This window comes from Ruegeria sp. N7, assembly GCF_056531345.1.
Map to the genome: position 1 here is coordinate 1 of NZ_JBQFLR010000023.1, position 48,539 is coordinate 48,539.

The 48,539-nt window shown below is 56.4% G+C and carries 47 protein-coding genes; 22 read left to right on the forward strand and 25 right to left on the reverse strand.

Annotated elements, in window-relative coordinates; translation table 11 throughout:
• Positions 1–240: 240 nt before the first annotated feature.
• Positions 241–471: a type II toxin-antitoxin system CcdA family antitoxin gene (locus tag ACR0ES_RS18355; RefSeq protein ID WP_480871459.1), complete on the forward strand. Its 231-nt coding sequence runs from the start codon at positions 241–243 to the stop codon at positions 469–471.
• Positions 471–770 (forward strand): CcdB family protein, encoded by a 300-nt coding sequence (locus ACR0ES_RS18360; RefSeq protein ID WP_480871460.1) that lies wholly within the window; start codon positions 471–473, stop codon positions 768–770. The genes ACR0ES_RS18355 and ACR0ES_RS18360 overlap by 1 nt, the downstream gene beginning before the upstream one ends.
• A 54-nt stretch (positions 771–824) precedes the next feature.
• Here the strand turns inward: ACR0ES_RS18360 and ACR0ES_RS18365 are convergent, their stop codons facing one another.
• Genes ACR0ES_RS18365 through ACR0ES_RS18380 form a run of 4 tightly spaced genes read right to left on the reverse strand, consistent with a single transcriptional unit; the run spans position 825 to position 5,939 of the window.
• Positions 825–1,769 carry a substrate-binding domain-containing protein gene (locus ACR0ES_RS18365; RefSeq protein WP_480871461.1) on the reverse strand — a complete coding sequence of 315 codons (945 nt, stop codon included), beginning with the start codon at positions 1,767–1,769 and terminating at the stop codon, positions 825–827.
• A gap of 44 nt (positions 1,770–1,813) precedes the next feature.
• A complete protein-coding gene (locus tag ACR0ES_RS18370; protein WP_480588693.1) occupies positions 1,814–2,821 on the reverse strand; it encodes an ABC transporter permease in 1,008 nt (335 codons plus the stop codon).
• Positions 2,821–4,344 carry a sugar ABC transporter ATP-binding protein gene (locus ACR0ES_RS18375; RefSeq protein WP_480488852.1) on the reverse strand — a complete coding sequence of 508 codons (1,524 nt, stop codon included), beginning with the start codon at positions 4,342–4,344 and terminating at the stop codon, positions 2,821–2,823. The genes ACR0ES_RS18370 and ACR0ES_RS18375 overlap by 1 nt, the downstream gene beginning before the upstream one ends.
• Before the next feature lie 41 nt (positions 4,345–4,385).
• Entirely contained in the window at positions 4,386–5,939 is a 1,554-nt protein-coding gene (locus ACR0ES_RS18380; RefSeq protein WP_480484661.1) for a UxaA family hydrolase, read from the reverse strand.
• A gap of 81 nt (positions 5,940–6,020) precedes the next feature.
• On the opposite strand from ACR0ES_RS18380, the gene ACR0ES_RS18385 reads away from it, so the two are divergent.
• The 6 genes from ACR0ES_RS18385 to ACR0ES_RS18410 all read left to right on the forward strand — a co-directional run bounded on the left by ACR0ES_RS18385 (position 6,021) and on the right by ACR0ES_RS18410 (position 10,803).
• Positions 6,021–6,758: a GntR family transcriptional regulator gene (locus ACR0ES_RS18385; protein ID WP_209599029.1), complete on the forward strand. Its 738-nt coding sequence runs from the start codon at positions 6,021–6,023 to the stop codon at positions 6,756–6,758.
• The gene (locus ACR0ES_RS18390) at positions 6,755–7,807 is read left to right on the forward strand and encodes an aldo/keto reductase (RefSeq protein ID WP_480871462.1); all 1,053 of its coding nucleotides are present in this window, start codon (positions 6,755–6,757) and stop codon (positions 7,805–7,807) included. Before ACR0ES_RS18385 ends, ACR0ES_RS18390 begins: the two co-directional genes overlap by 4 nt.
• The gene (locus ACR0ES_RS18395) at positions 7,797–8,225 is read left to right on the forward strand and encodes an RbsD/FucU family protein (RefSeq protein ID WP_480871463.1); all 429 of its coding nucleotides are present in this window, start codon (positions 7,797–7,799) and stop codon (positions 8,223–8,225) included. Before ACR0ES_RS18390 ends, ACR0ES_RS18395 begins: the two co-directional genes overlap by 11 nt.
• The gene (locus ACR0ES_RS18400; protein WP_480484657.1) at positions 8,222–9,052 is read left to right on the forward strand and encodes an amidohydrolase family protein; all 831 of its coding nucleotides are present in this window, start codon (positions 8,222–8,224) and stop codon (positions 9,050–9,052) included. Before ACR0ES_RS18395 ends, ACR0ES_RS18400 begins: the two co-directional genes overlap by 4 nt.
• 134 nt (positions 9,053–9,186) lie before the next feature.
• Positions 9,187–9,942 (forward strand): SDR family oxidoreductase, encoded by a 756-nt coding sequence (locus tag ACR0ES_RS18405; protein WP_480871464.1) that lies wholly within the window; start codon positions 9,187–9,189, stop codon positions 9,940–9,942.
• A gap of 18 nt (positions 9,943–9,960) precedes the next feature.
• Positions 9,961–10,803, forward strand: coding sequence for a fumarylacetoacetate hydrolase family protein (locus ACR0ES_RS18410; RefSeq protein ID WP_480871465.1), 843 nt, complete (start codon positions 9,961–9,963; stop codon positions 10,801–10,803).
• 69 nt (positions 10,804–10,872) lie between these two features.
• Here the strand turns inward: ACR0ES_RS18410 and katG are convergent, their stop codons facing one another.
• Complete coding sequence (gene katG, locus ACR0ES_RS18415) at positions 10,873–13,053, reverse strand: catalase/peroxidase HPI (protein WP_480484654.1); 2,181 nt, start codon at positions 13,051–13,053, stop codon at positions 10,873–10,875.
• Between the two features lie 107 nt (positions 13,054–13,160).
• On the opposite strand from katG, the gene ACR0ES_RS18420 reads away from it, so the two are divergent.
• On the forward strand, positions 13,161–14,093 hold the full coding sequence (locus tag ACR0ES_RS18420; protein ID WP_480484653.1) for a hydrogen peroxide-inducible genes activator: 933 nt from the start codon (positions 13,161–13,163) through the stop codon (positions 14,091–14,093).
• Positions 14,094–14,124: 31 nt separating this feature from the next.
• Here ACR0ES_RS18420 and ACR0ES_RS18425 read toward each other — a convergent pair whose 3' ends face one another.
• From ACR0ES_RS18425 to ACR0ES_RS18435, 3 genes are read right to left on the reverse strand one after another with little or no spacing between them, the layout of a single operon-like run.
• Complete coding sequence (locus ACR0ES_RS18425) at positions 14,125–14,460, reverse strand: carboxymuconolactone decarboxylase family protein (RefSeq protein WP_209599036.1); 336 nt, start codon at positions 14,458–14,460, stop codon at positions 14,125–14,127.
• 11 nt (positions 14,461–14,471) lie between these two features.
• The gene (locus tag ACR0ES_RS18430; RefSeq protein ID WP_480833311.1) at positions 14,472–15,227 is read right to left on the reverse strand and encodes an amino acid ABC transporter permease; all 756 of its coding nucleotides are present in this window, start codon (positions 15,225–15,227) and stop codon (positions 14,472–14,474) included.
• 9 nt (positions 15,228–15,236) lie between these two features.
• Positions 15,237–15,977 (reverse strand): amino acid ABC transporter ATP-binding protein, encoded by a 741-nt coding sequence (locus tag ACR0ES_RS18435; protein ID WP_480833310.1) that lies wholly within the window; start codon positions 15,975–15,977, stop codon positions 15,237–15,239.
• 121 nt (positions 15,978–16,098) lie between these two features.
• Between ACR0ES_RS18435 and ACR0ES_RS18440 the strand changes: the two genes are divergently transcribed.
• The gene (locus ACR0ES_RS18440; RefSeq protein WP_480607278.1) at positions 16,099–16,869 is read left to right on the forward strand and encodes a transporter substrate-binding domain-containing protein; all 771 of its coding nucleotides are present in this window, start codon (positions 16,099–16,101) and stop codon (positions 16,867–16,869) included.
• Between the two features lie 73 nt (positions 16,870–16,942).
• Here ACR0ES_RS18440 and ACR0ES_RS18445 read toward each other — a convergent pair whose 3' ends face one another.
• The 6 genes from ACR0ES_RS18445 to ACR0ES_RS18470 all read right to left on the reverse strand — a co-directional run bounded on the left by ACR0ES_RS18445 (position 16,943) and on the right by ACR0ES_RS18470 (position 23,533).
• Positions 16,943–17,899, reverse strand: coding sequence for a dipeptide ABC transporter ATP-binding protein (locus ACR0ES_RS18445; RefSeq protein WP_480871466.1), 957 nt, complete (start codon positions 17,897–17,899; stop codon positions 16,943–16,945).
• Entirely contained in the window at positions 17,896–18,873 is a 978-nt protein-coding gene (locus ACR0ES_RS18450; protein ID WP_480871467.1) for an ABC transporter ATP-binding protein, read from the reverse strand. The genes ACR0ES_RS18445 and ACR0ES_RS18450 overlap by 4 nt, the downstream gene beginning before the upstream one ends.
• A gap of 4 nt (positions 18,874–18,877) precedes the next feature.
• Positions 18,878–19,780, reverse strand: coding sequence for an ABC transporter permease subunit (locus ACR0ES_RS18455; protein WP_480488831.1), 903 nt, complete (start codon positions 19,778–19,780; stop codon positions 18,878–18,880).
• Positions 19,780–20,787, reverse strand: coding sequence for an ABC transporter permease subunit (locus ACR0ES_RS18460; protein ID WP_480477613.1), 1,008 nt, complete (start codon positions 20,785–20,787; stop codon positions 19,780–19,782). The genes ACR0ES_RS18455 and ACR0ES_RS18460 overlap by 1 nt, the downstream gene beginning before the upstream one ends.
• Positions 20,787–21,881 carry a M24 family metallopeptidase gene (locus tag ACR0ES_RS18465; RefSeq protein WP_480871468.1) on the reverse strand — a complete coding sequence of 365 codons (1,095 nt, stop codon included), beginning with the start codon at positions 21,879–21,881 and terminating at the stop codon, positions 20,787–20,789. Before ACR0ES_RS18465 ends, ACR0ES_RS18460 begins: the two co-directional genes overlap by 1 nt.
• 68 nt (positions 21,882–21,949) lie before the next feature.
• Entirely contained in the window at positions 21,950–23,533 is a 1,584-nt protein-coding gene (locus ACR0ES_RS18470) for an ABC transporter substrate-binding protein (RefSeq protein WP_480488827.1), read from the reverse strand.
• A 1,144-nt stretch (positions 23,534–24,677) separates the two neighbouring features.
• Between ACR0ES_RS18470 and ACR0ES_RS18475 the strand changes: the two genes are divergently transcribed.
• From ACR0ES_RS18475 to ACR0ES_RS18485, 3 genes are read left to right on the forward strand one after another with little or no spacing between them, the layout of a single operon-like run.
• On the forward strand, positions 24,678–25,889 hold the full coding sequence (locus tag ACR0ES_RS18475; protein WP_480871469.1) for a M24 family metallopeptidase: 1,212 nt from the start codon (positions 24,678–24,680) through the stop codon (positions 25,887–25,889).
• Positions 25,890–25,892: 3 nt separating this feature from the next.
• Positions 25,893–27,050 (forward strand): acetylornithine deacetylase, encoded by a 1,158-nt coding sequence (gene argE, locus ACR0ES_RS18480; protein ID WP_480484642.1) that lies wholly within the window; start codon positions 25,893–25,895, stop codon positions 27,048–27,050.
• Positions 27,051–27,932, forward strand: coding sequence for a DMT family transporter (locus ACR0ES_RS18485; RefSeq protein ID WP_480484641.1), 882 nt, complete (start codon positions 27,051–27,053; stop codon positions 27,930–27,932).
• Positions 27,933–28,021: 89 nt separating this feature from the next.
• On the opposite strand, the gene ACR0ES_RS18490 is transcribed toward ACR0ES_RS18485, so the two are convergent.
• The 10 genes from ACR0ES_RS18490 to pcaQ all read right to left on the reverse strand — a co-directional run bounded on the left by ACR0ES_RS18490 (position 28,022) and on the right by pcaQ (position 37,433).
• Positions 28,022–29,521: a mannitol dehydrogenase family protein gene (locus ACR0ES_RS18490; protein ID WP_480774342.1), complete on the reverse strand. Its 1,500-nt coding sequence runs from the start codon at positions 29,519–29,521 to the stop codon at positions 28,022–28,024.
• Complete coding sequence (locus ACR0ES_RS18495; protein WP_480774343.1) at positions 29,521–30,294, reverse strand: L-iditol 2-dehydrogenase; 774 nt, start codon at positions 30,292–30,294, stop codon at positions 29,521–29,523. The genes ACR0ES_RS18490 and ACR0ES_RS18495 overlap by 1 nt, the downstream gene beginning before the upstream one ends.
• Positions 30,291–31,295, reverse strand: coding sequence for an ABC transporter ATP-binding protein (locus ACR0ES_RS18500; protein ID WP_480508256.1), 1,005 nt, complete (start codon positions 31,293–31,295; stop codon positions 30,291–30,293). The genes ACR0ES_RS18495 and ACR0ES_RS18500 overlap by 4 nt, the downstream gene beginning before the upstream one ends.
• A 12-nt stretch (positions 31,296–31,307) precedes the next feature.
• Positions 31,308–32,138 (reverse strand): carbohydrate ABC transporter permease, encoded by an 831-nt coding sequence (locus ACR0ES_RS18505; RefSeq protein WP_209506825.1) that lies wholly within the window; start codon positions 32,136–32,138, stop codon positions 31,308–31,310.
• A gap of 12 nt (positions 32,139–32,150) precedes the next feature.
• Positions 32,151–33,017, reverse strand: coding sequence for a carbohydrate ABC transporter permease (locus tag ACR0ES_RS18510; protein WP_480488815.1), 867 nt, complete (start codon positions 33,015–33,017; stop codon positions 32,151–32,153).
• Positions 33,018–33,123: 106 nt separating this feature from the next.
• Positions 33,124–34,425, reverse strand: coding sequence for an ABC transporter substrate-binding protein (locus tag ACR0ES_RS18515; protein WP_480484636.1), 1,302 nt, complete (start codon positions 34,423–34,425; stop codon positions 33,124–33,126).
• A gap of 93 nt (positions 34,426–34,518) precedes the next feature.
• Positions 34,519–35,544: a LacI family DNA-binding transcriptional regulator gene (locus ACR0ES_RS18520; protein WP_480774344.1), complete on the reverse strand. Its 1,026-nt coding sequence runs from the start codon at positions 35,542–35,544 to the stop codon at positions 34,519–34,521.
• A 62-nt stretch (positions 35,545–35,606) separates the two neighbouring features.
• A complete protein-coding gene (locus tag ACR0ES_RS18525) occupies positions 35,607–35,732 on the reverse strand; it encodes a hypothetical protein (RefSeq protein WP_480871470.1) in 126 nt (41 codons plus the stop codon).
• Between the two features lie 8 nt (positions 35,733–35,740).
• Positions 35,741–36,448 (reverse strand): class II aldolase/adducin family protein, encoded by a 708-nt coding sequence (locus tag ACR0ES_RS18530; RefSeq protein WP_480774346.1) that lies wholly within the window; start codon positions 36,446–36,448, stop codon positions 35,741–35,743.
• A gap of 43 nt (positions 36,449–36,491) precedes the next feature.
• Positions 36,492–37,433: a pca operon transcription factor PcaQ gene (gene pcaQ / locus ACR0ES_RS18535; protein WP_480488809.1), complete on the reverse strand. Its 942-nt coding sequence runs from the start codon at positions 37,431–37,433 to the stop codon at positions 36,492–36,494.
• Between the two features lie 97 nt (positions 37,434–37,530).
• Between pcaQ and pobA the strand changes: the two genes are divergently transcribed.
• The 7 genes from pobA to ACR0ES_RS18570 all read left to right on the forward strand — a co-directional run bounded on the left by pobA (position 37,531) and on the right by ACR0ES_RS18570 (position 43,257).
• Entirely contained in the window at positions 37,531–38,700 is a 1,170-nt protein-coding gene (gene pobA / locus ACR0ES_RS18540; protein WP_480547488.1) for a 4-hydroxybenzoate 3-monooxygenase, read from the forward strand.
• On the forward strand, positions 38,700–39,488 hold the full coding sequence (pcaD, locus tag ACR0ES_RS18545; protein ID WP_480774348.1) for a 3-oxoadipate enol-lactonase: 789 nt from the start codon (positions 38,700–38,702) through the stop codon (positions 39,486–39,488). The genes pobA and pcaD overlap by 1 nt, the downstream gene beginning before the upstream one ends.
• Entirely contained in the window at positions 39,481–39,858 is a 378-nt protein-coding gene (gene pcaC / locus ACR0ES_RS18550; RefSeq protein WP_480488803.1) for a 4-carboxymuconolactone decarboxylase, read from the forward strand. Before pcaD ends, pcaC begins: the two co-directional genes overlap by 8 nt.
• Positions 39,859–39,910: 52 nt before the next feature.
• Positions 39,911–40,639 carry a protocatechuate 3,4-dioxygenase subunit beta gene (pcaH, locus tag ACR0ES_RS18555; protein ID WP_480560454.1) on the forward strand — a complete coding sequence of 243 codons (729 nt, stop codon included), beginning with the start codon at positions 39,911–39,913 and terminating at the stop codon, positions 40,637–40,639.
• Positions 40,640–40,641: 2 nt separating this feature from the next.
• A complete protein-coding gene (gene pcaG, locus ACR0ES_RS18560; protein ID WP_480488799.1) occupies positions 40,642–41,259 on the forward strand; it encodes a protocatechuate 3,4-dioxygenase subunit alpha in 618 nt (205 codons plus the stop codon).
• A 48-nt stretch (positions 41,260–41,307) separates the two neighbouring features.
• Positions 41,308–42,129 carry a 3-oxoadipate:acetyl-CoA acetyltransferase gene (locus ACR0ES_RS18565; protein WP_480774349.1) on the forward strand — a complete coding sequence of 274 codons (822 nt, stop codon included), beginning with the start codon at positions 41,308–41,310 and terminating at the stop codon, positions 42,127–42,129.
• A 66-nt stretch (positions 42,130–42,195) separates the two neighbouring features.
• Positions 42,196–43,257 (forward strand): 3-carboxy-cis,cis-muconate cycloisomerase, encoded by a 1,062-nt coding sequence (locus ACR0ES_RS18570; RefSeq protein WP_480774350.1) that lies wholly within the window; start codon positions 42,196–42,198, stop codon positions 43,255–43,257.
• A 453-nt stretch (positions 43,258–43,710) separates the two neighbouring features.
• Here the strand turns inward: ACR0ES_RS18570 and ACR0ES_RS18575 are convergent, their stop codons facing one another.
• A complete protein-coding gene (locus tag ACR0ES_RS18575; RefSeq protein WP_480488793.1) occupies positions 43,711–44,493 on the reverse strand; it encodes a DeoR/GlpR family DNA-binding transcription regulator in 783 nt (260 codons plus the stop codon).
• Positions 44,494–44,639: 146 nt separating this feature from the next.
• Between ACR0ES_RS18575 and ACR0ES_RS18580 the strand changes: the two genes are divergently transcribed.
• Positions 44,640–47,063 carry a GcvT family protein gene (locus ACR0ES_RS18580; RefSeq protein WP_480871471.1) on the forward strand — a complete coding sequence of 808 codons (2,424 nt, stop codon included), beginning with the start codon at positions 44,640–44,642 and terminating at the stop codon, positions 47,061–47,063.
• A gap of 15 nt (positions 47,064–47,078) precedes the next feature.
• Entirely contained in the window at positions 47,079–48,011 is a 933-nt protein-coding gene (locus tag ACR0ES_RS18585) for a phosphotransferase (protein WP_480484624.1), read from the forward strand.
• Positions 48,012–48,539: the final 528 nt, after the last annotated feature.

Below are 48,539 nucleotides of genomic sequence, written 5' to 3' on the forward strand. Positions count from 1 at the left end.
TGCAGAAAAACGGACCCTTCAAAAACCTCTTCGACCAACAGTTCAATAAACACAAACACAAACAAAAAGTCGCAGAATAATAAGGGGAGGCAAGAACTGAGCGCAAAGCTCTTTTCAGGCCAAAAACCTCCTGATTGCCACGTACCGCTGAACAGAGGGCTTCCGCTTTTCACGTAATATGCGCATGTTTGACGCGCATACCGTGTGATGGTAGAATGGCGCATATCTGAGGGTAATCAAATGAATGCTCCATCTCGTAGATCGACAAATCTATCACTGGATGGCGATATGCTGTCTGAGGCGCGGGATCTGAAGATCAATCTTTCCCGCGCAGCCGAAGACGGCATTCGGGCCGCAGTCGCCAGTGCAAAAGCTGAACGCTGGAAAGCCGAAAACAAGGCCGCACTTGAGAGTTCCAACGCGTATGTCGAGCGTAATGGCTTACCGCTGGACACCTACCGACAGTTCTGATGCCAAAATACGACGTGTTCCCCAACCCGTCAGGTGAAGGGTATCTTCTGGACATCCAGAGCGATCTGCTGAGCGGGTTGAACACACGCGTCGTCGTGCCACTGCTTCCCGAAGCGACCGCGCCGATCCCAGCCACCCGGCTCAATCCCGTCTTTGATATCCAGGGCAAACCGTTTGTTATGGCAACCCAATTCATGGCTGCTGTTCCGGTGGGCCTTCTAAAATCGCCGGTCGACAACCTTGATGATCACTTTGCGCAGATCACCGCCGGCGTCGACATGCTAATGCAGGGATTCTGACAAGCTTCTGGCCCTTGGAGAACCAAGAGCCAGGAACAAGTATGACAATGAAGATCAGTCGTACAGCACTGCCGCGATCTTCGGATCGTCGATGTTGGATGCGTCGTAATAGTAGAACCCGGTATCAATCAGGGCAGGAACTTCTTCACCCTTCATCGCGGCCACAGCAGCCTTGACGGTTTCATACCCGATGCCCACGGGATTCTGAGTGATTGCACCCGCCATCAGCCCGCTTTTGATCGCATCTCTCTGGGCCTTGCCACTGTCATATCCGATGATGACCAGCCCCTCGGTCCCCAGTTCCTGCACCCCGTTCACCACACCGATGGCCGAGCCTTCGTTGGTGCCGAAGATGCCATTCAGATCGGGGTTCGCCGTCAGGATCGCTTTGGTCACCTCGGTCGATTTCAGGTGGTCACCCTGACCGTATTGAACCGTGACAACTTCGATGTCCGGGTATTTTTCGGCAATGCGATTGACGAAGCCGTCGCGCCGGTCGATGCCTGTGCGGCTGGTCTGGTCATGCGCAACAACGGCCACTTTGCCTTTGCCGCCAATCATCTCGGCCATCTTGTCCGCAGCCAGCGCAGCCGCGGCCTGATTATCCGTTGTTGCTGTTGAAACCGGAATGTCGCTGTCAACGCCACTGTCAAAAGCGATGATCGGAATGCCTTTTTCATCAGCTTGCTTAAGCAGTGGAATGGCGGCCTGGCTGTCCAGAGCGGCAAAACCGATGGCCTTGGGGTTATTGGCCAAGGCCGCCGCCAGCATGTCGATCTGACGATCCACCATGGTTTCGTTGTCCGGGCCTTCAAAGGTGATCGTGACACCGTATTCCTCGGCGGCCTGTTCCGCACCGGACTTTACCGCCTGCCAGAACTGGTGCTGAAACCCTTTGGACACCAGCGGAATATATATGTCTTCCGCCGATGACATAGTTGCAGGTATCGAAAGGCTGGCCGCACTCAGGGCCCCCAAAATGAAACGACGTGTTAGCATGTCTTCTCCTCCAGTTGGTCTTCGTTTCTGATTTTTGTGACTGTTCAACCTGTCTTCCTGCGCCGCGCCATATCGGCGTAAACGGCCAGAATGATGATCGCGCCGGTGACAACGGTCTGCCATTCCTGCGCGACGGACAGCACCCGCAAACCATTGGTCAGAACTGCCATGATCAGGGCACCGATCAGGGTTCCAAGGATTGTACCACGCCCACCGGACAGGGACGTGCCCCCGATCACGACGGCAGCGATGGCTTCCAGCTCGTAGCCAAGCCCCAGCGCGGGCTGCGCCGAATTCAGTCGCGACGCGATCAGAATTCCACCGATACCGCAGATCCCACCTGCCAGAGCGTAAATGCGCATCTTCCAAAGATCGGTATTCACCCCCGATAGGCGCACCGCCTCTTCGTTTGATCCCAGCGCAAATGTGTATCTGCCCAGAACCGTGCGCCCCAGAATGTACGAAGCTGCAATGGCAACAAGGAAAAGGATCAGCACGCCATTGGGGATCGGCAATGCGGGAAAAACCTCTCCGATCAGCGACCCGCGCGAAATCTGGTCAAAGCCCGGCGTGTCGTTGAAGTAGATGGGCCGCGTGCCGGAAATCACCAGCGACAACCCTTTTAGGATCAGCATCATACCCAGCGTGGCAATGAAGGGCGGGATTTTCATCTTGGCGACAAAGGTGCCCGAGCACAGCCCGCAGAACGCACCCGCCGCAATCGCTGCCGTAACCCCCAACAACAGTGGCATTCCGAGATAGGTCAGCACGACACCGGCGATAACGGCACAGAACGTCATCAGAGTTCCCACGGAGAGGTCGATCCCGCCAGTTATGATGACCAGTGTTGCAGCAACCGCCAGCACCCCATTGACCGATGTCGCCTGCAAGATGGCGATCATGTTCGAAGTTTGCATGAAGTTCGGCGACGCGATTGAAAACCCGATCAGCAAGGCAATCAAGCTGGCGAAGGCCAGCAGCTTTTGATAGGCGCCGCTTTCCGAGAGCCCCGCCAGTGGGCTTTTCTTTTCGATTTCCGTTGCTGAGGTCATTACGCTGTTCCTGTTATCTGCATCGCCGCCGCCCGCTGTGTCGCCAGATGCATGATGTCTTCCTGAGTGGTGGCTTTGCCGCCCGGCAAAATGCCGGTCAGTCGGCCTTCGCACATCACGGCAATGCGATGGCTTAGGCGCATGATCTCGGGCAGTTCCGACGAAATCACGATGATCGTCTTGCCCTGCCCGGCCAGTTCTTCCAGCAGCTTGTAGATTTCAGATTTTGCGCCCACGTCGATACCGCGCGTGGGCTCATCGAAAATCAGGATATCGCAATCCCGCAGCAGCCATTTGGCAATGACAACTTTCTGCTGATTGCCGCCGGACAGCAGGCGTACCTCCTGCGTGTCCGAAGGCGTGCGAATGCCCAGCTGCGTGATGTAACCCTTGGCCGTCGTGCTGATTTCACCATCGTTCAGAACACCGACACGTCCGGTGAACATATCCATCGAAGCCAAGGCAACATTGTCACGAACGCTCATCCCTGTGGCGAGGCCGAAATGCTTGCGATCCTCGGAAAGATAGCCGATGCCCGCCTTGACGGCATCGGATGGTGTCCTGATCGAGACCACCTGCCCATGCACCCGGATTTCTCCGCTATCTTTGGGATCAGCCCCGAAGATTGCCCGCGCAACTTCGGTACGTCCGGCCCCCATCAGCCCGGCAAAGCCCAGGATCTCACCCTTCAGGACCGAAAAGCTGACATCGCGGATTTCGTGACCCCGACACAGCCCGGTCACTTCCAGCGAAACCTCGGCATCGCTCAGATCGGGGGGGGCCAGCGGCTCTTCCTTGACTTCGCGACCTACCATCATCGCGATAATCTGGCTGATCGGCGTTGCTGCCGCGTCAACGGTGCCAACGTATTCTCCGTCGCGCATCACCGTAACCCGGTCAGCAATCTGCTTCAGCTCATCCATTTTGTGGCTGATATAGACAATGCCCACGCCTTCAGCCTTCAGACGGCGGATGATCACGAACAGCTCGGCAATTTCAGCATCGTTCAGGGCCGCGGTCGGTTCATCCATGATCAGAACCCTGGACCGGTAAGAAAGAGCCTTGGCGATCTCGACCATCTGTTGTTTCGCAATGGTCAGACTGCCGACCTGCGCCTTGGGGTCGAGGTTTAGGTTCATGGACGCAAAGATCTCGGCCGTATGTGCATTCAACGCAGCATCGTTCAGTCGGCCAAACCGTTTACGAGGTTCGCGGCCGATAAAAATATTCTGTGCCACTGTCAGATCATTCATCAGGCTCAGTTCCTGATGGATGATGCCGATACCCAAAGCCTGCGCCTCGCGTGGCGTGGTTGGGTTTGCATCACGTCCTTCGATTTGCAATGTGCCACCGTCGCGCTGATAAATCCCCGAGAGGATTTTCATCAGCGTGCTTTTTCCCGCGCCGTTCTCGCCCATCAGCGCATGGACTTCACCGGGCACCAGATCGAACTGCACTGATTTCAGCGCATGGACTCCGGGAAAGTGTTTCTCGATCCCCGACATGTCGACCAGTTTTTTCATTTATCCTCCCAAACACCCCTCTCCCCAAGGGGTGGTGCCGCCTACATCACCGCGCCGATTTGCCAGGGCACAAATTCGACCCCACCAAAGCCAAGTTCTTCGCTTTTTGTTTGTTCACCCGATGCGACGCGGATCAGCATTTCGAACAGCTCTTCGCCTTTTGCCTCAATGCTCACACCGTCTGTGACGATATCCCCACAGTTCAGATCCATGTCTTCCGACATCCGGGCATACATTTCGGAATTGGTAGCCAGCTTGATGCAGGGTGTTGGTTGATATCCCGAAACCGAGCCCCGCCCGGTGGTGAACACGATCAGGTTCGCGCCTGACGCTACCTGCCCCGTGACCGAGCATGGATCAAAACCGGGGCTGTCCATGAAAACAAAGCCGGCCTTGTCGATTTTCTCGCCGAACTTGTAAACACCGCGCAAGGGCGCGGTGCCGCCCTTGGCGACGGCGCCAAGCGATTTCTCAAGAATGGTCGTCAACCCGCCGCGCTTGTTGCCCGGGCTTGGGTTGTTGTTCATCTCGCCGCCGTTGCGCTGTGTATACCCCTCCCACCAGCGAATGCGTTCGATCAGCTTTTCCCCGACCTCAACGGTCTCGGCCCGCCGGGTCAAAAGGTGTTCCGCGCCATAGATTTCCGAGGTTTCGGACAGGATCGTCGTACCGCCATGCCGCACCAACAGATCCGACGCATAACCCAAAGCAGGATTGGCGGTGATCCCGGAATACCCATCCGACCCGCCGCATTGCATTCCGACCGTTATCGCACTGATCGGCGCAGGTTTGCGTTCGGCCTTGTTCGCGAGGTCGGCAATCCCGCGCAGCTCGTTCAATCCACGTTCAATGGTACGGCGTGTGCCGCCCTCACTCTGAATGGTCATGTAACGCAGCACGCCATCAGGACGGATCGGACGACCGCCAACCAGATCGGCCACCTGCATCACCTCGCAGCCCAAACCGATCAACAGGATACCGGCGAAATTCGGGTGCTGGGCATATCCCGCCAGCGTTCGAAACAACGTGGCGTAGCCTTCATCTTTGCCCGACATGCCGCATCCAGTGCCATGAACGATCGGGACGATACCGTCCACATTCGGGTACGCGTCCAATAAGCCCCGTTTCTCGGCGGCTTCGGCGATGAACCGCGCCACGGAGCCAGAGCAATTCACCGTTGTCAAAATGCCGATGTAGTTGCGCGTGCCGACCTTGCCATCGGCGCGGTGGAAGCCCTGGAAGATACGGTCGCCTGAAATCTCGGGCAGCGGCGCGTTCGCGCTTGCATATGCGTAGTCCTGCTGATGCGCCCCCATACCCAGATTATGGACATGAACATGCTCGCCCGCGGCGATATCCGCTTTGGCCTGACCTATGATCTGTCCATAGCGGATCACATTTTCACCCGCCGCAATCGGGGCGGTGGCGATCTTGTGCCCGCGTGCGATGTCCGTGGGAAGCCGTATCGATATCCCATCCGGTTGCGCGTCGGCTTTCAGGTCGCGCAACGCGATGATCACGTTGTCATCCGGGTTCAGCCGGATTGTGTCACGGGCCGGGCCTCCCGGGGTTTTGATCTCTGAAACTGGGCGCATGGATTCCCCGCTTGTTCGCCACAGAGCTACGGGGATAATCCACTCTTGTCAACTAACATGTTAGTATGATAGTTCAGATTCATGAACCACCCATACGACATTGACGCCACCCGCCTGCCCGACATTTCAACATTTGAGGGGTCGCTCGCGCAGCGCGTTTACCAATCCATCAAACAGGCGATCCTGGCATTGGATTTCCCCCCCGGCGCTAACCTTCGCAAGGCGCCGATCTGCGCGCAGTTGGGTGTGTCCCGCGCACCTGTCGCGGACGCCATAACCAGGCTTGCCGCCGAAGGGCTGGTGGATGTGGTGCCGCAATCGGGTACACGCGTGTCCTATTTCTCGATGGATGAAATTCGCGAAGGGGCCTTTCTGCGAGAGGCCCTGGAGCTGGCAACAGTGGCCAAGGTAGCGCGTGACCTGACCGAAGATCAGCGCAAAAAGCTGAGCCGCAATGTGCGCCTGCAACAGTTGTTGATCGAAGATGAAGACATTGCCGGGTTCTATCACGCAGATGAGGAATTCCACGCCCTGTTGATGGCGTTCACCGGAATGTTGCGCCTGCCGGATGTGGCACAGACCGTGTCGTTACAGGTCAGCCGCGCGCGGATGTTGCTGTTGCCGACACCCGGCCGCATCGCGGAAACACTGGCCGAACACCGGGCGATATTCGACGCCATCAGCGCCCATGACGAACGTGCGGCACAAGACGCCATGCGCCATCACCTTGGGCAACTGATGCCTCGGATCGAACGGCTGCAACAGGAAAGACCGCAACTGTTCAATTTAAACCCCCAAAACACCCGAGAGGCAGGATGACCGTTTCGCAAACCGCCCTTCTGAACAACAGGACGTCCCGGCCTGTACCGCTGACCCGTATGGGGTTTGGCGGCGCGCCATTGGGCAATCTTTATCGCAAGGTCTCGGATGCTGATGCGCAGGCTGCGTTGCAATCCGCTTTTGACGCAGGCATCCGGTTCTTCGACACCGCGCCGCAATACGGGTTGGGGCGGTCCGAGTATCGCTTTGGCGAAGCGATCAGGCGGTTTGGGCGTGAGAACATTCAGCTATCAACCAAAATCGGTCGTCTGCTGTTGGATTGCGAACCACATGAGGTGACACCCGAAGCGTTTGTAGACGTACCACAGAAACGCATTGTGTTCGACTATACCTATGACGGCGTCATGCGGTCATATGAGGCAAGCCGGGACCGGATAGGTGTTGCCAATGCGGACATTCTTCTGGTGCATGACGTCTGCGCTTTCAGTCAGGGCAGTCAGGAAATGTCAGACGCCAAAGTGCGCGAGTTGTTCGATGGCGGCGGGTACAAGGCGCTGGTTGAACTGCGCGATGCAGGTGAGATCGCTGCGATTGGCGCCGGCGTGAATGAATGGCAGGTTTGCGAAAAACTGCTGGGTCTTGGCGATTTCGACGGGTTCCTGCTGGCAGGTCGGTATACGCTTTTGGAGCAGGAAGCTTTGGACAGTTTTCTGCCACTTTGCGAGAAACGCGATGTGGGCATCATTCTGGGCGGGCCGTATAACTCAGGTATCCTCGCCACCGGACCGGTGCCTGGGGCCAAGTATAACTATTCCGATGCGCCTGAGGATATTCTTGAACGGGTGCGCAGGATCGAAACTGTCTGTGCGGCCCATGACACACCGCTGATCGCAGCCGCGCTGCAATTTGTTCTGGGACACCCCGCCGTGAAAACGGTTGTTCCGGGCGCCGTCAATGCGGCCGAGGTTCAAGCCAATGTCGCCCTGCTGGAGCGGACTATCCCCGCCCAGCTTTGGTCAGACCTGCGTACCGAAGGCCTGATCCGGCCAGATGCCCCCTTGCCCAAGGAACCTGTCAATGCTGCGTAACCTCGACCCGCTGTTGTCTCCTGAGTTGCTGTACGCCTTGCGCGCCATGGGCCATGGCGATGACATCGTTATTGCGGACGCCAATTTCCCGGGCTCCAACCTTGGGCCTGACTGCATTCGTGCGGATGGTTCAACGGCAAGTGATCTGCTTGGCGCGGTGTTGTCTGTCATGCCGCTGGACACATTCGTACCCGACCCCGCGCTGACCATGCAGGTTGTCGGTGATCCCGAAGCCGTGCCCGAGGCCGTCGCAGATTTCCAAAAGATCATCGACGCGCAGGCTGACAACCCCGCGCAAATTCAGGGTCTGGACCGGTTCGACTTCTACCAACGCGCGGCATCCGCATTTGCCATCATTCAGACCGGCGAGCTCAGGCTGTACGGCAACATCATCCTGAAGAAAGGCGTGATTGCATGAAGATCGACGCCCATCAGCATTTTTGGGCGCTGGCACGTGGTGACTATGGGTGGCTGACACCGGATTTGGGCCAGATTTACCGGGACTTCGGGCCAGGTGATCTTGCGCCATTGTTGCAAGCACAGGGCATCGACGGGACAATTCTGGTTCAGGCAGCGTCGACCGTCGCCGAAACGAAGTACCTGTTGTCACTGGCGGACAAGACACCTTTTATCAAAGGTGTGGTTGGCTGGGTCGGTTTCGACGCCCCTGATGCGCGTGCACAAATCATCAGACTAGCCACTCATCCCGCTTTGGTTGGTCTGCGGCCAATGATTCAGGATATCGCTGATCCGAACTGGATGCTCGGCGCAGCCCTGAGACCTGCCTTTGAGGCCATCCAATCTAAAGATCTGACTTTCGATGCCCTCACCCTGCCCCGGCACCTGGGGCCGTTGCGTCGCCTTCTGACACAGCACCCGGACATGCGGGTTGTGATTGACCATGGCTCGAAACCTCTGATCCGGGACGGTGCATTTGACGGGTGGGCCGAAGACATGGCCGCCATCGCGCGGGACACCAACGCGTTCTGCAAACTGTCCGGTCTTGTCACCGAAGCTGCACCTGACTGGACGGTTCGGGACCTGTACCCCTATGTGGATCACCTACTGAACACGTTCGGACCATCGCGGTTGATCTGGGGCAGCGACTGGCCGGTCTGCACATTGGCCAGCAGCTATGAACGATGGGTAGATGCAACCGACGAACTGCTAAGCGCACTTTCCTCCAATGACCGTGCGGCCATCCTTGGAGGGAATGCGGCAAAGGCTTATCACATCAGGATTTGACGGTGCCGCACCGAACCCCAAACACGCACTGCTTTGCGCCCGCTGAACCTGCCCAATCTTTTCCCTGAGGCGCGAACAACAAGGCAGTTATCCCCAACACACCACCCGGCTTCGGGAAAATCATGAGGACCAGAATGACATCGCATCAGCCTTCTGACCGACTAAAAGGCAAAACCGCATTCATCAGCGCCGCTGGGCAGGGCATCGGACGTGCCACGGCCGAACTGTTCGCAGCCGAAGGCGCGCATGTCTTTGCAAGCGACATCAACGAAACCACTTTGGCCGGGCTTTCGGAGATCGACAGGATCTCTCCAATCCATCTCGACGTGACAGACGCGCATGCCGTAAAACGTGCCGTGGCTGAATTGCCACCGTTGGATATCCTGTTCAATTGCGCGGGTTACGTGGCAAACGGCACCATTCTTGAGTGCGAAGAGGACGACTGGGATTTCAGTTTCGATCTTAATGTGAAGGCCATGTATCGCCTGATCCGTCTGACCCTGCCCGCGATGTTAAGAAACGGCGGAGGATCGATCATTAATATGTCCTCGGTCGCCTCGTCGATGAAGGGCGTTCCAAACCGATTTGTATATTGCGCATCAAAGGCTGCCGTAATTGGCCTGACCAAGTCGATCGCCGCCGATTTCGTCACGCAGGGCATCCGGTGCAATGCTATCTGCCCCGGCACCGTTGACAGCCCCAGCCTGCACGAGCGTTTGCGGGCGACGGGCGACTACGAAAAGGCGATGACGGATTTCATCGCCCGCCAGCCGATGGGGCGCATTGGGACCGCGGACGAGATTGCCGAACTGGCGCTCTACCTTGCGAGTGACAGCAGCGCATTTACCACAGGTCAGCCCTTTGCCATTGATGGCGGATGGGCGATTTAATCTGAAAGGGATCACAATATGAAACTACTGCGGTTTGGCGCCTTGGGTGCAGAAAAGCCTGGGCTACTGCACGACGATGGCACAATTCGCGACCTGTCAGGCGTCATCGACGATATATCGGGTGATGTTCTGAGCGACGAAGGTTTGGCGCGACTGCGCACGCTGGATGCACAGGATTTGCCGAAGGTTGAAGGCAACACCCGTTTAGGGGCGTGTGTCGGCCATGTGGGCAAATTCATTTGCATCGGCCTGAACTATGCCGACCACGCGGCAGAAAGCGGTATGGAGTTGCCGCAGGAACCTGTGATCTTTTTCAAGGCGACATCGGCCATTGTCGGGCCGAATGACACGGTAGAAATCCCGCGCGGGTCCGTCAAGACCGACTGGGAGGTCGAGTTGGGCGTGGTGATCGGCAAGGAAGCGAAATACATCTCCGAGGCCGAAGCGATGGATCACGTCGCGGGCTATTGTGTGGTCAATGACCTGTCAGAACGTGATTTTCAGCTTCACCGCTCGGGGCAGTGGGTCAAGGGCAAGTCGGCAGACACATTCGGCCCCATCGGTCCATGGCTGGTGACGCGGGACGAGGTTGCAGACCCTCAGAATCTGCCGATGTATCTTGAGGTCAACGGCCACCGTTATCAGGACGGCTCGACCCGGACGATGCACTTCGGGGTGGCAACTGTGATCTCACACCTGTCGCAATTCATGTCCCTGCAACCGGGCGATGTGATCTCGACCGGAACTCCGCCGGGTGTGGGCATGGGGCAAAACCCGCAAGTCTATCTGAAACCCGGCGACACGATGGAATTGGGCATCGAAGGCCTGGGTGTTCAAAAACAGAATGTGATCGCGGGATAATCGGGCACTATCAGATGTCTGCCCGAACACAATATCAGGCGAGGTTTCCCTCGCCTGACGATTTTTGACTTAGGCTACCAGATCGAACCGGTCGTTGGTCATGACCTTTGTCCAGGCCGCCACGAAGTCCCGCACGAACTTCTGGGCATTATCGTCCTGGGCATAGACCTCGGCGTAGCCACGCAGGATCGAGTTCGAGCCGAAGACCAGATCCGCGCTGGTAGCGGTGAACCTGACCTCGCCCGAGGCGCGATCACGCAGCTCATATGTGCCGCCGTCAACCGGGTGCCAGCTGAGCGACATATCCGTCAGGTTGACGAAGAAGTCGGTGGTCAACTGACCCACGCGATCCGTGAAGACCCCATGCGCCGAGCCGCCATGATTGGCGCCCAGCACACGCAGGCCACCCACCAGAACCGTCATTTCGGCTGCGGTCAGACCCAGCAGTTGCGCGCGGTCCAGCATCATCGCCTCGGGTGATACCGCGTATTCCTTCAGCTGCCAGTTTCTGAACCCGTCCGCCAGCGGCTCCAGCACCGAGAAGCTGTCGGCATCGGTCTGCTCATCCGTTGCGTCGCCGCGACCAGCCGAGAACGGAACCGTCACGTCAAAGCCTGCGGCTTTGATCGACTGTTCCAGACCAACGTTACCCGCCAGAACGATCACGTCGGCGATCGAGGCCCCGGTTTCCGCTGCAATCGGCTCCAGCACGCCCAGCACTTTTGCCAGACGTTCGGGCTCGTTCCCTGCCCAGTCTTTCTGCGGTGCCAGACGGATACGCGCACCATTTGCTCCGCCGCGTTTGTCCGAGCCACGGAAGGTACGGGCACTGTCCCACGCGGTGGTGATCATCTCGACCGCGGTCAGACCACTGTCGGCGATCTTTGCTTTGACGGCATCGACGTCATACCCGGTCGAACCGACAGGGATCGGGTCCTGCCAGATCAGCTCTTCTGACGGGACGTCTGGGCCATAGTAGTTGACACGTGGCCCCATATCGCGGTGGGTCAGCTTGAACCACGCGCGGGCAAAAGTGTCAGCAAAGTAATCCGGGTCAGCCATGAACTTCTGACAGATCGCGTTGTAAATAGGATCGATCTTCATTGCCATGTCCGCATCGGTCATGACCGGCATACGCCGAACCGAAGGGTCGGTCGGGTCGACCGGCTTTTCCTCTTCCGGCATGTCGATGGGCTGCCACTGTTGTGCACCCGCGGGCGATTTACCCAATTCCCACTCATAGCCGAACAGGTAATCGAAAAAGCCCATATCGAATTTGGTCGGGTTTTTCGTCCACGCACCCTCGATACCAGACGTGAACGCGTTGGTTGCCTTGCCGTTTTGATCGGGGTTGTCCCATCCCAGACCCTGAGCGGAAACCGGGCAGGCTTCGGGTTCGGCGCCGATATGATCACCCGCCATCGCGCCATGCGCTTTGCCGACCGTGTGACCACCACAGGTCAACGCGGCGGTCTCTTCGTCATTCATCGCCATGCGGGCAAAGGTTTCACGGATGTGCAGCGCAGTTCTTGCTGGATCCGGGTTGCCGTTCACACCTTCTGGGTTCACATAGATCAGGCCCATATGCACCGCACCCAGCGGGTTTTCCAGCGTTCCGGGAGTTTCCAGATCGCCATAGCGGTTCTCGGACGGGGCCAGCCACTGGTTTTCCGACCCCCAATAGACGTCTTTTTCCGGGCCCCAGATATCTTCGCGGCCAAAGCCAAAGCCAAAGGTCTTCAGACCCATGGATTCGTAGGCAACCGTTCCCGACAAAACAATCAGGTCTGCCCAGGACAGCGCGTTGCCGTATTTCTTTTTCACCGGCCAGAGCAGACGGCGCGCTTTATCAAGGCTGGCATTGTCCGGCCAAGAGTTCAGCGGTGCAAAACGGATGTTGCCCGAACCTGCGCCGCCGCGACCATCCCCCAGGCGGTACGACCCGGCAGAGTGCCACGCCAGTCGGATCATCAGGCCGCCATAGTGGCCCCAATCGGCTGGCCACCAGTCCTGACTGTCGGTCAGCAACGCTTCGACGTCAGCACGAACAGCATTGAAATCCAGCCCTTTGACCGCTTCGCGGTGGTTGTAATCCGCGTCCATCGGGTTGGTGCGGGTGTCGTGCTGGCTCAGAATGTCCAGGTTCAGCGCATCCGGCCACCATTTGGTGACAGAGTTGCCTGTGCCCGTGTTCCCGCCATGCAAGACTGGGCAGCCGCCGGATTGATGATTGTGGGGATTGCCGTCCATTGTAAATCTCCTGAGTATTTACTGAGGGGTTCAGATGTCTTGACTCGTATCCCACAGTTTCGATAATTGGAAATTTGTAATTACTATCATTGTGATTAGTTTTTTCTATGAAGTCACTCACGCTTAAACACCTGCGCTACTTTGAAGCGCTTGCCACCTACCGCCATTTTGGCAAAGCCGCGGCGGCCAGCGCGATTTCGCAACCCGCGCTTTCCATACAAATCAAAGAGCTGGAGGCCATCATGGGTGGCCCCTTGGTCGAACGCGCAGCGCGCGAGACGCGCCTGACCGCGCTTGGCGAAGATGTCCTAAAACATGGCCGCGAAATCCTGACGCGGGTCGAAGATTTGGGGAATCTTGTGCAATCTTCCGCTGGTCCCTTGTCGGGTCGCATCAGAATCGGGGTCATCCCCACGGTCGCGCCTTACTTGCTGCCATCAATCATCAAGGCACTGTCGCAACGATTCCCACAGCTGACGATCGAGCCCAAAGAGACCATCACCCAAACCCTGATCGGCGAAATTTTGGACTCAAGACTGGATTTTGCCGTTGTCGCTTTGCCAGTATCGGAGCCCAGCCTTCGGGAATTTTCGTTGTTTAACGAAGACTTTCTGCTGGTTCGCCCGGCGCGGGACGCCGGGTTGCCAATGCCAAGTTCGTCACAGCTCAGAACGATGCGGCTGTTGTTGCTGGAAGAAGGGCATTGTTTCAGAGATCAGGCGCTTTCCTTCTGTTCGATCCGCAATATCGAACCGCAGCACATTATGGAGGGCAGTTCTCTGTCCACACTGGTACAGATGGTCGGGGCGGGCATCGGTGTGACGCTGATACCGGAAATGGCCGTGGGGCTGGAAACCCGGTCTGCCGACGTGTCCATCGCCCGCTTTCAGGACACCCCACCAACCCGAACCATCGGCCTGATCTGGCGAAAGACCAACCCGCTGGGCGAAAACCTTCTGAAAATCGGTGCAATTATTCGCAAAACCGCAGAAGAAAACGCGGGAGGCATGGGGCAAATGAAACCGGAACCAAACGCCTGATCATAACCCGCATTAATGCTATGCGCGGCAATTACCCGGAAAACACATCATAAGCCTTCAGCGCTTTGGCGCTGTAAGCATAAGACGGCCCGCCGCCCATATAGGTCGCCATCGCCAAGGCCTCGCACATCTCGTCTCGGGTTGCACCCAGCCGGACAAGGGAACGCACGTGAAACCCTATGCAACTGTCGCAGCGGGTCGCAATGGCGATGCCAAGGGCCATGAATTCCTTGGTTTTCTCACTTAGTGCGCCATTGGTCTTGGCGGCCTTGCCCATGATGCCAAAGCCGCGCACGGTTTCGGGCACTTCCTTTGAAAAAGTTCCGATATTGGCCTCGGTCTCGGCCATGAAAGCTTTCCAGTCCATATCCATTCTCCTTATCCGCGCTCGTCCGCGCCCATGCGACGCTCCAGCCAGCGCACACCCGTACTGATGATCAGAACCAGGATCAGGTATTCAAAGATCAACAGGGTATAGATTTCCAACGGGCGGTATTCGGTAACCACCAGCTCATTCGCGCGGCGGGTCAGTTCCTGCATCCCGATGACGCTGGCGAATGCACTCATCTTGACGATGTAGATGAACTGGTTTGCCAAGGGCGGCAGAATGCGCCGGATTGCCTGCGGCAGGATCACGTAGCGCATGGTCTGCACATAGTTCAGCCCGATGGTCTGCGCCGCTTCGCTTTGACCGCGCGCAATGGATTGAATGCCTGCGCGGTAAATTTCCGCAGTGAAGGCGCTGTCGGAAATCGCCAGGGTGATGATTGCACCCCAGAACGGGTCAATTGGTACGTTCATGCCCATCGACTTGAACACGATGGGCAAGCCGTAAAAGACCCAAAACAGCATCGGCAGCAAGGGAATGGCCCGAATGAATTCAACGTAAACACGGTTGACCAGCCGCCAGCCACGTTTTTCGGACAATCCCGGCAGGGCCACCAGCAATCCGATGACGATCGACAGCACGGCGGCGATCAGTGAAATCTGAATCGTTGAACCCATCCCCGAGATCAGGAATTTCACATTGATCCACCCCGATGCTGTAGTCGGGTCGATCACATACCAGCCCCAGGTCTGGGATGAAGAACAGCCTGCCAGCAGCAAAGGTACGACTAGTAGAAGTTTTTTCATCTGCCCCTCTCAGTGCTGCAGAATCTGAGACAGGAATTTGCGACAGCGGTCTGACTGAGGGTTGGTAAAGAAATGCTCCGGCTTGCCTTCTTCGACAATCTCACCGGCATCCATGAAGACCATCTTGTCGGCAACTTTGCGGGCAAATCCCATTTCGTGGGTCACAACCACCATGGTCATGCCCTCATTTGCCAGTTCAACCATAACTTCCAACACTTCCGAGATCATCTCGGGGTCCAGAGCCGACGTGGGTTCATCGAACAACAGCGCGCGCGGTTCCATGCACAAGGATCGTGCAATCGCTACGCGTTGCTGCTGGCCACCAGACAACTGCATGGGCTTTTTGTCCGCCTGATCGGGGATATGTACCCGATCCAGATAATGGCGCGCTTTTTCCTCCGCGTCCTTCCGGCTCAGGCCGCGCGCTTTGATCGGACCCAAAGTCAGGTTTTCCAAAACGGTCAAATGCGGAAACAGATTGAATTGCTGGAACACCATTCCGACATCGGACCGTATGGTTGCCGTAGACTTGGCGTCATCCGACAGCTCAACCCCATCTATCCGAATGATACCTTTCTGGTGTTTTTCCAACCGGTTGATACACCGAACGACCGTGGATTTGCCTGACCCCGAAGGCCCGCAAATCACCACCTTTTCGCCGCTGCTGACCGTCAGGTTGATGTCCTTGAGAACGTGAAATGTGTCATACCACTTATTCACGCCCACAAGCTCGATTGCGGCGCCTGCCATAAGCTGAACTGCCCCCGTTTTTGCCCCATAGTAATATTTTCTTGAGGTTATCTTTCCCTTTGGACTGAAATCAATGAGGATTGCAATCACAAGGTCGTAACGCCACCAACGGGAGATACCTATGAGCGTTTTTTGGAAAGCCGCGGCGGTTGCCGTGTTGGGGCTTGTATTGTCCGGTTCCGCACAGGCGCAATCTGCGCTGAACGAGGTGCTGGATTCCGGCGTTCTCAAGGTTGGGACCACAGGTGACTGGAACCCGATGACACTGCGCGACCCGGCAACCAACAGCTACAAAGGATACGACATCGACATCATGAATGCATTGGCCGCCGATCTTGGAGTTGAGGTCGAATTTGTCCCCACCGACTGGAAAACACTGGTGAATGGTGTGGTCGCGGGCAAGTACCACCTGACCGGGTCGGCATCGATTTCGCCACCGCGCATGAAAGTTGCGGGTTTTTCGGACAGCTATATTTCGGTCGAACTTTTTCCCTACACCACCAAGGACAAGGCTGACAAATTCGACGGGTATGACTCGATCAACCAGACCGGTGTGAAAGTCGCGACGACTTTGGGCACCACATTCGAAAAACGGGTCCGCGAGTGGTTCCCGAACGCCGAGATCAAGGTGGTTGAGGCCCCGGCCCGCGGGTATCAGGAAGTAATCGCCGGTCGTGCTGATGTATTCATAACGTCGAACATCGAGGGCTCGACCCTAGAGGAGAAGTTTCCTGTTATCCGCGTGAAAAACGCCGGTCCACGGTCACCTTCGCCGATTGCGATGATCCTGCCACAAGGCGACCAGATCTGGATAAATTATGTAAACAACTGGATCGAAGTGAAAAAAGCGGAAGGCTTTTTTGAAGCAAACCGCGAGAAATGGGGGCTCTGACGCCTTCAAGGACGTGCGGATTTTCTAACGCCCGGTCCTATGGCCCGGGCGTTTTCGCTGGCCATCTGGTTTTTCAGAAAAGAGGATGCAGACACGCGACCTGATGAATTTCATCATCCAGTTCAGGCAATGTTTGCCTGCACTGTTCAGTCGCGAGCCAGCATCGTTGCGCAAAAGCGCACCCTTTCGGGATGTTCATGGGTGACGGCAACTCGCCTTCCAGCTTGATCCGCTCTTTCCGGGCATCCGGGTCGGCACGGGGCGTCGTGGAGAGCAACGCCTTGGAGTACGGATGTCGGGGTGCCGCGAACAGCTGCTCTTTCGGACCTTTTTCGACCGCGCGCCCCAGATACATGACAATCACGTCGTCAGCGAAATGCCGGACAACCGACAAGTCATGTGAAATGAACAGGTAGGCCAAGTTCAGCCGTTCCTGAAGATCGACCAGCAAGTTCAGGATCTGCGATTGAATCGACACATCCAGTGCCGAGACAGGTTCATCCAGAACCAGCACCTTGGGGTCCAGCATAAGCGCCCGCGCAATGGCGATCCGCTGGCGCTGCCCACCCGAGAACATATGCGGATAGCGGTCATAATGTTCCGGGCGCAGGCCTACCATCTCGATCATCTTGCGTGCCTGCATTTCACGGTCGGCGGCCGTCATCTGTGGCCGGTTGATGATCAACGGTTCTTGCAGGATCTGGCCGATGCGCTGACGCGGATTCAACGAGCTATATGGGTCTTGAAAAACGATCTGCACCGTCTCTCGCATCTTGCTCCATTGCGAAGGGGTGATGTCGACCCCGTTGATCGTCAGACTGCCCGAGGTTGGTTCTTCGATCATTGTGATCAGTCTGGCCAGCGTAGACTTTCCACAGCCTGACTCTCCGACAATGGCCAGTGTTTTTCCCGGTTGCAGGTCGAAATCCACCCCCGACAGCGCCTTTACGGTTGCAGGTTTGGACAACAACCCGCCCTTGACCGTGTAATACCGGGCCAGGGCGTTGGCCTGAACGATAGGTGTGGTCATACCAGCTCTCCGGCGGCAATCTTTTCAACATGGTGACAGCGCGCCTTGCCATATCCCTCGGCATGAGGGGTCGGCGGGGTTTGGGCGCAGGTCGCATCGGCAAAGCGGCACCGTGGGCTGAAAAGGCATCCTTTTGGCCTGTCGAATTGCCCCGGAACAACACCTGGTATCGTCGGAAGAATCTTGGACGTCGCCCGTTCCGGCAAAGCACTTAGCAGGGCCGTGGTGTAGGGATGGCGGGGAGTTCGGAACAAATCCCTGACAGGCTGTTCTTCAACCTTTTGCCCGGCATATTGCACCTGAACCCGCTCGGCGGTTTCCGCAACGACGCCCATGTCATGGGTGATCAGAACAAGGCCCATGTCATGCTCATCACGCAACCGGATCAGCAGATCCAGAATCTGCGCCTGAATGGTCACGTCCAGTGCCGTGGTCGGTTCATCCGCGATCAGCAGCTTGGGCTTGCAGGCAATGGCCATCGCGATCACAACCCGTTGGTTCATGCCCCCTGACATCTGATGCGGAAAGGTATTCAGACGGCTTTCAGGCGCGGGAATGCCAACCTGATCGAACAATTCGACCGCACGCTCATGACGCTCTTTTCGGTTCAGGCCCAGGTGGATGCGCAATGCCTCTTTGATCTGGAACCCGACAGTAAAACAGGGGTTCAACGAGGACATCGGTTCCTGAAAGATCATCGCCATGTCCTTGCCAATGATTTTGCGCCGTTCGCGGGCCGAGATACCGGACAGGTCACGGCCCTCAAAGCTCATCTCATCGGCGGTGATCGTGGCGGTCCAGGGCAGCAGGCCCATCAGTGCCAGCATCGACACGGACTTGCCTGAACCGCTTTCGCCAACGATGGCCAGCAATTCGCCTTTGTCGACCGACAGATCGACACCGTCCACGGCGCGGAAACTGCCCGAAGATGTGGCGAACTCGACAGTCAGATTACGGATCTGCAAAAGGCTCATGCGATCAGCTCCGCTTCAGTTTCGGGTCCAGCGCGTCGCGCAACCCGTCGCCCATCAGGTTGATGGCAAGTACGGTGACCAGGATTGCGAGACCGGGGAAGGTGACAACCCACCATGCGCGCAGGATGAACTCGCGCGCTTCAGCCAGCATGGTGCCCCATTCCGGCGTGGGGGGCTGCGCGCCCATGCCCAGAAACCCAAGGGCCGCCGCGTCCAGAATAGCAGTCGAAAAAGACAGGGCCGCCTGCACGATGATCGGTGCCAGGCAATTGGGCAATACCGTGATGAACATCAGCCTCGACTTGCCAGCACCGGCCACACGGGCCGAGGTCACATAGTCTTTCTGCCGTTCCGCCAGAACCGAAGCGCGGGTCAGGCGCACGTAATGCGGCTGAAACACGATGGCGATGGCGATCATCGCGTTGGTCAGTGATGGGCCCAGAATAGCGACCAGAACAAGGGCAAGCAGCAGAGACGGGAAAGCCAGGACGATGTCCATCACCCGCATAATCAACGTATCAACCCATTTGGGCGCAAAACCCGACAGAAGGCCGACCATTACGCCGCCCGTTACGGCAACACAGACCACAACGATCCCCACAAAGAAGGAATAGCGTGAACCCATGATCAGCCGCGACAGCATATCCCTGCCCAATGGATCGGTGCCCAACGGGAAGGCCCAGCTTCCGCCTTCCTGCCAGGCAGGGGGTTGCAGGATATGGTCCCGGAACTGTTCGGTCGGATCATAGGGGGCCAACAAAGGGGCAAAGGCCGCACAGAACACAAAGGCGGCAAAAACCCACAACCCGATCACGGCACCGCGGTTTTCGCTGAAATAGTACCAGAACTCTCGCAGTGCGCTGGGACGATTTTCGGCCATTGGTTGGTTCGACGAAAGCTCGGTCATCATCGTCTCCGGATTTTGGGGTTGATGATGCCGTACAAAACATCGACCAGCAGGTTCACCAGCATCACGATCACCGCGATCATCAGCAAACCCCCTTGCACCACCGGGTAATCCCTGCGGAAAATACTGTCGACCATCCACTTGCCGATGCCCGGCCAGCTGAAGATGGTTTCAGTAAGAATTGCCCCCGCCAGCAACGTACCAACCGACAACCCGATCACCGTGACAACCGGTATCAGCGCGTTACGTAGCGCATGCAGCCCGTTTACCCGGGTCGGCGACAACCCTTTGGCACGTGCGGTGCGGATGTAATCCTCGCCCAGAACCTCCAGCATCGCCGACCGGGTCTGACGCGCGATCACTGCCAGCGGAATAGTACCCAGCACAATCGTCGGAAGGATCAGATGACGAACGGCCGACCCGAATGCGCCTTCCTGCCCGGACAAAAGACTGTCGATTAGCATAAAGCCAGTGACACTTGGGAAGTAATAAAGCAGGTCGATCCGGCCGGACACCGGTGTCCAGCCAAGATTGCCCGAAAACACGATAATCAGCAGCAGCGCCCACCAGAAGATGGGCATCGAATATCCGACCAATGCCGAAGACATCAGTGCCCTGTCAAAAAACTTCCCCCGGTTTACCGCCGCAATCACACCGGCAGGCAGACCCAATGCGATGGCGAAGATCATGGCGCAGAGCGAAAGTTCCATTGTCGCGGGGAACAGCGAAAAGAACTCCTCCCAGACCGGTTTTTTGGTGACAAAGCTTTCGCCAAGATCACCCTGCAATACCCCGGCAAGGTATTCCCAGTATTGCTGCAACACCGGTTTGTCGAAACCCAGCTTTTCTACCATTTCCTGATAGCGTTCTTCAGTCATGCCACGCTCGCCGGCCATGACGATGATCGGATCACCCGGCAGCACCCGGATGAACATGAATGAGATCAACGTCACGCCCAGAAAAGTCGGGACGAACAGGCCAATGCGGGTGAGTAAGTAACCAAACATCAGCGACCTATGATTGTAAGCTCTTTGGGGAAATGGGTCAGCGACCGGCAACCATCCACAGTGACAAGCACGTCATCTTCAATGCGAACGCCAAAACTTTCGAGCGCGTAGAGACCTGGTTCATTCGTCCAGACCATGCCCGGCAGAATTTTCTGGTGGTTTCCGCGCATGATATAAGGTGCCTCGTGCACATCCCGGCCAAGCCCGTGACCCGTTTTGGTACGTATACGATCCGCAAATGGCGAGGCCTCGAGCACGCTTATGACCGCATCGTCGATGTCATGGGCCGTTGCACCCGGGCGGCAAGCTTCGAACCCGGCTTTGTTGGCGCGCAGAACGGTATCGTAGACTTCCCTACCCTCGTCCGACACGTCTTGAACAAAGAAGGTTCGCGTGATGTCAGCAGCAAAACCATCTTTGCAGGCGCCGAAATCGAACAGTAACGCGTCGCCTGCCCTGATCTGGTAGTCGCTGCGCGCTTTCCCATGTGGCCGTGCAGAATTGTCGGCAGCCGCCACGATGGGCGAAAACGCCAGAGACTCGGCTCCTTCTGCAAACAGCGCCTGTATCAGGGCCTGCTCGACCTGTTTTTCAGTCTGACCGACGCGCACATCTGCAATCACACGACCCAGAGCACGTTCCGAGATATCGATGGCCGCCTGTATCGCAGCAATGTCTTCATCGGTTTTGATAATGCGCAGGCCCGAGATTTCGCGTTCACCGTCAACGATCCGCAAGTCCGGCATAGCACGTGTAAAAGCCGCAGAGACAAAAACCCGCATCACCTGACCTTCCACCGCAAGAGAGCGGATCGGCATATGTGCGGCCAAAGCAGTAAACGCATCATCATAACCGGTCTGATCGCGCCAATCGAAAACAGCGCCCTCGAACCCTACAAGATCCCATGACGCCAGTTCCAGATTGGGCACAATCGCTGCGGCCTGTCCCTCAGCCGGGACAATAACCACGAAAGGCCGCTCGTGGCTCATGAAAGCTTTTCCCAAAGCGCGGGTGAAGTTCGGGCCAGGCACAAGAGCTACTGCGTCGACTGACAGGTCCCGTGCCAGTTGACGATATTCGGACAGATCCGGCATTCAGGCCGACCTCCTCAATAAGAAAGCCGGAGCCGCCAAACAGGCGGCTCCGGTGAGTGAGTGGTGGCTTACTCGACGCTCACACCATAGAAGATGTGGCCGCCCAGCGGGTGCACTTTGTAGCCTTGCACCTTGTTGCTCATCGGCATGAATACAACCGAGTGAGCAATGGTTGCCCATGGGGCCTGCTCTTTGAACACGACCTGCGCTTCTTCATACAGCTTGGTCCGCTCGGCCTGATCGGTGCTTTGCTTGGCTTTCAGGATCAGATCCTCGAACGGCTGGTGGCACCATTGTGCACGGTTAGATGCTTCGACCCCGTCACAGCCCAGCAGAACGGCCAGGAAGTTGTCCGGATCGCCGTTATCCCCGGTCCAGCCCAGCAAAACAGCACCATCGCGGTTCAGTTCTTTCGAGCGTGACAGGTATTCGCCCCATTCGTATGAGACGATTTCGACGCCCACACCAACCTTGGCAAAATCCGCCTGGATCAGCTCGGCCATGCGGCGGGCATTGGGGTTATAGGGGCGCTGAACAGGCATCGCCCAGATCTTCATCGACAAGTCCGAGACACCTTCGGCATCAAGCATGGCCTTGGCCGCTTCGGGATCATAGGCATCGTCCACAATAGCGTCGTTATAGCCCCACATGGTTGGCGGGATCGGGTTCTTGGCAGCCTGGCCCGAGCCCTGGAAAACCACGTCGATGATCGCCTGTTTGTCGATCGCCATGTTCAACGCTTTGCGAACCTTGGGGTTGTCGAACGGCGCCATCGTGGTGTTGTAAGCCAGATACCCGACGTTCAGCCCTTCCTGCTCCATCATGTTGATGTCTGCATCATCCTTCATCGCCTGAATGTCAGCCGGGTTCGGGTAAGGCATCACATGGCATTCGCCAGCCTTCAGCTTCTGGTAGCGAACAGACGCGTCCGGCGTAATGGCAAAGATCAGGTTTTCGACCTGCGCCGGTTCCTTCCAGTAGTCGCCATTGGCCGCATAGCGGATCACCGCGTCTTTCTGGTAGGCCACGAACGAGAAAGGCCCGGTCCCGATGGGCGCGGTATTCAGTTTTTCAGGCGTTCCGGCAGCCATCATAGCATCGCCATATTCGGCTGACATGATCGATGCAAAATCCATCGCCATGTTCGCAACAAAGGGTGCCTCTGGCTTGGACAGGGTGAACTTCACCGTGTAGTCATCAATCTTTTCGATAGAAGAGACCAGATCCGGCATCCCCATACCCTGGAAGTATTCCCACGTGCCGCCAGACACTTGGTTATAGGGGTGGTTCTCGTCCTTTTGGCGCATGAAGGAAAAGATTACGTCATCAGCGTTGAAGTCGCGGGTCGGGGTGAATTCGTCATTCGAATGGAATTTGACACCCTGGCGCAGCTTGAACGTGTATTCCAGGCCATCATCACTGGCCTCGACACTTTCAGCCAGACCGGGGATCACATTGGTTGTACCGGTTTCGAATTCAAGCAACCGGTTGTAAATAGGATGCGACGAGGCATCAAAGGTAGTTCCTGCGGTAAACAGTGCAGGGTCAAACCCCTCGGGTGAACCTTCGGAACAATACACCAGGGTATTTGCCTGTGCCACGGCACCCGACAGGGCTATTGCCGTGGTTGCGGCCAGAAGATTGAGTTTCATGATTTTCTCCCAGAAATGGACTTGGCAAGACAATCGCAGGGCTCTTTGTCGTCAGAGCGTTCAGTGACAATACAGGTCGTTGCGATATCCCTGACAAATGTATCCAAAATACAAAACCTGTTGTCAACCGGCTCTGTCACTGACTTTCGTGAAAGATGCCTGTTGCCAGGGTGTGTCTTGAACCTGAAAGCGCCCTGCCCCAAGGAAATCACGAAGGGCAACACTTACATTCCACTGGGCCCGGCAGTTTGGCCACAGATATTGACTGTCATTGACCCGAAGTCATTCAGGTAAGAAAGGATATCTAACTTTGACTGTTAGCTGATGAAGCATCCTTGCGCATATCGCGAATGCAATCGTAGCCCAGCCAGAATAAGACTGTCAGTGCTACCAGAAATACGTAGGGAAGCAGCGAGATATGCATAACCAACACGCCATAGAACATGGCGGCGTACGCAGCGATTTGGACTATCACCAACAAACCCCACGCAACCATTCCCCAAAGATTGCGCGCTTTCCTCTGACCGGCCGAGTTGCGCAGGCTTTGACACTCTGCCTCGTTCACCACAGGGGACGCGGCACGCGTTGAATTGAGAATGCCGTTGGTGTCGAGCGCGCTGGATCGACATGCATCGAAACAAGGGGCCGCCTCTCGACAGGTGGGCGCAGTGTGTAGCATTGATTGAGTCCTTGGACATCTGGGGTTTGGCAGCGAGCCTTCACTGTGCCCCAAGACACCGACCCTCTGCACCATGCCGCGCGCGAGATCAGGTGCCACCGTTGCCGTCTTGCAATCATATCCAGCGGAGAAATGCCGATCCTCGCTCAGGCGCAGCATAAAACCGCACAAATAGTCGATTGGCCCGCGAAAACCGCGATCAGATGAGGTCTGAAGAACTTTCTCATGACCCTCGGTGGCTCATGACTTTTGGCGCGGTTTCGGAAGCGCACTAACCACCGAACAGGGACTTCGCATGCTTCCAGCGCTCTATTCTACTGCGTCCTTCGATGCTGAGGGCGAATACCCTGTACGCGTACCATGATCTCCTCGTTAGATAACCCATTAACTTCTAATAGGGGTTTCGGTTCAGGTATCGCTTACAAGTTCATTTGTGTACAAATTGGAAAGATTGCGCTCAAGTACATGTCATATCCAGCCTCCGAGGATGCCATGCCGATTGAACACGCCCCCTTCAGCCAAGCGGAATATGACCGCAGGATCGCCAAGACCCGAAGCGCTATGGAAAAAGCGGGGCTAGAGCTACTGTTTGTCACCGACCCTTCGAACCAGGCTTGGCTGACTGGCTATGATGGTTGGTCCTTTTACGTGCATCAGGGCGTATTGCTCGGCATGGAAGGTGAGCCGATTTGGTGGGGACGCCAGATGGATGCATTGGGTGGGTTGCGCACATGCTGGATGTCCAAGGACAACATTCGCGGCTATGCAGACCACTACGTTCAATCAACCATACGCCATCCCATGCAGGATCTGGCTGGCCACATTCGCGCGCTTGGGCTGAGCACCGCCCGCTTCGGCGTTGAGATGGAGAACTATTACTATTCCGCAAAGGCACACGAGGTTTTGGGCAAGGAATTGCCCGAAGCGACGCTGGTGGATGCGACGGCACTTGTAAACTGGCAGCGTCTGATCAAATCGGAAGAAGAAATTGTCTTTATTCGCAAGGCGGCCCGGATCTCCGAAAAAGTAATCCAAACGGCCATTGATCGCGCCGCAGTGGGCGTGCGCAAGAACAACCTTGTCGCAGATATCTTTCACGCCGGGATTACCGGGGTTGAGGATGATTGGGGGGATTACCCGGCTATTGTCCCTTTGACACCCTCAGGGCTGGATGCCACTGCCGCGCACCTGACATGGAATGGCGCACCGATGAAGAAGGGTGAAGCAACATTTTTCGAACTGTCCGGCTGCTATCGGCGCTATCACGCTCCGCTTTGCCGCACGGTATTTCTTGGCACTCCGCCGCCAGAAATGCGGGACGCGGAACGCGCACAGATCGAAGGGATAGCGGCGGGTCTGGAGGCTGCCCGGGCTGGCAAACGGACCAGCGACATTGCAAACGCTTTTCTTAAGGTTCTTGCACGTCACGGACTCGAACGGGAGGGGCGCATGGGATACCCTATCGGTCTGAGCTATCCGCCAGATTGGGGCGAACGGACAGCGTCGATCCGTGCCGAAGACGAGACCATTCTGCAGCCGGGCATGGTTTTCCATTTCATGCCTGCGCTATGGATGGACAGCTGGGGGCTTGAGACCACGGAAACCATTCTTATCACTGAAAACGGCCCCGCCGAAGCCCTGTGCAATATCGAGCGAAAGCTCTTTGTGAAAGACTAAGCCTTGAGCACCCTCGAAGACGCCAAGACCCTGCTGGGCGAACTGATCAGCTTCCCCACGGTTTCGTCAGACAGCAACCTGGACATGATCAAACACCTCGCGGACCGGTTGAGCGATTGCGGTGCAGAGGTTGAAATATGGCATGATGAAACCGGCACCAAAGCCAATCTTTTTGCCACATTGGGCCCAAAGCGCGACGGTGGTATCGTTCTGTCAGGCCATTCCGATGTAGTGCCTGTCGCCGATCAGGACTGGTCCTCGGACCCGTTCGTGATGGAGGAGCGGGACGGCAAGTGGTTTGGACGCGGAACCTGCGATATGAAAGGGTTTATAGCGGCGGCAGTCGTCATGGCCCCGTATTACGCAAAGCTGGACCTTCAGCGCCCGGTGCATTTTGCCTTTACCTATGATGAAGAAATCGGCTGTTTTGGCGCGCAGGCTTTGGCCAAAACCCTGCGGGAGAAAGCGATCAAACCCGCTGTGGTCATCATCGGCGAGCCCACCTCGATGCGCATCATCGAAGGCCACAAGGGCTGCTATGAATATACAGCGCATTTTACCGGGTTCGAAGGCCATGGCTCGGCCCCCGAGCGCGGCGTTAACGCTGTCGAATACGCAGTGCAATACGTGTCGAAACTGCTGGCGCTGAAGGCTGATTTGCAAGGGCGAGCACCGGAAAACAGCCCGTTCGACCCGCCATGGACAACAATAAATACCGGTTCGCTGGTGGGCGGGGTGGCCCATAATGTGATCCCCGGTAAGGCGCGGGTCGATTGGGAGATGCGACCAGTGCAAAAGGCGGATGCGGATTACGTCAAAGACGAACTGCACCGGTTTTGCGCGCAAACCCTGATCCCGGCAATGCAGACTGTTCATCCCGATGCCGGTATCAAGACCGAAGTAATCGGTGAGGTCGACGGGCTGGAGCCAATGGACGACAACGAAGCGCGTGACCTTGTGATGGAACTGACAGGGGCAAATGGCGCCGACGTTGTACCTTTCGGCACCGAGGCCGGGATATTCCAGCAGTTGGGGATGAGCGTCGTTGTCTGCGGCCCCGGATCAATCGATCAAGCGCATAAACCCGATGAATACGTCTCGGTCGACCAAATGGCCCAATGCCTTGATATGCTTGGGCGATTATCTTCGAAGCTGGAATAGATGATGACCTCGGCCCGCGCGGTATCGATATTCTGGTTGGGTGCACCGGTTCTGTTCGTGCTGTTCTGGGCGGGTGGCTACAGCTTTGCCAAGCTGGGGCTGCCCTATGTGGAACCGATGACCATGCTTGCGATCCGTTATGGTCTGGCTGTTCTGTGTCTTCTGCCGCTGCTGGCGGTGTTCCGCCCTGCCCTGCCGCGTGATCCGGCGCACTGGGCCGCGATGGCGGCAAGTGGGTTTCTTATTCAATGTGTTTACTTCGGTCTGGCCTATCAGGCGATGAAACAGGGGTTGGGTGCCGGCACCACTGCCATCGTGATGGCCTTGCAACCTGCACTTGTCGCCGCCTTCTCTCCGTTGGTCGGAGAAGCGCGTGGACGGCCCGTGATGTGGGTTGGCCTGGCGCTGGGTTTTGCGGGGGTTGCAATCAGCGTCTTTGACAAGACTAGCGCAGTGCCTCTTTCCGCCGGGCTGCTTGCGGTTAGTGCATTGGTCGGCCTGACCGCCGCCACTTTGCTGGAAAAACGTCACGGGCGGCGCAGCGACCCAGTGTTGGGTGGTGCTGTTCAATATGTGATCGGATTTGCCGTGCTGCTTCCCATCGCAATGGCGACCGAAACGATGGAAGTCACCTGGCATCCAAACCTGATCCTTTCCCTTGCGTATCTGGTCATCGCCAATTCCCTGATCTCGATCAGCCTCTATGTCGCACTTGTTCAGCGCGGCGACGCGACCCGCGTGTCCACATTGCTTTACCTTGTCACCCCTTTGGCAATTGCACTGGCCTGGATGATCCTGGGCGAGCCGGTCACCTGGCGCATCGCCTTTGGTTTCGCTCTCTGCCTCGCAGGCGTATATATCGTGCGGAAATCCAAAGATTGACGCCTATGGCAGTTTTCGATCGGACACCGGAAATTCAAAGCCTGCGACCAGTTCAATAATGGAAACCACCTGAACCGAGATCACATCCGTCAGGAAAGCGCATTCAGATAGCTTTTGATCGTCGTCCGGCTTCCGTGCTGCCAGATCCGCGGCAACCAGCGTATGAAGGCTTCTGCGAACTGAGCTTCACGGCCAGTACTTCCGTACAGGTTTGCTGCCTCAAGCCACTTTTCGGGCTGTTCCCTGGCGGCAAGGGCCGCACTCTGCAAATCGCTCCAGATGGGATCATTGGGCGCAATCTCTGATCCATCCTCACGCAGACCGGCGCACATCCGGCACCAGAAAGCTTCAACCAGCGCCAACCCAGTAACAGATGTACCCGAGGCCAGTGCATCGCGAAGCGACGGGAGCAAGAATCCGGGGTGTCGTGCAGACCCATCAAAGGCCACGCGCCGCGTGGTGTCGTGAATAGCCGTGTTCGAAAACCTGCGATTGACCAGATCCAGATACTGTTCCGGTGTCATCCCGGGAACTGCAATGGCATGAGGAAGAATTTCTTCGGTCTGTACTTTCAGGAAGAATGCCGAAATTTCCCGGTCGTTCATGCAGTCCGCGATTGTGGGGATGTTCAGAACCTCACCCACATTCGCCAGAATCTGGTGCCCGCCGTTCAGAATACGTAGTTTCAGGGTTTCATATGCGTGTACGTCTTTGGTGATCGTAACGCCGACATTCTCCAACATCGGCCGCCCGGCACAGAAATCGTCTTCAATCACCCATTGGCGGAAATTCTCGTGTGACACCGGAACGCAGTCTTCAATTCCCAGGGCGCGGGTCTGGGTTCGGACATGATCAGTGGTTGCGGGAACAATGCAATCCACCATCGAATTCGGGAACGCCCCGTTCTGATCGATCCAATCCGCAAGATCAGGGTCCGTAAGGCGTGCCAGTTCAACAACGCAATTGCGCAGGATGGTTCCGTTGCCCTGAAGGTTGTCACAGCTTAATGCCGTAAAGGGCAGATGCCCGGCGGCACGGCGATTGCCAAGTGCTGCCACTATGGCACCAAAGACCGTGCGAGGCTGTTGCGGGTTTTGCACGTCGTGTCGAATGTCATCGTGGTCCACGTCGAAAACACCCGACTTGGCATCCAGAAAATAGCCACCTTCCGTAACGGTAAGGGACACGATCCGGATGGCGGGATCGGACATTTTCCTGATCAGAGGCGCATTTTGGGGTTCAATGGGCAGATAGTCGATCAACGGGCCGATGACTTCGGCCGAAACACCGGACGGGTCAAGCTCGATCAAAGTTGTCAGACAGTCCTGCCGGATCAGCTTTTCGCGCATGTCCGCGTCATAGGCCCGAACGCCGGCCCCGATGATCGCCCAGTCCTGGGCCAACCCTTTTTGCATAAGCCTGTGGATGTACCACGCCTGATGCGCACGGTGAAAATTCCCAAGTCCGATATGAACAATCCCAGGTGCCATATCTTCTCGCCGGTATCCGGGTTTCTTGATATCTGCCGGAAGCGCCCCAAGGTGGTCGAGGCGCAGCTCTACCGGTGTTATGTCCGCCAAAGGGGTCATCAGCTCATCCAGTTTCCGCCATCGACATTGTAAGTCTGGGCCACGATGTATTCCGCTTCATCAGACGCCAGAAACACAGCCATCCCGGTCAAATCCTCGGCACGTCCCATACGGCCGAACGGTACCGCTGATGCAACTTCGCGCTTCTTCTGTCCCGGTTGTTTATTTTCATACTTCGCAAAGAAGGCATCGACGCCATCCCAATGTTCTCCATCCACAACACCAGGTGCGATCGCATTCACATTTATCCCGTGAGCGATCAGATTGAGTCCCGCTGACTGCGTCAAAGAGATTACGGCAGCCTTGCTGGCGCAGTAAACGGCGACCAGAGATTCGCCACGCCGACCAGCCTGTGAGGCCAGATTGATGATCCGGCCTTTGACATTGGCGTCGATCATGTGTCGCGCAACAGCCTGCAATGTAAACAGGGTGCCCGAGACATTGATATCGAAGACGCGTTGGTAATCGGCGCGGTCGATTTCGGTGATGGGTGCCGCTGAAAAAACGGCGGCATTGTTGATCAGAATGTCAATCTGGCCGAACTGATCCACTGTGCGCGCAACAGCATTGTCGACGCTGTCCTGATCAGCGACATTCATTTCGACCGCCATTGCTGCGTCACCTATTTCCGAGGCTGCGGCTTGCGCCCGCGTGATATCAATGTCGGCAATGGCCACACGCGCACCTTCGGCGACGTAAGCTTTTGCAAAGGCCAGCCCGATTCCGCGCGCAGCCCCGGTAATGAGCGCGGTTTTTCCGTCCAGTCGCTTCATTCGATCCGCAGCCCTTGGGCGTCAAAACGATGAAGCACGTCGGCACGTGGCGTCAGGTAGATACGGTCGCCATGCCTAAATCCAACCTCTCCGTCCGCGCGCACCGTGATTGTTTCCGCCAGACCGGTTTCATGTATGTGGAAAAACGTATCTGATCCAAGATGTTCGGACACGCCGACGACACCGCTCCAGGTTCCTTCGTTCTCGGACACAGCAATATGTTCGGGGCGGATACCGATTGTATGTGCGCCGTGTTTTGCAGCCTCTTCGCCTTCGATAAAGTTCATCTTGGGCGAACCGATGAACCCGGCGACAAAAAGGTTTCGCGGCGTTCGATATAGGTCCAGCGGGCTTCCGACCTGCTCGATCACACCAGCCTGAAGCACGACGATCTTGTCGGCCATCGTCATCGCTTCGACCTGATCATGGGTCACATAGATCATGGTTGTCGCCAACCGCTCGTGCAACTCGCTGATCTCCAAACGCATGCCAACGCGCAGCGCGGCGTCCAGGTTGGACAGCGGCTCATCGAACAGAAACGCTGCGGGTTCGCGGACAATGGCACGCCCGATGGCCACACGCTGGCGCTGGCCACCAGACAGTTGGCCGGGGCGGCGATCCAGATAGTCGGTCAGGTTCAGAACCTGCGCGGCCCCTTCCACACGTTTGTCGATTTCGGCCTGATCCAGTTTTGCCATCCGCAAGGGAAAGGCGATGTTCTTGCGAACGGACATGTGCGGGTACAAGGCATAAGACTGGAAAACCATCGCCAGACCGCGTTTTGCAGGTGGTACGTTTGTTGCATCGGCCCCATCAATGTCGATGGAGCCAGAGGTGATGTCCTCCAACCCCGCAATCAGGCGCAGCAAAGTGGACTTACCGCAACCCGATGGCCCGACGAACACCGTGAACTCTCCGTCTTCGATGGTCAGATCCAGTGGCGGGATAACCTGCACGTCGCCAAAGCTTTTGGTCACGGACTTGAGTTGAATACGTCCCATGAGAAGTTTTCCTTATTTCACAGCGCCAAAAGTCAGGCCGCGGACAAGTTGTTTCTGGCTAAACCAGCCAAGGATCAGGATCGGTGCAATGGCCATTGTCGAAGCCGCGCTGAGCTTGGCAAAGAACAGGCCCTCGGGGCTGGAATAGCTGGCGATAAATGCGGTCAGCGGGGCCGCGTCAACGGCTGTCAGGTTGAGGGTCCAGAATGCCTCGTTCCAGGCAAGAATGAAGTTCAGCAAAACAGTCGAAGCGATGCCCGGTACAGCCATGGGTGTCAGGATGTGCAGGATTTCCTCTTTCAGCGTTGCCCCGTCCATCCGCGCAGCTTCAAGAATTTCACCGGGAATTTCGCGAAAGTAGGTGTAGAGCATCCAGACGATGATCGGCAAGTTGATCAGCATCAACACGACAACCAGTCCACCTCGTGTATCAAGCAGCCCCAGACGGATGAACAGCAGGTAGATCGGGTAAAGGACACCGACTGCCGGCAACATCTTGGTAGAGAGCATCCAAAGCAGAATGTCCTTTGTACGTTTCGAAGGAACAAACGCCATTGCCCATGCTGCCGGTACGGCAATGATCACACCCAACAGGGTTGACCCGCCTGCGATGATGACCGAGTTCCAAAGGAAACGCATGTAGTTCGAGCGTTCCTGCACGACAGCATAGTTCTCGAGCGTCCAGTCGAAGTTCAGGAACAGTGGCGGGCTTGCGATGGCCTGTGCTTCGGTTTTGAAGCTGGTCAGGATGGTCCAGAGGATCGGGAAAAAGATCAGCAGACCTACGGCCCAGGCCAGGGCAGTGTTCAGCGACTTGCGTTGGATTGTAACGGTGCGGGCCATGGTTTTACCTCTTCACGCGTCTAGGTTCTTGCCGACGATGCGCATCAGGAAGACCGCAACGATATTGGCGAGAATGATCGCATAGACACCTCCGGCTGATCCGAGACCGACATTCTGGCTTTCCAAAACGCGCTGGAAGATCAGGTAGGTGAGTGTACGGGTGCCGAACGCGCCACCGGTGGTGACGAAAATCTCGGCAAAGATCGAAAGCAGAAAGATTGTCTGGATCAGGATTACGATTGTGATTGCACGGCTCAGGTGCGGCAGAATGATGTGGTAGAACCGCTTGAGCGGCGGTGCGCCATCCATTTCAGCGGCTTCCAGTTGCTCACTGTCCAGCGACTGGATTGCGGTCAAAAGGATCAGTGTCGCAAATGGCAACCATTGCCACGACACGATCATGATAATCGAAGTCATTGAAGCTTCGGACAACCACGAGACCGGTTCAGCCCCGAAAAAGCGCCACAGATGGGCCAACAACCCGTTGACCGGGTCCATGAACATGTTTTTCCAGACCAGAGCTGACACAGTCGGCATAACAAAGAATGGTGCAATAACGAGGATGCGCACCACCCCCTGGCCCCACATCGGTTGATCCAGAAGCATGGCGAGCAGGATGCCCAGTAAGACCGTAATCGCCAACACGCCAATAACAATGACAAGCGTTGCCTGTACGGCGGGCCAGAACGAACTGGACGAAACAAACCGGATATAGTTGTCGAAACCCACCCATCCGAGATCACCGCCCCGCAAGGGAAGGTATTTCTTGAAGGAAAAATACAGGGTCATCGTCAGCGGCACGAGCATCCAGCCAAGCAGCAGCACCACTGCGGGTGCCATCATCAGGCGTGCAACTGATCTGGAATGTTGAGTTGCCATTGTGCAAGACCTCTCTGTTCAGGCGTAAGGCAGCCTGCGAGAAAAACACGAATTGTGGAAGTGGGAGCAGGGGACAGAAGGTCTGCCCCCCGCTGGGAAGGTTGCCTCAGTATCCTGCGGCTTCCATCTCTTCTGCTGTGAAGGCCTGCGCTTTGGCAAGCGCCTCATCCACCGTTTGCTGTCCGGCATAGACGGCCGAGAACTCCTGGCTGACTTGCGTGGCGATACCCGCAAATTCCGGAATTGCCGCAAACTGAACGCCAACATAAGGCACCGGCTTCACTGTCGGGTTGCTTGGATCGGCAGACAGGATCGAGTTCAACGTCATCTGAGCGAATGGAACTTCCTGATAGTTAGGGTTTTCGTACAGCGATTTGCGCGCACCCGGCGGCACGTTCGCCCAACCTTCGGCTGCGGCAACCAGTTCAATATAGTCCTTGGACGTGGCCCACTCGATGAATTGTTTGGCTGCATCCTGTTTTTGTGTGCCCGCTGGAATGGCCAGCGCCCAGGCCCAGAGCCAGTTGGACCGCTTGCCCAAACCGGTGTCTGGCGCAAGAGCAAAGCCAACGTGATCCGCCACTGTCGAGTCGTTGGGGTTGGTCACGAAAGAGGCTGCAACTGTCGCATCGATCCACATGCCGCACTTGCCCTGCTGGAACAGCGACAGGTTTTCATTGAAGCCGTTGGTGGCATATCCGGCCGGTCCGGATTCCGACATCATTCCAACGTAGAAATTCAGCGTTTCCGCCCATTCGGGCTGGTCGAATTGCGGCTTCCAGTCTTCGTCAAACCAACGTGCACCAAACGAGTTGGACATGGCCGTAATGAACGCACCACCTTCACCCCAACCTGCCTTACCACGCAGGCAGATGCCGTTGATGTCGTTGTCACGATCGGTCATGGCAGCCGCGGCTTCACGGATGAATTGCCATGTAGGTGCTTCGGGCATTTCCAGACCGGCCTTTTCCATCAGGTCGGTGCGGTACATGATCATCGAGCTTTCGCCATAAAACGGCGCAGCGTAAAGCGTGCCATCATGGCTCAACCCGCCTGCCATCGCAGGCAGCAGATCACCAACATCATATTCATCGGACAAACCGTCCAGCGGTACCAGCCAGCCGTTCGCGCCCCAGATCGGAGTTTCGTACATGCCGATGGTCATGATATCGAACTGACCGCCCTTGGTCGTGATGTCGGTGGTCACGCGCTGACGCAGTACGTTTTCTTCAAGCGTCACCCACTCGACATCGATGCCGGTCGCTTTAGAGAAATCGTCTGTGTAGCCCTGCATCCGGATCATGTCGCCATTGTTGACGGTCGCGATCGTGATGGTTTCCGCTTGGGCTGCTGCCGTTGCGACGAAAGTCAACGCAGTCGCCGCACGAAGTGCGTTCTTCAAATACATCCCTGTCCTCCCTGAGCTTGGATGCTGTACAGAGACCCTAGTTTATAAATTGTCGCGGCGTCAATAATAACTTTACGCGCGTTAAGTTTTAATTCACGCGGATTCTCTCAAGACAAGCCGCGCAGGAAACAGAGTTTCCGTCCGATCGTCAAATTTTCCGCCGCTTTCAATGAGTTCAAACAAGGTGTCCACACTGCGCCCAGCCACGTTGTCATAATCATGCGCAGCTGTTGTCAGCGATGGGCAGGTAAATTTTGCAAAGGGGTGGTCGTCATTTGATGCGACACGGAGTGAGCAATCTTCCTTTCGCCCAACCCGAATCCCCTGCTCATAACAGGCTGCCAGAAATCCGATTGCAAGACGGTCATTGCTGCACAAAACTGAATTCGTCCTGAGAGCACCTTTCTCCAACACTCTCAAAGCACCCTGATGCCCGATCTCTTCAAACGCCCAGCCTTCACCATCGATTTTTATGACATGGGGCTCGAACCCCAGACGTTCCATAACCTCAATATATGCCTTGCGTCGCTTGTTGGCGTTTGGGTTTGCTGGCGTGCGCATTTCAAAGAAAGACGGAGGTTCACCCGTCCGGGTCATGTATTCCACGGTTTGGGAAACAAAACTGAAATTGTCCGACCCTATAAAGGCTGCACCCAAACCTTCGAGGTTGCTGTCAAACAGAACTGTTGGCACCTCGGCGCAAAATTTCTCGATGTGAGCTCGGTCCGACCCGCGCCCCAAAGGAGCAAACAGTACTCCGGCCGGCTTGAGCGACCGCAGGCTGTCGAGTATTTCGTTCTCGAGTTCCTGCTCACCATGCGAGCTGAAAAGAGATGGACGATACCCGGCCGCAATACAGCTCTGCTCGAGGTATCTGGCCATCTCGGCAAAAAATGGATCGGCAAGATAGGGAACAACGATACCGATATTCTTGGTCAGCTTTCGGTTCTGGTTCACCGCATAGATATTTGGACGGTAATCGAACTTTTCCAATGCTTCTTCGATACGCGCCCGCGTAGAGGAACGAACGCTTTCCGGGTCGTGGAAATATTTGGAAACCGTTGGCCGAGAAATCCCGCTCAGGGCCGCGAACTCCTCCATATTTCTTATTTTTACCATACCTACCCGCTTGCGGAACTCTTTTGCTTTGACCTTACATTTTCTTTACGCGCGACAATAAATCAATAGGCAGCCGTATCCGCGCGAATGGCCAGATGCGTGACACCAACGCCGACAGGCGAAAACCTCCTGATCACGTCGCGAAGTTCTGGACTTGAGCCCAATATACCGACCCCCAGCGCGGCCATCCTGGCGCTCACTTCTGTTCAGACGCATTTTGCTCGTGCGCAGTGCCTGCTGCGACGTCCTTGTAGTCGTCCTGAACGCCGTAAGAAGCGAAACCGGATAGCGTTTCGGAAATCTGTTCATCGGTCAGGATCACCGGACCGAGGGTCAGGGAAAGGTAATATTGACGGGCAATGGTTTCCAGCTCGACTGCGCGCCATATGGCCTTGTCCAGGTCCTCTCCCATGGCAATGGACCCATGATTTCCAAGCAGACAGGCGGTTCGATCTTGCAGCGCTTCGATCGCCAGCTCCGACAGCTCGGGCGTTCCAAAGCGCGCATAGGGTGCGCAGCGAACATTGGGACCGCCGAAGGCCGCGACCATGTAATGCGCTGCCGGGATTTCTTTGTGTGCAATCGCCAGCGCCGTGCAATAGATCGGATGTGCATGGACCACCGCGCCCATATCGGGGCGGGTCTTGAGGATGTCGAAGTGAAACCGCCATTCGGTCGAAGGTTTGAGCGGGCCATACCAGGTCCCAAACTCTCCATCAAATGGCATTGAGACGATCATCTCGGGGGTCAGCTTGTCATATGGCGTCGCCGAAGGTGTGATCAGCATCCGGTTCTCGTATCGGGCCGAGATATTGCCGGATGTGCCCTGGCTAAGACCACTGGAATTCAGAAAAAGGCATTTCTCGATAATCGCCTCACGGATTCTGCGTTCCTTGTCATCCATCTTGTGCTCCTGTCCTAGCGCCACCCGGCGGAATGGACCAGCCTTAGTTATCAGAGGTCGCACCATCAGGCGACAAGCCCAACCTCGCAATTGCATTGTCCAAAGCCAACCCGAAAACCTGCGCCTGAGGTGACAGGACCTGGTCAGGCCGACGCATCAGCCCAACGGGCCCGCGTGTGATTGACGTATCAAACGGCAGCGCCACAAGGTGGCCATCGCTGATTTCATTGGCGACCACCCCCGCCGAGATGATCCAGATCGCATCGGTCTGCCGGGTATACACCCGCCCGAAAGCACCCGAGACAGTTTCCAGACGATCTTCGATTTCACCAATCCCGTGCGCGATCATGAGGCGATCCACCAAGGGCCGAATTGCCGATCCTTCAGGCGGGTAAAGCACTTGCCACTCGGTAATCCGCCTGAGATCGGGGGCTTTCAGCAGCGGGTGATCCGCGCGCACGACAAAGACGACCTTCTCCTCGTAAAGCTGGGTAAAGGAAATGCCCTGCATGGTTTCAGGGCGACCCAAACGCCCGATAACAAGCTCTAGGTCGCCCAGTCGAAGACGCTCCATCAAATGGCCATGTGGACCGTCGAAAACGCTCAGTCGGGCATTGCCCGCAAGTTCGGAAAACTCGGTAGCAACGGCTGGCATCAAACGGGCCGCAACCGAAGGCAGCACCCCGACCCGAAGGCTGGCCCTGCCCCGCGCCTCGATCTGTTCCACACCAGAAAAACCTTGCTGCAAAGCGGCCAGTGACATTTCGGCAAAATGCAGAAACACTTCGCCCTGCCGCGTCAGAGAAACACCGGACCGGTTACGGGACAACAGCACAGTGCCCAGAATATCCTCAAGCTCCTTAAGTGTCTTGGATATCGCCGGTTGCGTGAGAAACAGCTTCTCTGCCGCAACTTTCAGGCTTTTCTCGCGACATATCTCAATAAAACATTGAATATGCCTAACTTTGATGCGGCGATCTATCATTACTTTCCAATTCCGGCAACTAAGTCCAAGCAGAACTCATTTTACATATCGAGATATGGCGTTCAATTATTAGATACGCGAAATCAGGAGAGCCAACATGCGCGTTCAGGTCGCGATCATCGGCGGTGGACCCTCAGGTCTTTTGCTCAGCCAGTTGTTGCACCGCAAGGGCATAGACACCATCGTATTAGAGCGCAAAACCAGGGAATATGTTCTGGGCCGCATTCGCGCTGGTATTCTGGAAACCGGTTTTGTGGAACTGATGCGCGAAGCCGGTGTGGCAGAGCGGATGGACAAGGAATGCTTTGTCCATGACGGCACAGTGATCTCGTATGGCGATATCGAATTCGGCATCAACTTTAAAAAGCTGACAGGCAGTCATGTGGTTGTTTACGGACAAACTGAAGTAACCCGTGACCTGTATGATGCGCGCGAGGCAATGGGCGGTAAGATCGTTTTCAACGCCGATGATGTTCAGATTCACGGGGCTGACAGCGATGCACCCTATGTGACGTATCAAGCGGATGGGACCGGACACCGGATTGATTGCGATTTTGTCGCCGGTTGCGACGGATTTCATGGGGTGTCGCGTCAAACCATCCCGCTGACCGTGCGCCGGGAATATGAAAAGGTCTATCCGTTTGGCTGGCTGGGCGTTTTGTCCGAAACACCCCCGGTCCATAACGAACTGATATATGCCGGATCGGAACGCGGTTTTGCGCTTTGTTCCATGCGCAATGAGAACCTCAGCCGATACTACATTCAATGCTCGCTGTCTGACAGTGCCGATGACTGGACTGATCAAGCCTTCTGGCAGGAGCTGAAACGCAGGATCCCCGCGCAATATGCTGAGACACTGATTACCGGGCCATCGGTCGAAAAATCAATTGCGGCGCTGCGGTCTTTCGTGACCGAACCAATGCGCTGGGGCCGTTTGTTCCTGTGTGGGGATGCCGCGCATATCGTGCCCCCCACAGGGGCCAAGGGGCTTAACACGGCGGCAAGCGACATCCACTATCTGCACAACGCACTGCTGCAATTCTATGAAGACCGCGACAGCGAAGGCATCGACCGCTATTCCGAAAAAGCGCTGGCCCGGATCTGGAAGGCCGAGCGGTTCAGCTGGTCCACGACCAATCTGTTGCACCGTTTTCCGGAACAGAACGGCTTTGACCTGAAAATGCAGAAGGCTGACATTGATTTCCTGTGCGAAAACAAAGAGGCCCAATCGGTGTTTGCACAAAACTACGTCGGGCTGCCCTACTGATGCAGATTGCGGCGCTGGATAACATTCACCTGCATTGGCGTGAGGATGGCGATCCAGATGGCACGCCTGTGGTGTTTGCCAACTCGCTGGGAACTGACCTGCGCCTTTGGGACAAGGTTGTGCCCTTGCTGCCCAAGGGCCTGCGCCTGATCCGGTTCGATCTGCGTGGTCACGGCCTGTCGGAATGCCCTCAGGCGCTTTACAGCATGGCTGAGCTGGCGGATGACGCCGAGGCTTTGCTTGACCATATCGGGGTTCGCGACACGGTGTTTGTCGGCCTGTCGATTGGCGGGATGATCGGTCAGGCGCTGGCTTCGCGCAGACCGGACCAGATCCGCGCCCTTGTTCTGTCCAACACCGCCACGAAAATGGGGACGGCGCAGATGTGGCGTGACCGGATGGGCGCGATCCGGTCGTCCGGCATCGAGCCTGTGGCAGACGCAATTCTGGACCGTTGGTTTGCGGCGGGTTTCAGGGCAACCGATAACGTGCTGCTTTGGCGCAACATGCTGGTACGTACACCTGTTTCTGGGTACCTGGGATGCTGCAACGCGATTGCAGATGCGGATCTTGAACCCATGACCCGGGTGCTGCGATTGCCGGTTCTGGCCATTGCCGGATCAGATGATCGCGCCTGCCCGCCCGAACTGGTCCGGCAGACCTGTGCTATGATCCCCGGGGCGCGCTATGCCGAAATACCCAACACCGGGCACCTGCCATGTGTGGAAGCCCCCGCCACCTATGCTGAACACTTGTCCGCCTTCCTGATGGAGAACCGCAATGAGTGACAAATACGAGTCCGGTATGCGAGTGCGGCGCAGAATTCTGGGCGATGCCCATGTGGATCGCGCCGAAGACGCCAAGTCTGATTTGGACGGTCCATTTCAGACGCTTATCACCGAAGGCGCGTGGGGCACCGTCTGGGCCTCGGACGGGATCAGCGACCGTGAGAGATCCATGCTGACGCTGGCTTTGCTGGCTGCGTTGGGCAATTTCGAAGAAATCCCGATGCACATCCGCGCTACAGCCCGTACCGGCGCCAGCAAGCAGGATGTACTTGAAGCGTTTCAGCACGTCGCAATTTACGCGGGCGTGCCACGCGCCAATCAGGCCCTCAAACTGGCAAAACAGACCTATGATGAAATGGAACAGGACTGAATGGGAAACGCGCAAAAACCCCAGTCAGAGAAAAAGGAAGTGTGATCCGACAATGTTGAAACAAGGTGAATTCTACCAGCGTGACCGCGAGTGGCACCCACCTGCGCTGACACCCGACTACAAGACCAGCGTGACCCGTTCACCGCAATATTCGCTGATCTCGCTGCAAAACTCGATCAGTGAGGTCACCGGCCCGGTTTTTGGCCACAACGATGTTGACCCTCTGGATAACGACCTGATCTCGAACTATGCGCAACCCGGCGAAAGCCCGATTGGCGAGCGTATCATTCTGCACGGCAGGGTGCTGGATGAAAACGGACGTCCGGTGCCAAACACGTTGGTGGAAATCTGGCAGGCGAATGCGGGTGGGCGCTATCGACACAAGAAAGATACCTATCTGGCACCGATCGATCCCAATTTCGGTGGTTGCGGCCGCACCCTGACAGATGAAAACGGTTATTATTTCTTTCGCACCGTGAAACCCGGTGCCTACCCCTGGCGCAATTGGGTGAACAGCTGGCGTCCCGCCCATATCCACATGTCGATATTCGGAACAGGTTTTGCACAGCGCCTGATCACACAATGCTATTTCGAAGGTGACCCGTTGATCGACAGGTGCCCGATCGTGAAAACTATTCCTGATGCCGATGCGATCAGCCGCCTGATTTCGCGGCTCGATATGAATTCAACGATCCCTCTGGATACCATCGCCTATAAATTTGACGTGGTCTTGCGCGGTCGGCGCTCGACCCTGTTTGAAAACCGTTTGGAGGGGAACTGAAGATGCAACAGCTGAATTATCTGAAGGAAACCCCCTCGCAAACAGCCGGGCCTTACGTCCATATCGGTCTGGCACCCGGGGCTGCCGGATTTGAAATCTACAGGCAGGAATTGGGCTGGGACATAGCCGGACCAAATGCCGAGGGTGAGCGTATCAGGGTCGAAGGACTGGTCGTGGACGGGGCAGGATCTCCCATCAAGGATGTTCTGCTTGAAGCTTGGCAAGCAAATGCCAAGGGCGTCTATGCCCATCCTGAGGGCGGTGGCGATGTCGAAGACGGCTTTCGCGGCTGGGGACGCGTCATTACCAACTTTGAAACCGGCGAATGGGCGTTCGACACTGTCAAACCCGGTCCGACACCGGGGCGAAACGTGGGCCAGCAGGCCCCTCATATCAACCTTTGGGTTGTTGCCCGGGGCATCAATGTCGGCCTGAATACGCGTATCTATTTCGAGGACGAGGAAGAGGCCAATAGCAAGGACCCGGTCCTTAATCTCATCGAATGGGAACGCCGCCGCGCAACGCTGCTGGCCAAACGCACCAATCGGGACGGTCAAGTTGTCTATCGCTTCGATATCAAGATACAAGGCGAAGATGAGACCGTCTTTTTTGATATCTGATTACTTGGTGCTGCCTTGCCAAGGCGGCACTCATTTCAGGAAGTCACCATGACCAAACCCTGCATTATCTGCGTGGCTATCACCGGTTCCCTGCCCACCAAAAAGAACAACCCCGCGGTGCCGATCTCGGTTGCGGAACAGGTCGAAAGCACGCAAGAGGCGTTCGAGGCCGGGGCCAGCATCGTCCACGCCCATGTTCGCAACGATGATCAGACGCCCAGCAGCGACCCCGAGAAATTCGCCCTCCTCAAAGAGGGTTTGCAAAAACACTGCCCCGGAATGATTATCCAGTTCTCTACCGGTGGGCGGTCAGGCGCCGGTCAGGCAAGGGGCGGAATGCTGCCCCTGTCACCTGACATGGCGTCGCTGTCGGTTGGATCGAACAACTTTCCCACCCGGGTTTATGAAAATCCACCCGATCTAGTGGACTGGCTGTCAGCCGAGATGCGAAAATACGAAGTCACACCCGAGATCGAGGCGTTTGACCTGTCCCACATCCTGCAAGCGATCAGATTGCACAAGGAAGGCAAGCTTTATGGCAAGCTGTATGTTCAGTTTGTCATGGGTGTCAAAAACGCGATGCCGGTCGACAGGGCCGTATTCGACTTTTACGTGAAGTCCATGCAGGATCGCGTACCGGATGCCGAATGGTGTGCCGCCGGGATCGGTCCAAACCAGATTGTGGTAAATGATTGGGCCATTGCTGCGGGCGGACACACGCGGACAGGTTTGGAAGACAATGTCCGGCTGGATCGGAATACACTAGCGCCTTCGAACGCTGCGCTGGTCAATCGCGTGACCGAGCTATGCGCAAAGCACGAACGTCCGGTCGCCACCTGGCAACAGGCCCGCGAGATTTTGGCTCTTTGAGCGCAGGGAGGAATGATGCCATGACGATTGATATCCGCTCGCTTCATTTCAAAGGCCACACATAAGATGGAACAGCTTTCCACTCATCCCTGGCTCAGCGGGCTGTTTGAGGACCCACAGACCTCAGAGTTGCTGGGTGCAGAGGCTCAGCTGAGACACATGCTGGCCGTCGAGGCCGCATATTCAGAGGCTTTGGCGGCGGTCGGCACCGTACCACCAGAGGTGGCGGAAACCGCGGCAAAACTTATCCGACAACACCGTCCCGACATGCAGGCGCTGCGCGACGGGACGGCATTGGATGGCGTTGTGGTGCCCGCGCTGGTGCGGTCGCTCAAAGCGGCATTGCCTGAACATTGCCACGTCGCGCTGCATAAGGGGATGACGTCGCAGGATGTTGTCGACACCGCTCTGGTTTTGTCAATCAAGGACATTCTGGAGGTGTTTTCGGCCCGCCTTTCAGACCTGATCGATGCGCTTGTGGCGTTGGAACAGGCATATGGCGAACACGTGATGATGGGGCGAACCCGAATGCAGGCGGCATTGCAGATTTCTGTTGCCACGCGCCTGCGAAACTGGCGGTTGCCATTGGCCGATCACCAGAAACGCCTGACCCAGTTGCAGCCCAGATTGCTTGTGCTGCAACTTGGCAGTGCCGTTGGGGATCGCACCGCGATGCACGGATCGGGACAGGTAATCGCAGATCATGTGGCCCGTGGACTTGGCCTGGCCAGCTGCGATGCAAACTGGCATACCCGCCGGGACAATCTTGCAGAGTTTGCCTCATGGCTTTCATTGATAACCGGATCGCTGGGAAAGATCGGTCAGGACGTGTCGCTCATGGCCCAGCAGGGGGTGGACGAGGTTTCGCTGGCAGGTGGCGGCGGATCTTCGGCGATGCCTCACAAGCGCAACCCGGTCCGCGCGGAACTGCTGGTCGCACTTGCTCGTTTCAACGCAACCCAACTGTCGGGCATGCATCAGGCGCTGGTGCATGAGCAGGAACGTTCCGGCGTTGCCTGGACGCTGGAATGGATGATCCTGCCCCAGATGATCCTGACAACGGGGCAGGCTCTGATCAGCTGTGGTACGTTAGTGCAACAGATCGAACGGATAGGCATGGTTGAGTGACTGCACTGGCCTCTGAGCCCGACGTTACTCAGGCGCGACGCTGACTTGGCGTCGCAGGTTCTGTCACTTGTTTCCCATCGTGTTTCCTCCGTTTTCCCAATCACAACGACGGGCCACTTCAGTAGCGAAGGATCAGTGTCGGTGCGGGCAACCATAAGTCATCGAACAATCGAGAACAGGCAGCGTTCCCGATCAAGGCGATGGCCGAGGATCGCCCTGTCGATCTGTCGCTGGCTTATTTCACGGCCAAGGAAGTCAGCCTACGTTGGACGGAACATATCGGAATTTCGTTGAAGCGGATATCAGGACAGTTGCCATTTTGGAGTGCCGGAGTATGTCAGATGTCGCCGACAATATTGATGCGGCCCACGCGTTATGCAAGCGACGCAATCCCGCCACTCCACACAGCTTTGTGGTAAACAATAGGAAAAAACGTCCGTTCCCAAAGGCCAATCACTCATCAAAAGCTTGAAACTGATCTGCGGCGATTACTGTCTTTGCCCGACCTATGACGCCTTCAAATTTTGGCGCAGGCTTCCGCTCGGTTATCAGGAAGTCACTTGCCGAAAGAGCCGGAAGACGCAAGGCCGGTTTGGGTTCGGATGCCTGGAACTTGGTCGAGTCCACTGCCATGAAACATCGTTCGCTGATCGCCTTCATTGCGACCGCAATATCGACTTCGCATTGTTCGAACACCAAAAAACCCTGTTTCGGATCCACACGTGACGCCGACAGGATTGAGTACTCCACCGACATATTTGCAATAACGTCAAAGGCCGCGCGGTCGAACGCTGCCCCGTCATGATTTCGAAGCTGTGTGCCTGCCATAAAGACCCGGTTGCCGTTCCCCATGGCCAAAGTTGTTGCGATGAACGCTGAATTCGTCACCACGGTAAGATCTCTGCGCGCCTTGAGGGCTTGGGCCACAAAACCCGACGTAGATCCCGTATCGATAGCAATGGACGCGTTATCTGGCACAAGGTTCAATATTGACTTGGCAATGGCGACTTTCGCTGCGCGGTTGGTTGTCATACGCGCGATGAAAGGGGGATCCAGAACCTTTTGGGTGCTGATCAACGCGCCGTGAACCTTGTCGATTTGCCCCGCATCCACCAACGGCTTTACAATTCGACGAATTGTCTGATCGGAAACGTTAAGCCTCTGCGCCAGGTCCATGACCGAGATTCGGCCATGCATGTTAACCGCGCTCAGGATGTCCTTTTCGTATTTTGACATTCAGTCACTCGGATGTTGGACTTTAACAGGATAAATTGTAGCTACCCCCTTAAATCAACAGATTTCAACACTCTTGTTTAATTTTTGTTGATTTATATTGGCCGATACGGTGATCTGGCACCCAATTTGTCGACAGGGGCGAGGCCATGACAACCCATTCTGCAAAACACCTTATTATTGGCGGCGGCATCATCGGATGCTCAATCGCTTATCATCTGGCCCAGGCAGGTGAGACGGATGTCGTCCTTCTGGAAAAGGCATCTCTGACAGAGGGGGCAACGTGGCATGCCGCCGGGCTGGTTGGGCAATTGCGATCTTCCCGCAATACAACCCGGATGCTGAAACGGTCAGTCGCGCTCTACGACCGGCTGGCTGACGAGACCGGTATGGAATTCGACTGGAAGAAAGTCGGCAGCTTGCGGCTGGCGGCAACCAAGGAACGGTTACTGGAGGCAAAACGTCTGGCGACGATGGCACGCAGTTTTGACCTGGAGATGGAAATCATCTCACCAGCCGAAGCGACGGCCCTGTTTCCCTATATCGATGCCGACGGGTTAGAGGGGGCCGCCTTTATTCCCTCGGACGGTCATGTCGACCCCGCTGGCCTGTGTCTGGCGATTGCAGCCGGTGCGCGTAACCACGGCGCACAAATCAGGCAGGGGGTGAAGGTTGAGGATTTCGAAATCCGCAATGGTCGCATAACCAAAGTGATGACAACCAACGGCGACTATGAGGCGGAAACCGTTGTGCTGGCCTCGGGCATGTGGAGCCGTGAACTGGCGGCAAAACTGGGCGTCGTGGTGCCAGCCTGCGCTGTCGAGCACCAATATGTCGTAACAGAACCGTTGCCAGAGCCGGAATTGGTCAAGGGCCTGCCCACACTGCGCGACCCCGAGCGTCTGGTCTATTACAAGCCCGATGCTGGCGGGCGTCTGGTCATCGGAGGTTACGAAGACGACACATTGCCATTTGGAGAACAGGGTATTCCCGGAGAGTTTGTGCGCCAGTTGCTGCCTGACAATCTTGACCGTTTCGCGCCGCTGGCTGAACTTGCCGGTGTCGTCACCCCTGTCGTGAACCAGGTCGGAATCCGGCAAATCATCAATGGACCGATCCCCTATTCCGCCGATGGTGATTTTGTCATGGGCTGGGCCCCTGAGATCAAGAACCTGATGCTTTCGACCGGGTTCCTCTACGGCATTGCGGCTGGCGGGGGCGCGGGGGAAATGATCGCCGAATGGATTCTGAACGGGCGCCCAAGCCTAGATCTTTGGCCATTGGACGTGCGGCGGTTCAGCCCACATCATGCGACCAAGGCCTTTATGTATCCCCGAGCCGTCGAACATTACGCACATCACTACAAGATGCGCTATCCGGGCCAGGAGGCCGAGACCGCACGTAATTTGCGCTTGTCTCCACTATATAACCGATTGAAAGAACACGGGGCGGTTTATGGATCGAAGAACGGGTGGGAACGGCCTTTGTGGTTTGCCCCAGCTGGGGTCGCCCCAGTGGATCAACTCGATTTCCTCAATCCCGGTTGGCATGTCTTCGCGGCCGAAGAACACCGCGCTGCCCGCGAAAGTGTCGTTCTGATCGACCAGTCGAGCTTTTCCAAGTTCGAGCTGATCGGCTCTGGCGCGTTGGATGTGTTGCAACACCTGGCGGTCTCAAACATGGACAAGCCGGATGGCAGCGTAATCTATACCCAACTTTGTAACGACAAAGGCGGCGTCGAGGCGGATGTCACCATCACCCGCCTGGGGCGCGACCATTTCTATATCGTGACCGGCGCTGGATTCGGGGTTCACGATTCCGACTGGATCCGACGTCATCTGCCGGAAGACGGATCAGCACATTTAATCGAGGTTACCTCTTCCCGGGCCGTGATCAACATCTGCGGACCAAAAGCGCGCGACGTCCTGCAGGCGGTAACCGAAGAGGATATCTCAAACGCTGCGTTTCCCTTTGCAACAGCGCGCGACATTACAGTCGGAGCAGCAAGAGTGCGTGCGGTGCGCATAGGCTATACCGGCGAGTTGGGCTGGGAACTGCACATCCCAACCGAATTTGCACTTCATGTCTATGATCAGCTTTGGAAGGTCGGGCAGGCCCATGGCATCCGCGATATCGGCTACCGGGCCATTGACTCGCTGCGCCTGGAAAAGGGGTATCTTTATTGGAGCACCGACATCACTCCGGACTATACACCTGTAGAAGCGGGCCTGGGCTCTCGCGTCCACCTGAAATCGAAGGAAAGTTTCATAGGGCGCGATGTGCTGGAGGACCAGAAATCCAATGGCACGGCACAGATACTCTGTACCTTCGTGACCGAAGAAAAACTGCCGATGACCGGGGGGGAAACCATCCTGCACAATGGCGTAACCGTTTCGCGCGCCAGCAGCGGTGGTTATGGGTACCATGTCGGGAAAACGATCATCTACGGCTATCTTCCGGTGGCGATGACGGACCAGACGGAATTCGAACTCGAACTGTTCGGTGACCGCAAACAAATCTGCCGGGTGGACGGGCCTCTGTTCGACCCGGCCAATGAACGGCTAAAAGCCTGAGGGGGAAGGCAGAAAATGACTGACGGAAACACTGACCGTGTCCTGAGTGAACTTCGCAACCTGAAAGGCTTTGAAGACACCTCAGCACAAAACAGCGAAATCAAGCGGCTGGGTGGGTTGACCAACCTGGTCTACAGAGTGGAAACCTGCGGACACACCATGATCGTTCGCATCCCCGGAGACGGCACCGCGGATTATATCGATCGTGGCGTTGAGATTCACAATGCCAAGGTCGCAGCCGAAGCTGGTATCGGTCCCGCTGTGCTTTGGGCGGATGCAGATACCGGTGTGATGATCAGTGACTGCATCGACGATATCGTCACCATGACACCCGAGCTTTTCGCAACGCGCACCGGAGCGGCTGCGCGTGCCGGGCATGCCCTGCGGCAACTACACGAGTCACCCCGCCCTTTCGAATTCCGGTTCGAACTTTTTTCGATGATCGATGAATATCTTAAAGTCCTGGCAACAAAGGATATTTCCCTGCCCGAAGGCTATACTGAAATCGTCGCCGAAGCGGCGCCGATCAAACAGCTGCTGCAAGACAAGCCGGGCGCGCTGGTTCCCAGCCATTGCGATCCGCTTTGCGAGAACTTTCTCGACAACGGTGACCGTATGTGGATCGTGGATTTCGAATATTCCGGGATGAATGATGCTCTTTGGGACCTCGGCGATTTATCAGTCGAAGCCGGGCTGACCGAGAAGCAGGAAATCGAGATGCTGACGTCCTATTTTGGCGCGGCACCAACAGCGGCTCAATTCGGGCGAATGGTGATCTACAAGGCGATGTGCGATCTTCTGTGGACACTCTGGGGCTTGATCCAACATGCCGATGATAACCCGGCCGAAGATTTCTGGGCCTATGCTACGGGTCGCTTCGACAGGTGCAAGGCACTGATGTTCAATCCTGCTTTCGCAGCCCATGTTCAGGCAGTTGCGAACGAATAGTGCAGATGGATAAGTTGCAATCTCTTGATGAATGACTGGCATGTGGAAATGAAAAATGGTTCGGACAAATGGGATTCGAACTGGTTTCACGGTAGGCTCTTTGAGGGGCCGCAACGTCCCCAAAACGGCGGTTAAAATGCTGTGCTGTTCTACCTGAGGCACAGTTTCCTGTCGTGATCGAACAGATATCATAGCTGAATGCGGTCCGAGAGTTGATTTGGCGACCTCAACACACGGGTTGCGATTATTCACCGTTGGTCTTCGCACGGGGCACATTTGAAGGAACGCTAAGTGCAGAATTCCTGGCGCTTGGGCGAAACGTATATCAACACAACAGGTACTCGGGCGTTTCTACGCCCATTCTTGAATGAAGGCGTCAAAATCACTGATTTCCTTCTGTGCGCGCAGTGAAGTAAGTCGACTGCAACAAGGTCCCTTGAGCCTCCCCAACTGAACTGGTCCACCGCTATGTTTAGGAAACGGAGGACCACGAATGGCAAACAAGCGACCGAAGCCCGAAGAGATTGT

Coding starts and splice junctions, on each gene's coding strand:
- ACR0ES_RS18355 (WP_480871459.1), top strand. CDS start 241: ATGAATGCTCCATCTCGTAGATCGACAAATCTATCACTGGATGGCGAT.
- ACR0ES_RS18360 (WP_480871460.1), top strand. CDS start 471: ATGCCAAAATACGACGTGTTCCCCAACCCGTCAGGTGAAGGGTATCTT.
- ACR0ES_RS18365 (WP_480871461.1), bottom strand. CDS start 1,769: ATGCTAACACGTCGTTTCATTTTGGGGGCCCTGAGTGCGGCCAGCCTT.
- ACR0ES_RS18370 (WP_480588693.1), bottom strand. CDS start 2,821: ATGACCTCAGCAACGGAAATCGAAAAGAAAAGCCCACTGGCGGGGCTC.
- ACR0ES_RS18375 (WP_480488852.1), bottom strand. CDS start 4,344: ATGAAAAAACTGGTCGACATGTCGGGGATCGAGAAACACTTTCCCGGA.
- ACR0ES_RS18380 (WP_480484661.1), bottom strand. CDS start 5,939: ATGCGCCCAGTTTCAGAGATCAAAACCCCGGGAGGCCCGGCCCGTGAC.
- ACR0ES_RS18385 (WP_209599029.1), top strand. CDS start 6,021: ATGAACCACCCATACGACATTGACGCCACCCGCCTGCCCGACATTTCA.
- ACR0ES_RS18390 (WP_480871462.1), top strand. CDS start 6,755: ATGACCGTTTCGCAAACCGCCCTTCTGAACAACAGGACGTCCCGGCCT.
- ACR0ES_RS18395 (WP_480871463.1), top strand. CDS start 7,797: ATGCTGCGTAACCTCGACCCGCTGTTGTCTCCTGAGTTGCTGTACGCC.
- ACR0ES_RS18400 (WP_480484657.1), top strand. CDS start 8,222: ATGAAGATCGACGCCCATCAGCATTTTTGGGCGCTGGCACGTGGTGAC.
- ACR0ES_RS18405 (WP_480871464.1), top strand. CDS start 9,187: ATGACATCGCATCAGCCTTCTGACCGACTAAAAGGCAAAACCGCATTC.
- ACR0ES_RS18410 (WP_480871465.1), top strand. CDS start 9,961: ATGAAACTACTGCGGTTTGGCGCCTTGGGTGCAGAAAAGCCTGGGCTA.
- katG (WP_480484654.1), bottom strand. CDS start 13,053: ATGGACGGCAATCCCCACAATCATCAATCCGGCGGCTGCCCAGTCTTG.
- ACR0ES_RS18420 (WP_480484653.1), top strand. CDS start 13,161: ATGAAGTCACTCACGCTTAAACACCTGCGCTACTTTGAAGCGCTTGCC.
- ACR0ES_RS18425 (WP_209599036.1), bottom strand. CDS start 14,460: ATGGACTGGAAAGCTTTCATGGCCGAGACCGAGGCCAATATCGGAACT.
- ACR0ES_RS18430 (WP_480833311.1), bottom strand. CDS start 15,227: ATGAAAAAACTTCTACTAGTCGTACCTTTGCTGCTGGCAGGCTGTTCT.
- ACR0ES_RS18435 (WP_480833310.1), bottom strand. CDS start 15,977: ATGGCAGGCGCCGCAATCGAGCTTGTGGGCGTGAATAAGTGGTATGAC.
- ACR0ES_RS18440 (WP_480607278.1), top strand. CDS start 16,099: ATGAGCGTTTTTTGGAAAGCCGCGGCGGTTGCCGTGTTGGGGCTTGTA.
- ACR0ES_RS18445 (WP_480871466.1), bottom strand. CDS start 17,899: ATGACCACACCTATCGTTCAGGCCAACGCCCTGGCCCGGTATTACACG.
- ACR0ES_RS18450 (WP_480871467.1), bottom strand. CDS start 18,873: ATGAGCCTTTTGCAGATCCGTAATCTGACTGTCGAGTTCGCCACATCT.
- ACR0ES_RS18455 (WP_480488831.1), bottom strand. CDS start 19,780: ATGACCGAGCTTTCGTCGAACCAACCAATGGCCGAAAATCGTCCCAGC.
- ACR0ES_RS18460 (WP_480477613.1), bottom strand. CDS start 20,787: ATGTTTGGTTACTTACTCACCCGCATTGGCCTGTTCGTCCCGACTTTT.
- ACR0ES_RS18465 (WP_480871468.1), bottom strand. CDS start 21,881: ATGCCGGATCTGTCCGAATATCGTCAACTGGCACGGGACCTGTCAGTC.
- ACR0ES_RS18470 (WP_480488827.1), bottom strand. CDS start 23,533: ATGAAACTCAATCTTCTGGCCGCAACCACGGCAATAGCCCTGTCGGGT.
- ACR0ES_RS18475 (WP_480871469.1), top strand. CDS start 24,678: ATGTCATATCCAGCCTCCGAGGATGCCATGCCGATTGAACACGCCCCC.
- ACR0ES_RS18485 (WP_480484641.1), top strand. CDS start 27,051: ATGATGACCTCGGCCCGCGCGGTATCGATATTCTGGTTGGGTGCACCG.
- ACR0ES_RS18490 (WP_480774342.1), bottom strand. CDS start 29,521: ATGACCCCTTTGGCGGACATAACACCGGTAGAGCTGCGCCTCGACCAC.
- ACR0ES_RS18495 (WP_480774343.1), bottom strand. CDS start 30,294: ATGAAGCGACTGGACGGAAAAACCGCGCTCATTACCGGGGCTGCGCGC.
- ACR0ES_RS18500 (WP_480508256.1), bottom strand. CDS start 31,295: ATGGGACGTATTCAACTCAAGTCCGTGACCAAAAGCTTTGGCGACGTG.
- ACR0ES_RS18505 (WP_209506825.1), bottom strand. CDS start 32,138: ATGGCCCGCACCGTTACAATCCAACGCAAGTCGCTGAACACTGCCCTG.
- ACR0ES_RS18510 (WP_480488815.1), bottom strand. CDS start 33,017: ATGGCAACTCAACATTCCAGATCAGTTGCACGCCTGATGATGGCACCC.
- ACR0ES_RS18515 (WP_480484636.1), bottom strand. CDS start 34,425: ATGTATTTGAAGAACGCACTTCGTGCGGCGACTGCGTTGACTTTCGTC.
- ACR0ES_RS18520 (WP_480774344.1), bottom strand. CDS start 35,544: ATGGTAAAAATAAGAAATATGGAGGAGTTCGCGGCCCTGAGCGGGATT.
- ACR0ES_RS18525 (WP_480871470.1), bottom strand. CDS start 35,732: ATGGCCGCGCTGGGGGTCGGTATATTGGGCTCAAGTCCAGAACTTCGC.
- ACR0ES_RS18530 (WP_480774346.1), bottom strand. CDS start 36,448: ATGGATGACAAGGAACGCAGAATCCGTGAGGCGATTATCGAGAAATGC.
- pcaQ (WP_480488809.1), bottom strand. CDS start 37,433: ATGATAGATCGCCGCATCAAAGTTAGGCATATTCAATGTTTTATTGAG.
- pobA (WP_480547488.1), top strand. CDS start 37,531: ATGCGCGTTCAGGTCGCGATCATCGGCGGTGGACCCTCAGGTCTTTTG.
- pcaD (WP_480774348.1), top strand. CDS start 38,700: ATGCAGATTGCGGCGCTGGATAACATTCACCTGCATTGGCGTGAGGAT.
- pcaC (WP_480488803.1), top strand. CDS start 39,481: ATGAGTGACAAATACGAGTCCGGTATGCGAGTGCGGCGCAGAATTCTG.
- pcaH (WP_480560454.1), top strand. CDS start 39,911: ATGTTGAAACAAGGTGAATTCTACCAGCGTGACCGCGAGTGGCACCCA.
- pcaG (WP_480488799.1), top strand. CDS start 40,642: ATGCAACAGCTGAATTATCTGAAGGAAACCCCCTCGCAAACAGCCGGG.
- ACR0ES_RS18565 (WP_480774349.1), top strand. CDS start 41,308: ATGACCAAACCCTGCATTATCTGCGTGGCTATCACCGGTTCCCTGCCC.
- ACR0ES_RS18570 (WP_480774350.1), top strand. CDS start 42,196: ATGGAACAGCTTTCCACTCATCCCTGGCTCAGCGGGCTGTTTGAGGAC.
- ACR0ES_RS18575 (WP_480488793.1), bottom strand. CDS start 44,493: ATGTCAAAATACGAAAAGGACATCCTGAGCGCGGTTAACATGCATGGC.
- ACR0ES_RS18580 (WP_480871471.1), top strand. CDS start 44,640: ATGACAACCCATTCTGCAAAACACCTTATTATTGGCGGCGGCATCATC.
- ACR0ES_RS18585 (WP_480484624.1), top strand. CDS start 47,079: ATGACTGACGGAAACACTGACCGTGTCCTGAGTGAACTTCGCAACCTG.